At 64.8% G+C, this 56694-nt stretch carries 56 protein-coding genes and 2 pseudogenes (2 of these 58 running past the window's edge); 35 read left to right on the top strand and 23 right to left on the bottom strand.

Annotated elements, in window-relative coordinates; all coding sequences use genetic code 11:
- Both AAC014_RS10760 and AAC014_RS10755 read left to right on the top strand, forming a co-directional pair.
- On the top strand, positions 1–88 hold the end of the coding sequence (locus AAC014_RS10760; protein ID WP_339708222.1) for an NnrS family protein. 1127 nt of this gene lie to the left of the window's left edge; only the last 88 of its 1215 coding nucleotides appear in the window; its start codon lies beyond the left edge, outside the window; it ends in the stop codon at positions 86–88.
- Between the two features lie 541 nt (positions 89–629).
- Positions 630–1325, top strand: coding sequence for a hypothetical protein (locus AAC014_RS10755; protein ID WP_339708219.1), 696 nt, complete (start codon positions 630–632; stop codon positions 1323–1325).
- Between the two features lie 247 nt (positions 1326–1572).
- On the opposite strand, the gene AAC014_RS10750 is transcribed toward AAC014_RS10755, so the two are convergent.
- The 3 genes from AAC014_RS10750 to AAC014_RS10740 all read right to left on the bottom strand — a co-directional run bounded on the left by AAC014_RS10750 (position 1573) and on the right by AAC014_RS10740 (position 5045).
- Positions 1573–1812 (bottom strand): hypothetical protein, encoded by a 240-nt coding sequence (locus AAC014_RS10750; protein WP_339708216.1) that lies wholly within the window; start codon positions 1810–1812, stop codon positions 1573–1575.
- Between the two features lie 140 nt (positions 1813–1952).
- Positions 1953–3929: a relaxase/mobilization nuclease RlxS gene (rlxS, locus tag AAC014_RS10745; RefSeq protein ID WP_339708213.1), complete on the bottom strand. Its 1977-nt coding sequence runs from the start codon at positions 3927–3929 to the stop codon at positions 1953–1955.
- Positions 3930–4349: 420 nt separating this feature from the next.
- Positions 4350–5045 (bottom strand): DNA methyltransferase, encoded by a 696-nt coding sequence (locus AAC014_RS10740; RefSeq protein WP_339708210.1) that lies wholly within the window; start codon positions 5043–5045, stop codon positions 4350–4352.
- Between the two features lie 264 nt (positions 5046–5309).
- Here AAC014_RS10740 and AAC014_RS10735 point away from each other — a divergent pair, with 264 nt between their 5' ends.
- Positions 5310–5522, top strand: coding sequence for a hypothetical protein (locus AAC014_RS10735; protein ID WP_339708207.1), 213 nt, complete (start codon positions 5310–5312; stop codon positions 5520–5522).
- 218 nt (positions 5523–5740) lie between these two features.
- Positions 5741–6166, top strand: a complete 426-nt coding sequence (locus AAC014_RS10730) for a polyketide cyclase (protein WP_339708204.1) — start codon at positions 5741–5743, stop codon at positions 6164–6166.
- A gap of 5 nt (positions 6167–6171) precedes the next feature.
- On the opposite strand, the gene AAC014_RS10725 is transcribed toward AAC014_RS10730, so the two are convergent.
- From AAC014_RS10725 to AAC014_RS10705, 5 genes are all read right to left on the bottom strand, one after another.
- Positions 6172–7089 (bottom strand): HEPN domain-containing protein, encoded by a 918-nt coding sequence (locus AAC014_RS10725; protein WP_339708201.1) that lies wholly within the window; start codon positions 7087–7089, stop codon positions 6172–6174.
- A gap of 38 nt (positions 7090–7127) precedes the next feature.
- Positions 7128–7721 (bottom strand): lytic transglycosylase domain-containing protein, encoded by a 594-nt coding sequence (locus tag AAC014_RS10720; protein ID WP_339708697.1) that lies wholly within the window; start codon positions 7719–7721, stop codon positions 7128–7130.
- A gap of 71 nt (positions 7722–7792) precedes the next feature.
- Positions 7793–8314, bottom strand: coding sequence for a S26 family signal peptidase (locus AAC014_RS10715; RefSeq protein ID WP_339708198.1), 522 nt, complete (start codon positions 8312–8314; stop codon positions 7793–7795).
- Entirely contained in the window at positions 8311–8553 is a 243-nt protein-coding gene (locus AAC014_RS10710; protein WP_339708195.1) for a DNA-binding protein, read from the bottom strand. The genes AAC014_RS10715 and AAC014_RS10710 overlap by 4 nt, the downstream gene beginning before the upstream one ends.
- Positions 8554–8751: 198 nt before the next feature.
- Positions 8752–9069 (bottom strand): DUF736 family protein, encoded by a 318-nt coding sequence (locus tag AAC014_RS10705; RefSeq protein ID WP_339708192.1) that lies wholly within the window; start codon positions 9067–9069, stop codon positions 8752–8754.
- 742 nt (positions 9070–9811) lie between these two features.
- Here AAC014_RS10705 and AAC014_RS10700 point away from each other — a divergent pair.
- A complete protein-coding gene (locus AAC014_RS10700; protein ID WP_339708189.1) occupies positions 9812–10600 on the top strand; it encodes a type IV toxin-antitoxin system AbiEi family antitoxin domain-containing protein in 789 nt (262 codons plus the stop codon).
- A 5-nt stretch (positions 10601–10605) separates the two neighbouring features.
- Positions 10606–11523, top strand: coding sequence for a nucleotidyl transferase AbiEii/AbiGii toxin family protein (locus tag AAC014_RS10695; protein WP_339708187.1), 918 nt, complete (start codon positions 10606–10608; stop codon positions 11521–11523).
- A 51-nt stretch (positions 11524–11574) separates the two neighbouring features.
- Here AAC014_RS10695 and AAC014_RS10690 read toward each other — a convergent pair whose 3' ends face one another.
- Together AAC014_RS10690 and AAC014_RS10685 are read right to left on the bottom strand one after the other, a co-directional pair.
- Positions 11575–12330 (bottom strand): DUF2285 domain-containing protein, encoded by a 756-nt coding sequence (locus tag AAC014_RS10690; protein WP_339708184.1) that lies wholly within the window; start codon positions 12328–12330, stop codon positions 11575–11577.
- 523 nt (positions 12331–12853) lie between these two features.
- On the bottom strand, positions 12854–13630 hold the full coding sequence (locus AAC014_RS10685; protein WP_339708181.1) for a LuxR family transcriptional regulator: 777 nt from the start codon (positions 13628–13630) through the stop codon (positions 12854–12856).
- 337 nt (positions 13631–13967) lie between these two features.
- Between AAC014_RS10685 and AAC014_RS10680 the strand changes: the two genes are divergently transcribed.
- The 7 genes from AAC014_RS10680 to AAC014_RS10650 all read left to right on the top strand — a co-directional run bounded on the left by AAC014_RS10680 (position 13968) and on the right by AAC014_RS10650 (position 19896).
- Positions 13968–14675 carry a LuxR family transcriptional regulator gene (locus AAC014_RS10680; RefSeq protein WP_339708178.1) on the top strand — a complete coding sequence of 236 codons (708 nt, stop codon included), beginning with the start codon at positions 13968–13970 and terminating at the stop codon, positions 14673–14675.
- A gap of 409 nt (positions 14676–15084) precedes the next feature.
- Positions 15085–15696, top strand: a complete 612-nt coding sequence (locus AAC014_RS10675) for an acyl-homoserine-lactone synthase (RefSeq protein ID WP_339708175.1) — start codon at positions 15085–15087, stop codon at positions 15694–15696.
- 25 nt (positions 15697–15721) lie between these two features.
- Entirely contained in the window at positions 15722–16636 is a 915-nt protein-coding gene (locus AAC014_RS10670) for a phytanoyl-CoA dioxygenase family protein (RefSeq protein WP_339708172.1), read from the top strand.
- Positions 16633–17244, top strand: coding sequence for a GntR family transcriptional regulator (locus tag AAC014_RS10665; RefSeq protein WP_339708169.1), 612 nt, complete (start codon positions 16633–16635; stop codon positions 17242–17244). The genes AAC014_RS10670 and AAC014_RS10665 overlap by 4 nt, the downstream gene beginning before the upstream one ends.
- Before the next feature lie 100 nt (positions 17245–17344).
- Positions 17345–17470: a hypothetical protein gene (locus AAC014_RS10660; protein ID WP_276330578.1), complete on the top strand. Its 126-nt coding sequence runs from the start codon at positions 17345–17347 to the stop codon at positions 17468–17470.
- A gap of 63 nt (positions 17471–17533) precedes the next feature.
- Positions 17534–18187, top strand: coding sequence for a lasso peptide biosynthesis B2 protein (locus tag AAC014_RS10655; RefSeq protein ID WP_339708159.1), 654 nt, complete (start codon positions 17534–17536; stop codon positions 18185–18187).
- Entirely contained in the window at positions 18187–19896 is a 1710-nt protein-coding gene (locus tag AAC014_RS10650; protein ID WP_339708157.1) for an asparagine synthase-related protein, read from the top strand. Before AAC014_RS10655 ends, AAC014_RS10650 begins: the two co-directional genes overlap by 1 nt.
- 36 nt (positions 19897–19932) lie before the next feature.
- Here the strand turns inward: AAC014_RS10650 and AAC014_RS10645 are convergent, their stop codons facing one another.
- The 3 genes from AAC014_RS10645 to AAC014_RS10635 all read right to left on the bottom strand — a co-directional run bounded on the left by AAC014_RS10645 (position 19933) and on the right by AAC014_RS10635 (position 25652).
- Positions 19933–22047: an Atxe2 family lasso peptide isopeptidase gene (locus AAC014_RS10645; RefSeq protein WP_339708154.1), complete on the bottom strand. Its 2115-nt coding sequence runs from the start codon at positions 22045–22047 to the stop codon at positions 19933–19935.
- Complete coding sequence (locus AAC014_RS10640; protein WP_339708151.1) at positions 22041–24596, bottom strand: TonB-dependent receptor; 2556 nt, start codon at positions 24594–24596, stop codon at positions 22041–22043. The genes AAC014_RS10645 and AAC014_RS10640 overlap by 7 nt, the downstream gene beginning before the upstream one ends.
- Positions 24597–24863: 267 nt before the next feature.
- The gene (locus tag AAC014_RS10635) at positions 24864–25652 is read right to left on the bottom strand and encodes an IclR family transcriptional regulator (RefSeq protein WP_339708148.1); all 789 of its coding nucleotides are present in this window, start codon (positions 25650–25652) and stop codon (positions 24864–24866) included.
- 62 nt (positions 25653–25714) lie between these two features.
- Here AAC014_RS10635 and AAC014_RS10630 point away from each other — a divergent pair, with 62 nt between their 5' ends.
- The 6 genes from AAC014_RS10630 to map are packed head-to-tail and all read left to right on the top strand — an operon-like array spanning position 25715 to position 31508.
- The gene (locus AAC014_RS10630; RefSeq protein WP_339708145.1) at positions 25715–26500 is read left to right on the top strand and encodes a fumarylacetoacetate hydrolase family protein; all 786 of its coding nucleotides are present in this window, start codon (positions 25715–25717) and stop codon (positions 26498–26500) included.
- Positions 26497–27441 (top strand): acetaldehyde dehydrogenase (acetylating), encoded by a 945-nt coding sequence (locus tag AAC014_RS10625; RefSeq protein WP_339708142.1) that lies wholly within the window; start codon positions 26497–26499, stop codon positions 27439–27441. The genes AAC014_RS10630 and AAC014_RS10625 overlap by 4 nt, the downstream gene beginning before the upstream one ends.
- Complete coding sequence (dmpG, locus tag AAC014_RS10620; RefSeq protein ID WP_339708139.1) at positions 27438–28487, top strand: 4-hydroxy-2-oxovalerate aldolase; 1050 nt, start codon at positions 27438–27440, stop codon at positions 28485–28487. The genes AAC014_RS10625 and dmpG overlap by 4 nt, the downstream gene beginning before the upstream one ends.
- Positions 28484–29437 carry an NAD(P)-dependent oxidoreductase gene (locus AAC014_RS10615; protein ID WP_339708136.1) on the top strand — a complete coding sequence of 318 codons (954 nt, stop codon included), beginning with the start codon at positions 28484–28486 and terminating at the stop codon, positions 29435–29437. Before dmpG ends, AAC014_RS10615 begins: the two co-directional genes overlap by 4 nt.
- Positions 29438–29463: 26 nt before the next feature.
- Positions 29464–30636 carry an L-lactate dehydrogenase gene (locus AAC014_RS10610; protein ID WP_339708133.1) on the top strand — a complete coding sequence of 391 codons (1173 nt, stop codon included), beginning with the start codon at positions 29464–29466 and terminating at the stop codon, positions 30634–30636.
- Between the two features lie 44 nt (positions 30637–30680).
- Complete coding sequence (gene map / locus AAC014_RS10605; protein WP_339708130.1) at positions 30681–31508, top strand: type I methionyl aminopeptidase; 828 nt, start codon at positions 30681–30683, stop codon at positions 31506–31508.
- Positions 31509–31609: 101 nt separating this feature from the next.
- Here map and AAC014_RS10600 read toward each other — a convergent pair whose 3' ends face one another.
- On the bottom strand, positions 31610–32455 hold the full coding sequence (locus tag AAC014_RS10600; protein WP_339708127.1) for a methyltransferase domain-containing protein: 846 nt from the start codon (positions 32453–32455) through the stop codon (positions 31610–31612).
- 259 nt (positions 32456–32714) lie between these two features.
- Here AAC014_RS10600 and AAC014_RS10595 point away from each other — a divergent pair, with 259 nt between their 5' ends.
- Positions 32715–33347: a glutathione S-transferase family protein gene (locus AAC014_RS10595; RefSeq protein WP_339708124.1), complete on the top strand. Its 633-nt coding sequence runs from the start codon at positions 32715–32717 to the stop codon at positions 33345–33347.
- On the opposite strand, the gene AAC014_RS10590 is transcribed toward AAC014_RS10595, so the two are convergent.
- Positions 33344–34243 carry an FCD domain-containing protein gene (locus tag AAC014_RS10590; RefSeq protein ID WP_339708120.1) on the bottom strand — a complete coding sequence of 300 codons (900 nt, stop codon included), beginning with the start codon at positions 34241–34243 and terminating at the stop codon, positions 33344–33346. The genes AAC014_RS10595 and AAC014_RS10590 overlap by 4 nt on opposite strands.
- Positions 34244–34541: 298 nt before the next feature.
- On the opposite strand from AAC014_RS10590, the gene AAC014_RS10585 reads away from it, so the two are divergent.
- Positions 34542–35318: a class II aldolase/adducin family protein gene (locus AAC014_RS10585; RefSeq protein WP_339708117.1), complete on the top strand. Its 777-nt coding sequence runs from the start codon at positions 34542–34544 to the stop codon at positions 35316–35318.
- A gap of 1 nt (position 35319) precedes the next feature.
- Positions 35320–36729 (top strand): amidase, encoded by a 1410-nt coding sequence (locus tag AAC014_RS10580; RefSeq protein WP_339708114.1) that lies wholly within the window; start codon positions 35320–35322, stop codon positions 36727–36729.
- Positions 36730–36788: 59 nt separating this feature from the next.
- Here the strand turns inward: AAC014_RS10580 and AAC014_RS10575 are convergent, their stop codons facing one another.
- The 5 genes from AAC014_RS10575 to AAC014_RS10555 all read right to left on the bottom strand — a co-directional run bounded on the left by AAC014_RS10575 (position 36789) and on the right by AAC014_RS10555 (position 43634).
- Positions 36789–37649 carry a fumarylacetoacetate hydrolase family protein gene (locus tag AAC014_RS10575; RefSeq protein WP_339708111.1) on the bottom strand — a complete coding sequence of 287 codons (861 nt, stop codon included), beginning with the start codon at positions 37647–37649 and terminating at the stop codon, positions 36789–36791.
- Between the two features lie 55 nt (positions 37650–37704).
- On the bottom strand, positions 37705–39042 hold the full coding sequence (locus AAC014_RS10570; protein WP_339708108.1) for a replication-associated recombination protein A: 1338 nt from the start codon (positions 39040–39042) through the stop codon (positions 37705–37707).
- Positions 39043–39084: 42 nt separating this feature from the next.
- Positions 39085–39792, bottom strand: coding sequence for a glutathione S-transferase N-terminal domain-containing protein (locus AAC014_RS10565; protein ID WP_339708105.1), 708 nt, complete (start codon positions 39790–39792; stop codon positions 39085–39087).
- Between the two features lie 38 nt (positions 39793–39830).
- On the bottom strand, positions 39831–41150 hold the full coding sequence (locus AAC014_RS10560; protein ID WP_339708102.1) for an MFS transporter: 1320 nt from the start codon (positions 41148–41150) through the stop codon (positions 39831–39833).
- Between the two features lie 159 nt (positions 41151–41309).
- Positions 41310–43634 (bottom strand): TonB-dependent receptor, encoded by a 2325-nt coding sequence (locus AAC014_RS10555; RefSeq protein ID WP_339708099.1) that lies wholly within the window; start codon positions 43632–43634, stop codon positions 41310–41312.
- A gap of 244 nt (positions 43635–43878) precedes the next feature.
- Between AAC014_RS10555 and AAC014_RS10550 the strand changes: the two genes are divergently transcribed.
- From AAC014_RS10550 to istB, 13 genes and pseudogenes are all read left to right on the top strand, one after another.
- Positions 43879–44844 carry a zinc-dependent alcohol dehydrogenase family protein gene (locus AAC014_RS10550; RefSeq protein WP_339708097.1) on the top strand — a complete coding sequence of 322 codons (966 nt, stop codon included), beginning with the start codon at positions 43879–43881 and terminating at the stop codon, positions 44842–44844.
- 49 nt (positions 44845–44893) lie between these two features.
- Positions 44894–45673: an SDR family oxidoreductase gene (locus AAC014_RS10545; protein ID WP_339708094.1), complete on the top strand. Its 780-nt coding sequence runs from the start codon at positions 44894–44896 to the stop codon at positions 45671–45673.
- Positions 45673–46662 (top strand): DUF6081 family protein, encoded by a 990-nt coding sequence (locus AAC014_RS10540; RefSeq protein ID WP_339708091.1) that lies wholly within the window; start codon positions 45673–45675, stop codon positions 46660–46662. The genes AAC014_RS10545 and AAC014_RS10540 overlap by 1 nt, the downstream gene beginning before the upstream one ends.
- Before the next feature lie 72 nt (positions 46663–46734).
- Positions 46735–48441, top strand: a complete 1707-nt coding sequence (gene ilvD, locus AAC014_RS10535; protein ID WP_339708088.1) for a dihydroxy-acid dehydratase — start codon at positions 46735–46737, stop codon at positions 48439–48441.
- Positions 48438–49319 carry an NAD(P)-dependent oxidoreductase gene (locus AAC014_RS10530; protein WP_339708085.1) on the top strand — a complete coding sequence of 294 codons (882 nt, stop codon included), beginning with the start codon at positions 48438–48440 and terminating at the stop codon, positions 49317–49319. Before ilvD ends, AAC014_RS10530 begins: the two co-directional genes overlap by 4 nt.
- On the top strand, positions 49316–49594 hold the full coding sequence (locus tag AAC014_RS10525; RefSeq protein ID WP_339708082.1) for a hypothetical protein: 279 nt from the start codon (positions 49316–49318) through the stop codon (positions 49592–49594). Before AAC014_RS10530 ends, AAC014_RS10525 begins: the two co-directional genes overlap by 4 nt.
- Entirely contained in the window at positions 49591–50358 is a 768-nt protein-coding gene (locus AAC014_RS10520) for an SDR family oxidoreductase (protein ID WP_339708079.1), read from the top strand. The genes AAC014_RS10525 and AAC014_RS10520 overlap by 4 nt, the downstream gene beginning before the upstream one ends.
- A gap of 97 nt (positions 50359–50455) precedes the next feature.
- Positions 50456–50920 (top strand): VOC family protein, encoded by a 465-nt coding sequence (locus AAC014_RS10515; RefSeq protein ID WP_339708076.1) that lies wholly within the window; start codon positions 50456–50458, stop codon positions 50918–50920.
- A gap of 1 nt (position 50921) precedes the next feature.
- Positions 50922–51650: a hydroxyacylglutathione hydrolase gene (gene gloB / locus AAC014_RS10510; protein WP_339708073.1), complete on the top strand. Its 729-nt coding sequence runs from the start codon at positions 50922–50924 to the stop codon at positions 51648–51650.
- A 21-nt stretch (positions 51651–51671) separates the two neighbouring features.
- Complete coding sequence (locus tag AAC014_RS10505) at positions 51672–52394, top strand: glutathione binding-like protein (RefSeq protein ID WP_339708070.1); 723 nt, start codon at positions 51672–51674, stop codon at positions 52392–52394.
- A 69-nt stretch (positions 52395–52463) separates the two neighbouring features.
- On the top strand, positions 52464–52874 hold the full coding sequence (locus AAC014_RS10500; RefSeq protein ID WP_339708067.1) for a hypothetical protein: 411 nt from the start codon (positions 52464–52466) through the stop codon (positions 52872–52874).
- Positions 52875–53016: 142 nt separating this feature from the next.
- Positions 53017–53340, top strand: a pseudogene (locus AAC014_RS10495) (IS21 family transposase); the annotation flags it as partial.
- A complete protein-coding gene (gene istB / locus AAC014_RS10490; RefSeq protein ID WP_339708695.1) occupies positions 53340–54071 on the top strand; it encodes an IS21-like element helper ATPase IstB in 732 nt (243 codons plus the stop codon). The pseudogene AAC014_RS10495 and the gene istB, both read left to right, overlap by 1 nt.
- Before the next feature lie 106 nt (positions 54072–54177).
- Here istB and AAC014_RS10485 read toward each other — a convergent pair whose 3' ends face one another.
- The 3 genes and pseudogenes from AAC014_RS10485 to AAC014_RS10475 form a co-directional block, all read right to left on the bottom strand.
- Complete coding sequence (locus AAC014_RS10485) at positions 54178–55131, bottom strand: FecR domain-containing protein (protein ID WP_339708064.1); 954 nt, start codon at positions 55129–55131, stop codon at positions 54178–54180.
- Positions 55128–55691 carry a sigma-70 family RNA polymerase sigma factor gene (locus AAC014_RS10480; RefSeq protein WP_339708061.1) on the bottom strand — a complete coding sequence of 188 codons (564 nt, stop codon included), beginning with the start codon at positions 55689–55691 and terminating at the stop codon, positions 55128–55130. The genes AAC014_RS10485 and AAC014_RS10480 overlap by 4 nt, the downstream gene beginning before the upstream one ends.
- Positions 55692–56122: 431 nt before the next feature.
- A pseudogene (locus AAC014_RS10475) lies at positions 56123–56694 on the bottom strand (IS3 family transposase) (it continues 482 nt past the right edge of the window).

Below are 56694 nucleotides of genomic sequence, written 5' to 3'. Positions count from 1 at the left end.
CCTGCTGCTAACGCTGGGCGCGCTCCCTTGGGCGCTGCGGGGCGGCGCCATCTATCTCGGCCCACGAAGGGATGGCCGATCAGGATGAACGCTTGACTGTGGGCCATTAACAATTTGAGCCATAGATGACGGCTGCGACGCCCCCGTCTGCCCGGAGCAGGCGTGGCGAATCGAGGAGGCGGATTTGCGCCGGGTCTATGGACGCACGCTCCGCGCCATGTCGCGCAGAACCAGGCGCGTTTTCATGATGCACCGGATGAGGCGCATGCCCTACACGGAGATTGCGAAACAACTCGGCATCGGCGACAAGGGCGTTCAACATCACATGACATTGGCGTTGGTGCGGATTCGTCGAGCATTGGCAGCCTGGAGTGTGGCTGGGTGGTCACACTTTGGCAGGGGCCTTTCCGGGGGCAGTTTGATTATAAAACTCCTCGCAAGGCCTTGTTTTCATAGATGAAATGAGCCGGAATACGATTCCGGCTCGTCTCACGTCTCTGGCGAAGCCAGACGACCTCATCAAGCACTTCATCAACAAATTTTCGCACGATACTCAACGCCTTTTCCCCTGCCCTTCCTTTTCGAAGGCGTTATTCTCAGGCTTGTTACGTAAATTCGGGGACGAATGCATGGCAGAGAATGAAGGCACCAAACAATCTTCAAAAGTCGTTCAAATCATCGAGTGGATAGGAACGCATCCCTTCGCAACAGGACTGATGGCGGTCCTTGGTATCTTCGGCTTTGTCTTTTCGATCTACACATTCGCCGTAGATCAGGCCGATACGGCAGCCTCATCGGCGCAAGCAGACGAGATGCAGGGAACGATTTCTAATCTTTCTGCTGCGACGGCCAAACGCGATCAGGGGCTGCAGGTGTCGGTCAACGAGGCATCGAAGGGTTCCGCATCACGGGATGAGGCGATGAAGTCCTCGCTCGATCGTATCGAGCGGCACACGCTCGCTTCGCTTCAGGACCGGGTGCCCATCATTATCCAGCTCACCTATCCGGAGGCCAGGCAGCGGCTCATCGAGAAAGGCTGGATTCCGGAGCGCACGCGTTGGCAAGACCTTGAAGAATCGGGCGCTGGAGTCGTGGCTTGGGCGCTCTGGAATGCCGGCTATCGGGAGGTCGAGGACTGTGCCGGGACGGGGACGGCGCCATGCCGGTTCAACTACGCCGATGCAGCGGGCAATCAACTTGCCGTCGTCACTGAAGGAGAGACGATGGAAGATATCGACTATGACGCGCGCAGTTTCGTCGGAACACCGACACTCGAAGACCTCGTTGTGACCCGCCTATGGTTCAATCAGGAAGAACTCCGCTAGGTGGTCCGAGACCTTTGGCTCCGCTCGACCGGCCTTCCGCTGACGCTTCGGTGGTTCGATATACGGGAGAAGGCAGTACCATCGCGCGCCAAGGTTAAAGCTCCCCGCTACTAAGCGCCAACGCTTCTTGAAACATTTCGGAGTCAAAAAGCGCCTGTCCGTCGATCGGGCACAACGGCTCCATACAAGCTACTTTAAAGAGCGCCTTGTGACCATACCAGCGCGCATCTGGCCTATGCTCGCCCACCTACCGGTGCAGCGCGAAGATACGCGCCGTGGTCGCCAGTGCCATGTCTATTGAGCCGGTCTCCGCCTCGCACCGGTCATACTGAACGAAGAACTGCCACATTTCTTCGCAAACGCGTTGGCTCCGTTCGATACTCGGTTCCATCGAATGCGCGGTTGGCCATGTGAGCGTTGCCAACTCGTGGAGCAGTTCAGGAACGACTGTAACCGTGTTCAGTTGATCGATGACATCGTCGCCCACGAAGCCTCCGCTCGCCCCCCTAGCGAAAATGACCTGGCAAGGGGACTGTGTAAAGGAGCAGCGACATGCGGAAGCGCCCAAGTCGCACGATCCGGTCAACCGCCAGACCAAAAAGCCTGCCGTTGTAGTGCCCTCGCTTTTCAAGAAAGTTCCGGACCGCTTCGCCCCCGACCGATCGTCCAGTCGATGGCATCTCCGCGGTCGATGCCCGAGACGGCCTTGCCCACATGCCGTTCGAGCACGGGCCGCCACGGAACCAGCGTAAAATCGCGCGAGCGTCCGATCACCGCAAGGCGGCCGCCCGGAGTCTCGACCGACCAGCGATAGACGCCGCTTATCGGTGCCCCCTCCCCGGGCTCGACAAACTCCAGACCCAGCTGGCGCGCGAGCTGCGATCCGACGCGAAGGATCGCGCGCCGACGCAATGTTTCAAGAACGTCGGGCCGATAGATGGTCTCGCCCGCAACCTCTTCGGCAAGGCCGGCGGCAATAAGCCACTGTCGCCGCCGCTCGAGCGCGTCGTTCACGGCGTGTCCGAACCCTGCGTCCCGCTCGACATCCGAAACGCCTGCTATGAGCTGCCTGTCCAGCCAGGTCGCGGCGTGCGCGCCGATCAGGCTGCCAAGCGGTTGCGGCGAGAGGACGTCGACCTTGACGGGAATGTCCCTCAGCTTCGCCTTCTCGTACGCCGCAACCCGCTCGATATGATCCGGCGCAATGCTCCAGCTGCCATCCGCCTCGCGCGCGGCGCTGCCGGTCCTTCGCCGGAGCGCTTGAAGGCGCCGGATGTGCATTTCAGCGAAGGCGCGGCTGGCCGCCGGGTCTAGCCGAAGGTGCGCCTCGACATCATAGCGGCCTCCGTTCGCGGCCGCGACCCTTGCGACGGTATAATCGACCTCGCGGATGCGGGGCGTTTGCGGTGTGATCCGGACGATAGCATCGTCAGCCAACGATTCAACAGTCTCGACCCTGCCGAGCGCAACGTAATGGCTGCGGCCATCGGTGGCCTCGATGACCAGATAATGATGATCCTCGAGCTCGTCGGCGAGCCCGCGTTCGATCACACGGCCGACAAGCTGACGCGCCCCGGGTCCGGCGGGAGCATAGATCAGCTGATCGGCAAGAGCGGGCGCCTCGCCCCGCGCGCTGAATGCGCGCTGCATCGTGCGGATGATATCGCCGCGCTCACCCATCTGCCGCAGTGCCGCTTCAAGGTCAGGCGCGAGCTGCCAGTGCCGAGCGTCCAGGGGGCTCGCAAGCCCAAGACGCTCCAGCTTGCGAAGACGCCCGATACGGATGGCCCGGTCGAACACATCCTTGCCGCCAGCCTCAAGCCAACCTGCTGCATTGGCGTCGCGAAGAAGGGCACGGTCAATCCCCGTCAGGCGTTCCTGCTCGACCTCGCGGCGGAGCGATGCGCGCACGTCGCGTGCCAGCCTTGGTCCCAAGTCAAGATCGACAAGCTCGGCGGCACGCTCGCGCATGCCCCGCGAGAAATATTCGCGCGCGATGACGAGATCCTTGCCACGGTCGTCCTTGCCGCGGACGATGATATGCGTATGCGGATGTCCCGTATTGAAGTGATCGACGGCCACCCAGTCGAGCCGGGTTCCGAGATCTTCCTCGACGCGTGCCATGAGGCGCCGCGTGAGAGGCTTCAGGTCCTCGTATTCGGCGGCATCCTCGGCCGACACGATGAAGCGAAACTGATGGCGGTCGTCCCCGGCACGGCCAAGAAACGCCTTGCCATCGGCGTGGTCGTTTTCGGCGCCGTAAAGTTGCCCCCTGCCCCCGTCCCGCGTCGTGCCATCGCGCTCGATGTACCGGACGTGCACGCGTGCGCCTGCCATGCCCTTGCCCGCAAGCCGGACGATACGCGATTTGATGATGACGCGGCGCCGATAAACCATGGCCCTGGACCCGCGCGTCGCGAGCATACGCCCGGCGCCCGATCCACGTCCGATCCGGCTCCCGTCGAAGCCCCCGCTGCGGCGTGTTCTATCGCTGCCGCCGGCAAGGTTGGTCGCGGCAAGAACGCTGTGAAGGAATCGCTTCTGCGCCCGGCCGCGACTGCGCATCCGGCCAATGAAGGGTTCGAATTCATCGTCCTTGCTCAAGATTCCGGCCCGATCTCGTGGATTTTCGCGCAGAAGCATGACCGGGAATCAGCAACGGGAAAACCGGTGCCAGAATACAGACGCAAATCTGCGATCCGGAGACCACATGGCACCAGCCTTAATCCGACAGTGCCAATCAGGCCCCAGAACTTAAGCCAAAAAACGATGTGCAGACAAATGCCTGTGCGGACGAGTCAGCGCAGTAGCACCAATGCTTTATCTTGCCTTAAGCCGCCCTCCCCCCTCCTCGCCCTTCCCCCCTCCCGGCCCAATCCAGACGCCAATCCCCTCAACCCAATCGCCGCGACTGCGCGTGCTGCACATCACCCCTCCCCTTGATGGAACCTGCATAATCTGAACCCGGCGCACAGAACGACGACGGGCCCTGCAAGAGCCCGCCATCTGGCATTCGTGTTTGCGTCAACGCGCCATGCCGAGCCGCATACATGCGGTGCGATGATGGCACCTGTCGAGTTCGATCCCCACATAATCGCGCCCGCTATGATGCGCGGCCGCGAGCGTGGAACCGGAACCGCAGAACGGGTCAAGAATGAGGTCGCCCGGGCGGCTGAATGTCTCGACAAGCGGGTGCAAAATCTCGACGGGTTTCTCGGTCGGGTGAAGCCGATTGCCCGTGTAACGCGGCCAGTCGATCACATCGGGAATCGTCGTTTCGGGAAGCCCCGGGCGGCCCTTTGCCAGCAGATAGGCCTGCTCGTGCGTATAGCGAAGGAAGCGCTGCGAGGACGCATAATGCTTGCGAAAAACGATGTGGCCGACCATGCGAAGGCCCGCGGATCGCCATGCGGATATGAATTTATCCGCAGCAGTCCAGCCGTAAAAACTGATCGCAAATCCGCCCTCCTTGAGAACGCGGTGGACTTCGGAAAATGCCGGCCCTAACCAGCGGTCATTGTCATCGTTGGCAACGGTTCGCCCGTCGCGCGCACGGTAGCGACAAATGTACGGCGGATCGGTCAGAACGAGGTCGATGCTGCGATCGGGAAAACGCTGCATTACGTCGATGCAATCGCCGTGAACGATGGTGTTGCGGATGCCTTCCTGGTGGCCAAACCTCATATCTGCCGTGTCCGGCCGTGTCGTCGTCGTCTGCATTTCTGCTCTCCTTGGGTCAGGGTTTCAGCGCTTTGGCGGCGCTGACCCCTGCCTCGCGGCGAGCCGTGGGAGAGCGGGGACGCAGCGGGAATCTGCCCGGGGTGGTGCGGGCGCAGCGCAGCGAGCCACGGCCCGGCCGATTGCCGTTGCGGGGGAGAGAGGGCTGGCCCTTTCCCCCGAATTTCGTTCGCGGCGAAGTCGGGAACGATCCGGCTTCCGGGAATCGCGCATGCGCTCTATAGGACCGGGCGAACAGGGAAACGGATGACGACGATCTTTCAGCGGGTGAGCGGGTTTATCGAGCGGCTTTCACCCGAACCCGTATGCGACGATTGCATTGCCGGGCGGCTGGCACTTGAGGCGATCGACGATGTCGCGAACCGCACGCGCCAGCTCGCGGGGAGCGGCGGCTTCGAGATCCGGCGCGGTGTCTGTACGCTCTGCGGCGAGCCGAAATCCGTAATCCTGAAATCATGATCGCGGGCATGGTCCCGACACTCGCCCCGGGTCGACTCCAGGCAATCATGCACCGCAGCTGACTGTGGAGCCCTGCGCTGTGACTTGCAAAGTTTCCTGATTTACGGTTGAAGGATTCCGCTCGATATGAGCGCCGGTCCCGGGTGTTCGAAGACTACCAAAGCGCAGAAAAGTCGGGACCGGTTATTCCCCTGCGCAGGAAGATCACCGGATCAGGAATGGAACCTCGGACAATGCTCGCCGCGCGCACCTTCAGCGTCTCGATCGCACGCGAATGGCGCGCACTTTACGAAGAGATCTGGAGGCCGCAGATCTTCCCGAAATGGGCTTCGGGCCTCTCGGAATCGCAGCTGCTTCCGCGCGGTGATTACTGGCTCGCCGAAGGCCCGGAAGGAGCGGTTCGCATCCGGTTCACGGGTCACAACGAATACGGCGTCATGGACCATGTCGTCGATACGGGGAGCGGCGATCCCGTACACGTGCCGCTCCGGATTGTGCAGAACGGAGACGGCGCGGAGGTGATGCTGACGCTGTTTCGTCAGCCCGGGATGGATGACGAGCGCTTCTCGGGTGATGCCAAATGGGTGATGCGCGATCTGCGCGCGCTGAAAGCCATGGCGGAGCGCAAACCGCAACGGGACTGACGGTCTCAGGCTGCGCGTTCGAGCTCGTCGATGCGCTGAAGGCACAGCGATTCAATGATACTGCGCAGGACCTCGACGCGGCTTCCGATCCACGCCAGTTCCTCGGGCGTGATGCGGTAATGGCGCGAGTAGCGCGCCTTCACATAGGCTGCGCGCAGCAGCTCGTAGCAGCGCCGCTCGAACTTCGTCGTACCCGGCCAGACCTCGCGAAGCTGCGGTTCCAGCGCCTCGGTCTGTGAGCGCAGCCGGTTCAGATTGTGCGTCTTGGGCGAGTACAATGTGCGGACGAGAAAAAGCGTGTGATAGAGTCGTTCCGTCGTCTGATGGAGATCAAACGCAGCAACCTTTGGCGCACCATCATTCATCGCGTGCTGATACTGCCTGAAAAATTGCTGGGCGCTTTCAAACCACTCTTCATAATAGTCCTGTGTCTCGCGCAGCGCCTCTGCCGGCGATAGCGGGTGCGGCACCTCGAACGCATGCCCTGGCTCCTCGAAAAGCACGATGCCGTCGCGCAGGATATCGGTGAAAAAGTAGCGCCCGCGGCGCAGCTGTGCGTTCACGTCATCGAGACTGTGATAAATGAGGCTGACGGGCGTGCGCAGCCGCCCGTCGGCAAGCTCTGTGAGCAGCCGGTCCTCGGTTTTCGTCCAGAATTCCGGAACGTCGGTGAGGTCCTCGTGATTGACGACGACGAGGATATCGTAGTCGGAGAAATAGCGCCCGACCGGATCCTCGACCCAGTCACCGCGGGCGTAGCTGCCGAACAGGATGATCTTCAGCAGATGCCCGCTCCGATACCGCGGCTGCGTGCGCCGCGAGATCGCCTCGGCGAAGCCCTCGCGCACAATCCCGACGACATGCGCGAGCTCGCGGCGCTTGCCTTCGGGCAGCGATACAGCCGGGTCATCGGGATATTTCATGGCGCCAGAATCGCGCCAAATCAGATGCTTGCCAAGTCTTATTTGCGGAATTCGTCATGTGCATCCGCTGCCGGCCCGGTCCCGGCCGCATCACGCTCAGGCAGCGCAAACAGGCTCCCCGCCCCGCTGTCCGAACGCGCCTGCGCGCCCCCGCCTCCGCCGAGGAGGAACAGTGCCGGCCGCGGGGCCGAAGGCGCCGGCGGAGCGCCTTGCCGTGCGCCGCATCGCGCGGCGGGCCTGCCCGCGACCGCGGCGACATAGGCGCGCGTCTCGTGCGGCAGCGCGCGCGTGCCGGCAAGGCACTCGCCGTAGCGCGCGGGGCCGGCGTGATAGGCGGCAAAGAGGCCGGGAAAGCCGAAGCGATCGTGCATCAACCGCAGATAGGCGGCACCGGCGAGAATATTGTCGCGAGGCTCATACGGATTGTGCCCGAGGTGAAGCGCCGCGCGCATGTCGGCCCAGGTGCCGGGCATCAGCTGCATGAGACCCATCGCACCGGCGCTGCTGGTGATGGGCCGGCCGTCAAGGACGGTGCGCCCGGCGCTTTCGGCGCGCATCACGCGTTCAATCCAGTCCGCCGGAATCCCGAATCGGAGCGATGCCTCGGCGACGAGCGGGCGCCAGCGCGCCACAGCGTCGGCGCGCGCGGGCTGGTCGGCTGCGAGCGCTGCAAACAGCGCCAGCCACCGCGCAGCGCAGGCGATCAGGGGTGCCGCCAAATGAGATGCGCCTTGCCGAGAATGTCGCGGCGCTGGCTCGGCCCGAAATACCGCCCGTCGAACGAGGCGGGATGCGCTGCGAGCAGCAGCACGTCGCCCGCGCCGAGCCGGCGGCAGCCGTGCCATGCGGGCATCGGCCTGCCGGCGCCGTCGCGGCGAAGCCGCAGCGCGGCGACGTCGCCGTTGACGGTGACCCGGTCGCCGCTTGCGCAGACCATATCGCCGGGTATGGCGGCGATGCGCTTGATGAGCGGCACGTTCGCCGGGAGGTAATGGCGGCGCGCGGCAAGGGCGCGCCAGGGCGCCGGCAAACGGGCGGCAACGCGCTCGCCGCGTGCCGGATTTCCGATCGCGGCCACGCGATAGAGACCTGTCGGCGCGCTCGCCGACGCGTTCCAGATGAGCAGCGGCCGCGGGCGCGCAAGGCTGACGGTGCCAAGCGCCGCGATCAGAAGCGCGGCTCCGGCCACGGGCCACGTGCGCAGCGGCCGGAGGGGCGACGTCACGGCGTTCCGCCCTTCCTGCGTACAGAAGCCCGCGCGGTTGCGCGCGACCACGCGTCGAGATCGTCGATATGGTAACGGATATTGCGGAAGTGCCGCCGGAAGCGCGGCCCCGTGCCGTTGCCGCGATGGGCCTGCAGCGCCCGCGGCGAGATTCCGAGCCAGGCTGCGGCCATCGCCGGATTGAGGTACGGCGATCGCGGCCGCGCGGGCCGCTCGCGTCCGGGTTCCCTTTGCGTCATGAGCGCGCCTCCATAGCCAGCGCGGCGCCGCACGCGGCGCGGCGTGCCCTTGGTGCCAGTACAGGCAGGCCGTGCAGAGGCTCGAAAATCGCCAATCCCGAATTCGAGCCTGGCGCGGCCGGAAGCCCGGCAGGCCGCGCACCCTCCGTCTGCTGCAGGAAAGGCGGCCCCGCGCACGCGGCGCGGGGCCGAACCCGCTCAGTCGTACGGGTTCCAGATGACCGCGAACGTTTCGTCGGCCTCGCCCGGCACGCGGCCGAGGTTGGCGTAGAGCCGGCGCGGTCCGAATTCGGGTGCGGCGATGCTCAGCGACACATAGTCCCTGCCCGACGTCTCGCCGGTGCGGATCCAGCCGGCACCGACCTCGATGCCCTGGGTCAGCACGCGGTAGTCGGGCTGGGCATCGCCGGTCTTCGAGCGGTTGGGGATGATCTCGATCCCGGCGCGGATCGAGAGAGTTTTGAGCTCGCCCTTGTAGCCCTCGCCGCTGCGCTTCACATGTCCGATTGCAGGCATTTCATTTCTCCTTCGTGTCTCGCCCGAACCCGTTCCGGGCGATGGGCAGACCGTCGGACCAGCCCCGAGCCGCAGTCCCGCACCCGAAAGGGCCGGAGCGTGAGCGGCGGACCTGACGCCCGGCTTGTTTGGGAGCGAAGCGGCCGCGAGGAGCCTGGCACGGGCGGGGAAAGAAGCCGTAAGGGCGGAAGGTTTCGGGACAAGGCGGCTGGTCCAGGTCAATGCCCCAAACGCCGGGTCACGGGTACGGGGACACGTGGGGAAAGGAAAGCCGCACGTGGCCACGGCAAATGCAGCGGCGGCCCGATGCCGCGAGGAATCCTCGACATTCGGCAGAGCCCGGTATCGAACGCAACGGTCAGGACGGCGGCCCGTCCGCCGGAGTGGGTCCCGGTGGTATCGGGGCTCGGGAAATGTTTTCCGAACCGGCGGCACCAGGGGACAGAAAACGGTTTAGGCAACAGCATGAAAGGTACAGCGCGAAGGCAATGTCTGTTTTCGCCGTATTTGGAGCACCAACGATCATCGCGCCGACGATCAGCAGGCTGGCGATCAGCAAGCCGGCGAAGGCCCTGCCTGCCCATCGGGTCCAACTGCAGCGATTGTTGGCCATATTCGCCGCAGAATATAGGGAGTTCACAACAGCCAGGTTTACTTTTTTCGCAAAACACTAAGTATGACTTAGTGAATGGGAATAATTATAAACTCGACAATGGTTTGCAAACATGTCAAAAGACCAAGCATGACTATGCGTTTTGATGGAAAATTAAACCGTCTCCAGCAGGAACTTCCCGAGGGGCTTCTTGCCGATGCCGCCTGGATGGAAGCCCAGGGCTATTCATCGGCGCTGCGTAGCCAGTATGTCCGCGCCGGCTGGCTCGAAAGTCCGGCGCGGCGCGTCTATCGCCGCTCGCGTTCACCGCTGACATGGCAGCAGGTTGTCGTTTCGCTCCAGACCGTGCTCGACCTTCCACTTGCCGTCGGCGGGCGCACTGCACTCGAACAGCAGGGCTATGCGCATTATCTGCCCTCCGCGCTGCGCGAGGTTCATCTCTATGGGCCGACGCATCCGCCGACCTGGCTGGCGAGCCTGCCGCTCGATCTCGCGTTTCGCTGGCATAACAGCCTGCGGCTGTTTCCCGGCGATGTCGACGCGTCGCCTGAATCGAGTCCCGTCATGGTCAGCACAGGCGGCCTGACCCTGCCCGTCCGCTACTCCAGCAAGGAGCGCGCCCTTCTCGAATTGCTCGACGAACTGCCCGAACGGGAGAGCTTCCAGCAGGTCGATGCCCTGATGGAGGGCCTCAGTGATCTAAGTCCGCGCCGCCTGCAAACGCTCCTTGAGACTTGCACCAGTGTCAAGGTGAAGCGGCTCTTTCTGTTCTTCGCCAGTCGCCATAGCCACGCATGGCTCGCCCGGCTCGACACCTCGCGTGTGAACCTTGGCGCGGGCAAGCGCGTCCTTGTCAAAGGCGGCAAGCTCGACCCGCGCTACAATATCACCGTTCCGCCCGAATTCGGGGCGCATTGATCGTCATGGCCTTTCTCGACATCTATCGGCGGCAGGTTGCGCTTCTCATTCGCACACTCCCTTTCGTGGCCGGGGAGAGCGCCTTTGCCCTCAAGGGCGGCACGGCGATCAATCTGTTCGTACGCGACATGCCGCGCCTTTCGGTGGACATCGACCTCACCTGGCTGCCGATTGCGGACCGTCGCACCTCGCTTGCTGCGATCGATGCCGCGATGCTGCGGATCAGGGCGAGGATCGAGCGCGGTATCCCCGGCGCGCAGGCCAATGTCTCGCGATCGGCGGATGAGAAAATCGTCACAAAGCTGATCGTGCGCGCCGACGATGTACAGATCAAGATCGAGGTGACGCCGGTGCTGCGCGGCACCGTCTATGCCCCTCGCCTCATCAGCGTGGTGCCTGCGGTCGAGGATGCTTTCGGCTTTGCCGAGATTCAGGTCGTGTCCTTTTCTGATCTCTACGCGGGCAAGATCGTGGCCGCACTTGACCGCCAGCATCCCCGCGACCTTTTTGACGTGCGAGATCTGCTGGCGAACGAAGGCATCGACAACGAATTGCGGCGCGCCTTCCTTGTCTATCTTGTAAGCCACCCCCGCCCGATGGCCGAAGTTCTTGCCCCGAACCGCAAGCCGCTGGGCGATGAGTTCGCACGCGGCTTTGCCGGAATGACGCAGGAACCAATCGACCTCGCCGAACTTGAGGAGGCGCGCGAAGCGATCATCACCGCAATGGTCGCTGGCATGCCGGATGCGCATCGGCATTTTCTTCTCGGATTCAAGCGCGGGGAACCGGACTGGGATCTGCTGGGCATAGCCGATGCGCAACACCTGCCCGCCGTCCTGTGGAAACTTCTCAATCTGGACCGGCTGACCGCCGACAGGCGGCGCGCGCTGGTCGACACGCTTGAAAATGTGCTGTTCCCGTAAGCGATACTCGCCTCCCGAATCAGACAAGACTCATGCCCCCGCGGCAGACGATCAGTGCCGCCCGAGTGCCCCCGGCATGAGAAGACGCGCTGCCGGCTGCGCGCGAAGCCACCGGGTCTGCCGAACGAGACGCTGAATCTGCGTCCTGCGTGTGGCAGCGTTGACGCGCCATCGTCGACCAATGGCGTCCTCGCCGAAGAAGGCCTCCGCAATGTCGCGCTGCGAGGCACCCGCATCGAGCGCATCGCTGACCCGCAGCAGCAGCGCCCACCGCCGCGCCCCGGCGGGCGATGGATACGTGCCGCGCCTCAGGACGCCGGTCCGGCAGAGCGCAATAAACCGGGCGAGCGCGTGCATCGGCGCGGCCGCGGCCACGAGTCCGGGAAGCTGCCATGTCAAATGCGCAGGACCTTGGAGGAGCGTGCCCGCGACGATATCGACGCGCAGGCTGTGCGCGCCGTCCGTCACGAGAAGCCGCTCGGCGCCGGCCAGACGTTCTATCGCAGCGGCGACAGGCAGCAGGTCCGGAGAGAACGCTTCGCTGCCGGCGCAGGGCGCCGCCGCGGCAGTCAGCACGAAGGGATCAACGTCCCTGCGCCACCAGACCCGCGCCAGCGCGCTGCTGCACGCCGGATCTTCGAACCGGTGAAGACCAAAGCGTCCGGCATCCGTTTCGCCGCGCGCTGCGGCGAAGCGGTATGCGGGGTCGCGGCGCAGCCATTCCCAGGCGATGAGCGGCGCGTCGCACGCCCCAAGCGCGCGATACGGCGCATCGGAGCGCCAGTCAGGGATGCCCCGATCGGGCATTGCTCGGCACCGGGCGGATAGCGCGACCCCACGCGCCGGAACGGCTGCGATGTCCACGGCAAGCGCAGGTGATTTCTGTCCAAAGCTTTTCCACAGGCGCCTCCGGCTCGCGCACACGATGCCGGAAGGGGGTGGCGGCGCCATCACCCCCCAAAGGAGCTATTGCCAGGAGTTCAGTTCGCCGATGTCGATTTCACTGCAATGCAGCGCAGCGGACCAGGCCGCGCTCGTCCGAACCGTTAGCCTGCGGCTTTCATGTCATGTAGCGGCATTCTCGCCGCGTCCCGAAATCCGGTTGCCCCTGTTCCTTGCCTTCAGGACGTCATCTGCCTCTCCGCTGCAGAACAAACCCGTCCGCGGGGTTCAGCGCCAGACCGTAACGTCCGGTATAATGCACACAAAGACGCATAACGTTCAGTATACAGGACATAATCGACCACGATTGTGGACACCCTCCCCCGGGACCAGGAGCGCGCGGCGGGGGATGTTTTAGATGCGGCGGTGAACCAGAACCGCAAAGTGGCTAGGCCCAGGAAATGCAGTCGCGCATTTCTATGAAGCCGGCCTCCATTGCGGCAAGCGCGAGCTGGGTCCGGCGCGTGACCCCGAAACGCTGCCGCGCCGTTTTCAGATAGCGCGTTACGGTCTCCTCACTCAGACCGAGGATTCGTGCGATCTCCCAGTCGGTCTTGCCCTGCGCCATCAGCACCACGCATTCACGCTCGCGTGGGCTCAAATGCGGACGATGGGACGAAGTGCCAAGGATTGTCGATGCGGCAAGAAACGCCCGCTGCGCGATGATGTCTGCGGCAAGGAGGGCACGCGCTGCAATGCGGTGCCCGGGCGTCACCGCGAAAGAACAGCTCGCAGTACGACCGCCGGGCGCGTGCAGAGGCACCGTGTAGCCGGTGCCGAGTCCGGCGCGGCGGGCAGCCGCAAGATGCGCGCGCTCAGCATCGGTCAAATGCATGAGCGCGGGCAGCTCGCTCCACCGGAACCCCGCAAGACGGCGGCTGGCCGCGTGCCAGGCGGGATCATGCCGCCAGCCATCGAGCATGAATGCGTCGGCCCACCCTGGCGGATAATTGTGGAGGAGAAAAAGATCGGGAGGCGGCCTTGCAAGATTTGCATGTTCGGCGATCGCGAAAAAGGAAAACCCGAGATCGCTGGCGGCCGCGCCAAGCAGTGCAGCAAGCGCCGGCAGCGTCCCGGCACGTGCCACGCTTGCCGCAAACGAGCCCGCGACATCCAGAGCGAAGTCCGGCGCGCCTGGCGCAGGATGAAGTTCAGATGGCGCCAACGATGTTGTGCCTTCGTCAACCTGTTCCCTGCGCTCACCCGGAAGCACCACAATTGCCTTCCGCCAAATAAAGAGAATATACTTGCATTATCCGATTCTGTGAATTTACTATCTACACCCCTGACCGGACGGGCGAGGTCGCGGACGTTACTTGTCCAACCGCACCCGGGCAGAGCAGTGATCGTGCCTGCCAGGCAAGCGTTCTTGAGGAGCGCTGCCGGCGTGTGAGAAGGCGGCCGGGAGATCTGGCATCAATGAGAATGCCGGGTTTTTCGGGCCGGGTCATGGGCCAATGCCTCTGCTTGCTGCCTCCGCGTTCGCGCGCAGGATTTCCGCCGTGAAGACGCACAGCGCGCTTTGCGATGCCCTTGCGGACGCCTGCGACCGGATGGGCATCCGTTATTTTGCGCTCTCGCATCACGTTGATTTTTCCGTATCGCCGCGCGCCGTACGCATTCATAATTATCCGCCCGGGTGGGAGGACTGGTATGATGCAAACCGGCTCGGGCTTTCCGATCCGATCCACCGGGCAAGTCACCGGACGGCGCAGGGTTTTCTGTGGCGCGATGTCACGCAGCTGATTCCGCTGACCCGCGCCGACCGCGACGTGCTGGCCCGCGGGCGAGAGATCGGGCTTGGCGAAGGCGTTACGATTCCCGCGCACGTGCCGGGAGAGGCGCTGGGGTCATGCACCTTCGTTTCAGTCGCGGATGAAGCGCTGCCCGACGAAGTGCTGCCATGGGCCCAGATGATCGGGCTGTTTGCCTTCGAGGGCGCCCGCCGCCTTTCTCGCCAGCGCCGCCGGACTCCCGGCGCGCAGGTCAGCGACCGTCAGCGCGAATGCATAGCGCTTGCCGGCCGCGGCCTGCGCAATCATGAGATCGCGCGCGAGCTCGGGATTGGTGAGCAGACGGTGCTCGAACATATGCGTGAGGCACGGGCACGGCTTGGCGTGCATTCCCGAACCGAACTCGTCGTTCGGCTGATTGCCGATGGCGCGCTCTGCATTGATGATGTCCTGAAACCTGAGCGGAGGGCCCTGTAAGGATGACCGCGCACCGGATGGTTCTCATATCCATGGATATGCGCGCCGAAATTGCAAATAACGCAATGTCCCGAAAGCATTGCTGCGAGGCGTAAATGCCCGCGGATCGGATCTGACGGCCCGTCGGCATGGCAGAATGATCCGTTTACGTATCATTCCCGAATATAATGATCTGCAAACGTATCTTTATTGCGGCAGGCCTGCTCTGACGGGCAACGTGCTCGTCCTGGTGCAGTAAAGGCTCCCGATCCGAATACGCCAGCCTGTCCAACGCCCGCCCGCAGAGAGCCTGCCTGCTCTCGCCACTCCATCTGACCAGAGAATCGCCTCCCTGTTTCCAGGGATGCACGGCGCTGCAGCCCTCTGCTCAACTGGTCCGCATCCGAAGCGAGGAAAGGGAGCGGGGGCGATGCTACATGTGATCGACCACAACAGCGGTGCGAACGGCGATGTTCTGCGCGCGATGTTCGAGGCGCGGAAACAGGTCTTCGTCGATCTGCTCAAATGGGACGTACCGGTGATCGGCGGCACGTTCGAGATCGACGAGTTCGATGATAGCCATGCCGCCTATCTGATCCTGACCGACGCATCGGGCGCGCACCTCGCTTCGGCACGTCTCCTGAAAACCGTTCGCCCGCATATTCTCGGCACATTATTCCCCGCGCTCTGCGAAGGCGCCGTACCGCGAGCCCACGATACACGCGAGATCACACGCTTCTGTCTCGACCGCCGCCTCAAGGCGCGTGCGCGGCGCAGCGCCCGCGACCGGCTTGTCAGCGGACTTGCCGAATATGCGCTGAACCAGGGCGTGCGGCGATACACAGCGGTCGCCGAACAGGCATGGCTGCGACAAATCCAGGCGTTCGGCTGGACCTGCCGCCCGCTGGGTGCGGCGCAGCGGCACGCCGACGCCGATATCGCTGCGCTCCTGATCGACATCGACGCTGAAACACCCGCCCGTCTCGCGGCAGCGGGAATCTGGAGCGCACCAGACCACCCTCCCCTTGAGCGTGCCGCCTGAGACTCATTTCAACCGGAGATCTGCCATGCCCGCACCTGCTCTTGCCCTGCAAGGCGCCGACGACTGGACCGGCCGATTGTCCTCGCAAGGTTATTGCATCATCCCGGGATTGCTTCCGCAGGACGAAATCACGGCGCTCAATGCCGCGCTTGATCCGGATTTTGCGCAAACGCCCTTCTCGATCGGCGGCTTCTTTGGCGCGCGCACCAAACGCTTTGGCCGGCTTCTTGTGCGGGCGCCTGCGGCAAGGCGCCTTGCAGAACATCCCACCGTGCTCGGCGTGGTTCAGAATATTCTCGGACCCTGGTGCGATCACATCCAGCTCAATCTCATGCAAGCGATCGAGATTCATCCTGGCGAACCCGCGCAGATGCCGCACCGCGATCAGGATATGTATCCGTGCGAGAAGGGCCGCATGGAATATCTCGTCAACGTCATGTGGCCGCTGGGGGCCTTTTACGAGGACAATGGTGCGACACGGATCTGGCCGGGCACCCACGGCGCGGCTGCGACCGCCGAATTGCCCGACGGCGCCGGCATTGCCGCGTGCTGCGGACCCGGCGACGCGATCCTGTTCCTGGGATCGGTTTTGCATGGCGGCGGCGCCAACCGCAGGGCAACGCCGCGACGCGGCATCGTCGTGGGCTATTCGCTCGGCTGGCTCAAGCCTTACGAGAACCCATGGCTCGCCTATCCACCGGAGATCGCGCGGCAGTTCCCGGAAAGCCTGCAGGCGCTCATCGGCTATCGCCAGCATCGCCCCAACCTCAATAATTATGAGGGCCAATGCCCGTCGGTGCTGCTGCGCGGCGGCGCGCCTGGGCCGCTTGCCGCAGTGGATGCGCTGACGCCGGAGCAGACGGAGCTGATCGCCGCTTATGCGCGCCACGCGGCCTCCCGGAATGCGACAGCACAGGTGGCCAGCGACAGCGCGGTATGAGCCCGGGCCTGACGATGGAGCGCGTTTACGACGCGCTCAAGACGCACCTCATGTCGGGCGCGCTGCTCCCGCGCCAGCGCCTCGATCCCGCGCGCCTTGCCGTCGAACTCAATACGAGCACGACGCCGGTGCGCGATGCCCTGCACCGGCTGATGGGCGAGCGTCTTGTCGAGGGCTGGCCGCACGAGGGCTTTCATGTGCCCGCCGTATCGGAATCCCGGCTCCGCAATCTCTATACGTGGAACCAGACCCTGTTGGTGACCTGCCTAAAACTACGCGCAGCGACAAACGCTGCCCCGACCGAACAGACGCGCGGCACAGACGCTCCCGATATTCCCCACGCCGTCGCGCAGCTGTTTGCCGGGCTGGCGCATCGTGCCGGTAATGAGGAATGGGATGCCGCGATCATCAACACCGGCAACCGGCTGCATGCGGTCCGCCATGCCGAGGCGCATGTCTTTGATGATCTCGAACCGGAATTCAGGGCGCTGTTCGCTGCCAGTCATACCTTGCAAGGCGCGCCGTTGCATCAGGCGATCGCGCGCTATCACCGGCGACGTATCCGCAAGGTAGCTGAGATCTGCAGCGCATGCGGACAGGCGCGCTGATATTCATTTTGCACGCACCGTATAAAATTTCGATACGGTGCGGACGCTCTACTCTCGGATCCTGTCGCTGGATTGCGACGAAACCAGAAGGAGAGCATCCATGAAACGCACACAGAAGACGGATGTCCGCACGCTCGGCAAGGCGAGCGTCGAGACGAAGGGCCCGGTGGGATTTAACGGCGACGCCCAGCTCGCCCGCGATCCGGCCGGCCTCAGTCGCGACTGACAGGAGGGTGAGGACGCGCGGCCATGCGGCCGCGCGTCCAGCCTTCCGGCGGATCTCCGCAATATGGTCTGGACCCTGCCTCAAAGCATCAGCTTCTGCGATGTTCACGGCCGGCTCGTCTTTCTCGACAGCGCCGCCGACCTCTACCTCAGTCTCCCCGAGCCTGCGGAAGCGGTATTCCGCCGCCTGATGGCAGGCGAGACCATCTTCGGAGCAGCCTCCGATATACCACCCGGGCTCGCGTCTGCGGGTCTGCTTGTTGAGGGCGAGGGCCAGCCGCTGGCACCCTGCAAATCTGCAGACATCCGAGCCAGTCTCCTCGACCAGCCCCCCGCGCCTGACAATCGTCATGTGCCGGGACTTGCCATCGCACTTGCGCGAACGGCACTTGCTCTTCGTCTCATCGGGCTCGACCGGACACTCCGCAGACTGTCACGCCGTATCCCTGCCCTGTCGACGCTGGACGCCAACGCGGATGCTGGCCCTGTTGCCGCGGCGTTCGAGCGGCTGGGCATGCTCGCAACACCGCACGAACAATGTCTGGTACGCTCGCTCGCGCTCGGGCGCTATCTGCGCCGCCGCGGATTCGCTGTCGACATCGTTTTCGGCGCGCGGCTGCGCCCGTTCAGCGCGCACGCATGGGTCCAGCTCGGGGACACGGTCCTCAATGACCAGCTCGATACTGTGCGTAATTTCACGCCGATCCGTGTCGTGTGATGACGCCGCGCTTCCTTGCCAACATCCGCGCCTCGTCGCCTGATGACCGGATCGCCGCACGCATGAAGGATGCCGGGCTTGCCTGCATTCTCGATTCCGATCGTCTGCAGGTGTTCGCGGGTGGCATCGAGATGTGCCCTCTCGAGAACGACGCCGGTGTCATCCTCGGGATGCTTCACCCCCATCCCCTGCGCAATGCCGGGCCGCCTGACACGCGTACCATTCTCGTCACGAAAGGGCGCTGCCTCACCGCGTCCCATTGGGGAAATTACGTCGCCCTCTGGTCGGATGGCGCAGAGGTGCGGGCCCTGCGCGCGCCGTTTGGAGATCAGGATGTTTTTTACAGCGCACACCGCGGCGGCGTTGTCATCGCCTCCGACCTTGCACTTCTGGAAGCCGCGCTTCAGGCGCGCTTTACATGCGCATGGACGCACGTTGCCGCGCATCTCGCGGGGCGAGGCCTGCGCGGGGCGGACACCTGCCTTGCAGGCGTGCGCGAATTGCTCGGCGGAGAATGCCTTGTGGCGAGGCCGGACGGTCTCGGCACGGAGACGCTCTGGTCGCCCTGGGATTTCACGCAGCCCGAAAGAGTGCTCACCATCGAGGAAAATGCGCATCGTCTTCGCGAGCTTGCAGACACATGCATCGCCGCGCGCGCGGCGCCGTTCGAACATGTCCTCATCATGCTGTCGGGCGGGCTCGATTCGTCTATCCTCGCTGCATCCGCTGCGAAGAGCGGTGCGCGGCTCAGCGCACTGACGTTCACCACCGGCGATCCGAGCGGCGATGAACGCCGCTACGCCGAAACGGTTTCGGCCCACCTCGGTATTCCGCTTGTCAGCGCAAACCTCGCGCTCAACGCGGTCGATATCAGCCGGTCCGCCGCCGCGCATCTGCCCCGCCCGATTGCGCGCGCGTTCGCGCAGGCGATCCGCGCGTGCAAGCGCGAGACCGCGTCAGGCATCGGCGCCGATGCTGTTTTCGATGGCGGCGGCGGCGACAATCTGTTCTGTTCGCTTCAATCTGCAGCGCCGCTCGCCGACCGGCTGCGCACCCGGGGGATTGGTCCTTCGGTATGGCGGACGGCGCTGGACATTGCGGAGCTCGCGGAGAGCAACGTACTGACGGTCGCAGCGCATGGCATTGCGCGGGCATGGTTCAGACCGCCGGACTATCGGTGGCAGCCGGATTTTCGCTTTCTGTCGGACGATGTCGAAAGGACTGCATCAGCGCTTGCGACGCACCGGTGGCTCAAGGCGCCGCGCGGCGCGCTTCCCGGCCGCGCGGCACATGTTGCCCTTATGATTGCAGTTGAGAATCTCATCGAAACGTGGCCGGGCCCGCTGCCCGAACTGGCGCCGCTTATGGCGCAGCCGCTCATCGAGCATTGTCTCGGTATCCCGAGCTGGGAATGGGTTCACGCCGGCCACAACCGATGGGCGGCGCGGCAGGCATTTGCGGAGAGGCTCCCGCGCATGATCACGGTGAGGCGTTCGAAAGGTACGCCGGACAGTTTTTCGGCGGCGCTGTACGAGACACGCCGAAGCACGCTTTCCGAATTTCTGCTGGACGGCGTTCTCGTTCGTGAGAGCATCCTGGACCGGGCTGCGCTCGAATACACCCTCCGCGATACGACGCCCGTCAAGGGGCACGATCATCTGCGCATTCTCGCCCTTGCAGATGTCGAAGCCTGGGCGCGCGGCTTTTGACGCGTCACCCAGGCCACCTGCGCCCTCAGGGACTGGCTATTTCGGAGGCTGGCGCATCGCCTCCCAGCGCCTGTATTGTGCCGCCTTCGCAGGACTGTCATCGCGCTTGCCGCGGAGCCAGAAATCGAACCAGTCGAGGCTGCGTTCCCACGTTGCCTGCTTGTGGACAGGTTGCCACCTGATGTGGCGCTCGTCGGGATAGATGTACATCTCGACGGGCTTCCCGAGTTCGGTCAGCGCCGTCCACGCCTGAAGCGAAAGCAGATATTCCTGGTCGGCGAGCTGCATCAGGATCGGCGTATCGATGCGCGCAGCATTCTGTGCGATCGATGCCGGCGCCCAGAATTCCGGGTCAGGCTTCGTCGCTTTCGGATATCCCTGCCCCTGCATCGCGCGCGCCCAGACGGGACCGCCGTAGGTCGTCACCGATTCGGGTTCGATGCAGCAGCTGCTCATCGCTGCGGCGGCAAACAGATCGGAGTTGATGAGTGCGAAGGCGACGGTGCTGGCACCGTCGCTGAGCCCCGTAATCCCGATGCGGGCCGGATCGGCGATGCCCATGTCGATCACCTTGCGAACACCGGTCTCAAGCCCCGAGAGGAGGCTGCGCCGTTCGGCCCAGTCCTTGTTGTTGATCGTCATCAGCTCGTTATCATCTTTGGGGTTCGCCTTCGCCGTCGCGTAAAATGGCGTCTGTTCGTAGCTGAGCACGGCAAATCCGCGCGCAGCAAAGGCGTGCACCGGATAATCCTCTCCGGTCCCGCCGCGCAGGAAACCATCGCTGTGATACTGGACGACGACGAGCGGCAGGCGACCGCCCTTGTAGCCGGGCGGGAGCACGAGATCGCCCCACGTGTCGAGACCGACGTTGTTGGTGAAGAACAGCCGCCGCGACGTGCCGAGACGGATGTTCCGGAATTCCGGGTTCGGATCGAACACGGTGGTCGACGCACCGCTCGCCGGATCAATGGCGACGATCCGGCGCGGCGTCACTGCGTTCTCGCGCAGGCAGTAAAGCTTGCCCGATGCGGCTGTGCAGCCCTGCAGCACGTCCTCGCCAGCTACCAGCTCTACGGGATCGCCCTTGCCGGGCGTCCAGCGCCAGACGGCCATGTCGCTGTGCGCCCGTCCCTGCTTTCGAACGATAAGCAGGCTGTCGCCGAGCCAGGTCAGCCCGGCAATCTTGCCGGAGCAGGCCTCGGCAGCGCACCCGATCCGCACACCTCTGGCGTTCTCGACATGGATGCGAAGCGGCCCAAGGAAACCCTCGCGTGTGGTCCAGGCGCGGCCGTGCGCTGACCGCGCATCGAATTCGGAGCGCGCACCAAGCGTGACATCAGGTCCCATCTGCTCCGCCTCGCGCGCGTCCGCGGCACGAACTCCGCTTCCGTCGGGCGCTGCCGACAGGATCACCCGCGGATGCTCGCCGGTGATCTTCGGGAAGGCGCCGGTCGTCGGATTGAACCGGTCATCGTAGAGATAGCCCGAACGCCCCTCCTCGGCGATCCGCGCGCGCGTTTCCCGGATCCCGGGGCGGATACCGACAAGGACGCGCGCGCTGTCGCCGGTCCAGCCGACCGTCTCGGCATCGTCGGCAAGCGCCGTGACCGCATTGGCACCGCTTCCGTCCGCCGCGGCGCGCCAGACCTGCACGACGCCGTCCAGCTTCTTCCGGTATGCGATCCAGCGTCCGTCCGGCGACCAGAACGGCACGACGAGATCCGGAAAGCCCGGCTGCTCGAGCATGCCGCGCAGGATGTAGGAGAGCGTGATGAGTTCGCCCCCAAGATCGACGATGCGGACACGTCCGCTGGCGAGATCGAGAACGGCCAGCGCGCGGCAGTAGCTGTTGGTTTCGGGATGGGCACGATTGACGATAAACGCGAGCGCGCGCCCATCGGGCGAGACCGAGAGCGGGCTGTGGCTCGAGGCCATGCCACCTTCGGGAAGGCCAATGTCGCGCAGCCGCATCAGGTCGTCGGGTACGAAGTCGCGCATTGTAGCAGCAGGCGCGGACGCCTGCGGGAGAACGTCAGCGCATGGCGTTCCGGCCTTCGCACTGCTGCAGGCCAGCACGCCGGCAAGAGCTGCGCCGACAGCGCATGCGTGGATACGGCTACGCGTCGAAAGCGTGCGAAGAAGGCTTACCATGTCTTGCTGACTCCCAGGCTGATGAAACGTCCGATGGGGGTGTAATTCGTCGAGTCGTAGGGCGTGTCGTAGTAGAGCGTCGTCCGGATCGGATCGGGTCGCGCGTTGAGGACATTCTCGGCGGCGAGCACGAATTCCAGACCGCCAAGGAGACCGCCGCCACGCGGTGTCTCGAAACGCACCGCGAGATCGAGTGTCGTCATCCCCTCGACATCATCGGCAGGCATCTGCCGCATGTCGGTAACCCCGCCTGTGTAATTGACATGCGCGTTCAGCCCGAGTGGGCCCGCCGTCCAGTTGGCACCGGCGCGTGCGCGCCAGTGCGGCGGGTTGAACAGCCGGCCCGCGAGCGCGACCTCGGGCTGTAGTGCGGTGCGACGCTGCGTGCTTTCGAGCCAGGTCGCGTTGAGTGAAAGGCTGAGCACGCCTCCGGCCATGGGGGTTTCGTAGCTTGCCAGCGCATCGAGCCCGCGGATCGTCTGATGCCCGGCATTGACGTAGCGGTTGTTGACAATCGCGGTCACCGAAGTCGGATCGAATGTTCCGCCCGTACTGTTGTAAAAACTGTCTACCGAATCGATCGCGGCATTCACCGCACCCACGTCCGGATCGCGAGAAACCAGATCGGCGTAGGCGGGATCGCTCAGCGCCTGAGCGGTCGTCACGATCGGTGTGACGATGCGGTTCCGGTAGCGCGTTTCAAACCAGCCGAACTCAAGCCGTGCGCCTGCAATCGCGGGTTCGAGCACGACCGATGCCGACCAGGTCCGTGCACGCTCGGGTGCGAGTGCGGTGTTGCCGCCGATCAGCAGCAGCGCGGTTGCGCCGGGCGTTGCGGTGCCGCCGAGCCGCGTTGCGGGGACGAGCGTCGCGGACGGCGACTGATAGAGCTGCAGGAAGGTGGGCGCGCGGAATGACCGCCCCCAGCTGCCCTTCAGCGTCACACCGGCGAAGGGCGCGTAGATGAGGCCGAGCTTGGGCGTCACCACCGTATCGATGTCCGGATAGCGCTCGTAGCGGAGCGCACCGCTGAGGTTCAGCCGGTGGACGCCCGGGATGGCGATGGCCGGACCGACGAACGGCAGGTTCAGCTCGGCGTAGGCAAAGTTGCTGTCGCGCGTCTCGTCGATATCAAGCTGCGGTGCGAGCGCGCGGCGCAGCTCGAACGCATTCTGCCGGTAGCCGCCGCCGACTGCCAGACGGGCGCTGCCGCCGGGAAGCGCGAACAAGGGTCCGTCCGCGGCAAGTTCGATCGACGTCGCGGAATTGCAGTAGCAATTGGGGCCGTTCAGCAGCACGTTATCGCCCAGGATGTTGGCGATCGTGAAATGCACGCGGTCCTCGCCGTACATCGTGGAGAGGCCGGCGCGCCAGCTGCCGAGATCCACCTTGAGCGCAGGCGCGATGGCAAAGGACGTGCTCCGCGTCCGGTTTTCCGCGCGGCTCACATCGAGGTCACCGGCCGTGTTCAGCGGGAAGATCGATGCCTTCCAGCGCGTGTTGTAAAGCGCATCGAAGGCGAGCGTGACCTTGTCCCCGAGCGCCTGATGCCCGCTCATAAGCCCGTTGTGGTGTTTGAGAAACGGAAACAGCGTCACACCCGGTGTGACGTCGGCGGCATAGCTGCGCTGCCGCGCGACGATTGGCGAGATGCGCGAGAATTCGTAGGCGCCCATGAGACCGCCGCTGTCCCAGGTACGGCCGGCCAGAAGTCCGTACTGCTGCTGCCCGTTGCCGCCGTCGGTCGATGCGCCCCAGCGCGCCCGCGCGCGCAGGCCGTCGAAATCGCTGCGGAGAATGATGTTCGCGACACCGGCGACAGCATCCGAGCCGTAGAGCGCCGATGCGCCGTCCGCCACGATCTCGATGCGGTCGACGGCATCGAAGGGAATCGCCGAGATATCGACGCTCTGCAGCGCCGACGAATAGGACAGCCGGTGGCCATTGAGGAGTGTCAACGTGGCATCGCTGCCAAGCCCGCGCAGGTTGAGCGACGCGCCGCCGCCGATATCGACACCGCTCGCCTCGGGCACATTGTTGCCGATGCCGGGGTTCTGTCCGCCCCCGAAATTCTGCGGCAACGCCCGCATCGCGTCGGCGAGACCCGCCTGCCCCGCCGCGCGCATCCGGTCTGCGCTGACAGCGATGACCGGCGAGGCAATGGGCGCACCCCGAATCCGCGTTCCCGTGACGACGATCGGTTCGTTGTCGCTACCGCCCGCAGCTTCGGCGCGGCGGATCACGAGCGCGCCGTTCACACGCTCTGCAACAAGCCCCGTTCCGGCGAGCAATGCGCGGACGGCGGCGTCGGGAGCATAGGCACCACGCAGCGCCGGCGCCGCAAGTCCCTCGACGAGCGTTGCCGGCGCGATGATTTCGGTGCCCGACCGTGTTCCGATTTCGCCGAGCGCAGCACCAAGCGCCTGCGCGGGCATGTCGTAGCTCTGCGCATGCGGTCCCTGCGCAAGCGCCGGTGCGCTGCCCGCCAGCAACCAGAGCGCGACCAGGCCCCGCCTCACGGCATTTTTCTGCCGTTTCTTCTGCGTCATTTGTTCCTCCCTGTGGACGCCTCGGGATGAAGCGTTCAGGGCCGTTGACGCCGGGGGTGGCAAACCCCCTACGCGATTTTCAGAAAGATCGAGCGCGCAGCCGGATACTGCCGCCCGGTTCGCGCACGACCGCGAGGTCGAGCGTTGCGGCGAGTTTGTCGGCAGATCGGGATTGCCGAACAGACGTAGCGTAACCGGGGGTGGCCGATTCCGTGATAATTCGACAGATTTACTCTGTCGGAGAAGAAGATTTTCCCGACTTCAGGATTACGGCAAAAACACGTCCCTGACTGAGTAGAGCCGCTTTTCGATCTGCGCTGCTGCGACAAGCAGGCGGGATAGATAGCGAGTTGGCCGATAAGGCTCTGCATTCTGTGTTACAACAAGCGAAATTGCCGCGACTACGTGGCCGCGTAGCTGGATCGGCACGGCGATACAAATAAACCCCTCGAACATCTCCTCGTGATCGATCGCATAACCACGCTGTCGGATGCTCGCGAGTTCCTCCCGCAAAGCCTCGGCAGATATGATCGTTCTGGGCGTGAGCGCCACAAGGGGCGCCGTCGCAAGATAGGTGTCGAGTTCTTCAGTAGACAAATGAGCAAGCAGAGCCTTGCCAATGCCGGAGCAATAGGCTTCCAACTGCATATCTGGGCCCGAGATTGCGCGGCCTGCCCTATCCCCCTCTTTGACCAGGTAAGTGGTCATATTTTCGTCTAGCACACCGAGGTGGGTGATCCGGCCGGTGCGGCGCGACAGGTCCGTCAGGATCGGCCTGCCAATTTCCGCGAGGATGCGGCTCGGCGAAAGTGGAAATCCGGCAAGCCGCCGCAGCGTTGCGCCGGCCATATAGCGGTTTGGGCCGAGCTGGGCGACGAGTCCAGCCCTCTCCAGGCTGGCCATCAACCGATAGGCGGTGGACAGCGGCAACTCCTCCGCCTCCGCCAGCGCGGGCAGCGACCTGCAATCGCGCGCGCCCTCCAGCACCTGGACTAGCAGGGAGAGCGATTTGTCGAGCGAACTGCGGGAGCCGGCGAGCATGTTCATTTCCATCATGTGATAATCTGGGACCGGCCGTGATTGCCAAGGCCTCGCAACATATCATATATGTTTTCGCCATGAAGAGACAATATGATCATGCCGCGCGGCTGCTGCGCGACGCCTATCGGGGAGGAACCATCGCGCCGTTGCGCACGTTCCTCGAACCGCTGGATATCGACGGCGCCTATGCGGTGCAGGCGATCAACACCCGTCATTGGATCGATCAGGGGCGCCGCCTGGTCGGCCGGAAGATCGGTGCTACGGCCAAGGCGGTCCAGCAGCAATTCGGCATCGACCAGCCTGATTTCGGGGCGCTTTTTGCCGATATGCAGATCGACGATGGCGGCATGCTCGATCCAGCGACGGTGATCCAGCCCCGCGCGGAGGCGGAGATCGCCTTCATCCTCGGACGCGACCTCGCTGATCCCGATCTGTCGCTCGACGGCGTCGCTGCCGCGATGGACGGTGCCGTGGCCGCGATCGAGATCGTCGACAGCCGCATCGCCGACTGGAAGATCACCTTATCCGATACCATTGCCGACAATGGTTCCTCGGCCTTCTTCGTGCTCGGGACCGACGTGAGATCCCCCGCCGGGCTCGATCTCTACAGTTGCGGCATGGTCACAGAGATCAACGGGGAGATCGCTTCGGTCGGCGCCGGCGCCGCCTGCTTCGACCATCCCTATAAATCGGTCCGCTGGCTGGCTTGCACGCTCGCCCTGAACGGGGAGCCGCTGCGGGCCGGCGATATCCTGCTGTCCGGCGCGCTCGGCCCAATGGTGAACCTGCACCCCGGCGACCGGACACGCATCCACATCGGCGGCATCGGCACCTGCGCCTTCAGCTACGGATTCCAGGCATGAGCGACAAGATCAAGGCGGCGATCATCGGATCGGGTAATATCGGCACCGACCTGATGATCAAGATGATCAAATATCCGCAGAATATGGAACTGGCTGCGGTGGTCGGCATCGATCCCGCGTCCGAGGGGCTCGCCATGGCGCGCGAACGCGGCATCACCACCACCCATGAGGGGCTCGAAGGCTTGAAGGCGCTGCCCGACTATGCCGAGATCGGCATCATCTTCGACGCAACCTCGGCGTATGCCCACAAGGTCCATGACGAGGCGCTGCGCGCCGACGGCAAGCTGGTGATCGACCTGACCCCGGCGGCGATCGGCCCCTTCGTCATCCCGCCGGTCAACTTGGACGCCCATCTGGAGGCGACCAACGTCAACATGGTCACCTGCGGCGGCCAGGCTACCATCCCGATCGTCGCCGCCGTCAGCCAGGTGGCCGAGGTCCGCTATGCCGAGATCATCGCTTCGGCCTCCTCGCGCTCGGCCGGCCCCGGCACCCGCGCGAACATCGACGAGTTCACCCGCACCACCGCCTCGGCGATCGAGAAGGTCGGCGGCGCTGCGCAAGGCAAGGCGATCATCATCCTCAATCCGGCCGAACCGCCGATGATCATGCGCGATACGGTGTTCACCCTGTCCGAAGGCGCCGACGAAGCCACCATCCGCGCCTCGATCGAAACGATGGTGAAGAAGGTGCAGAGCTACGTCCCCGGCTACCGCCTCAAGCAGGAGGTTCAGTTCGAACGCTTCGGCGACAACAACCGGCTGAAGATACCGGGTCGGGGCGAGTTCACCGGCATCAGGACCTCGGTGTTCCTCGAGGTCGAGGGCGCGGGCGACTATCTGCCCAGCTATTCGGGCAATCTCGACATCATGACCGCTGCCGCCAAGGCGACCGGTGAGCTGCTGGCGCAGCGCATCCAGGCACGGAGGGGCGCGGCATGAGCTTCGACGTCGAACAGCAGAAGCTCTACATCCAGGACGTGACCTTGCGTGACGGCATGCACGCGATCCGTCACATGTACGGCATCGACCATGTCCGCGCGATCGCCAAGGCGCTCGACGAAGCCGGGGTCGATGCGATCGAGGTTTCGCACGGCGACGGACTGGGCGGCACCAGCTTCATCTACGGCTTCGGCGCCCAGACCGATTGGGAATGGATAGAGGCCGCCGCCGATGTCCTCGAGCGCGCGGTGCTGACGACCCTGCTGGTCCCCGGCATCGGCACCGTCGAGGAACTGCGGCGTGCCTATGATCTGGGCGTTCGTTCGGTCCGGGTCGCTACCCACTGCACCGAGGCCGACGTTTCCAAACAGCATATCGGCATCGCCCGGGATCTCGGCATGGACGTGTCGGGCTTCCTGATGATGAGCCACATGATCGAGCCCGAAGCGCTAGCCCAACAGGCACTGCTGATGGAAAGCTATGGGGCCCAGTGCGTTTACGTCACCGACAGCGGCGGCGCACTCGACATGGACGGGGTGCGCGATCGCCTTCGGGCCTATGACCGGCTGCTCAAGCCCGAGACCCAGCGCGGCATGCACGCGCACCATAATCTCTCGCTCGGTGTCGCCAACTCGATCGTCGCGGCACAGGAGGGCGCGGTCCGGATTGACGCCAGCCTGGCCGGCATGGGTGCGGGTGCCGGCAATGCGCCGCTCGAGGTGTTCGTCGCCGCCGCCGACCGCAAGGGCTGGAACCATGGCTGCGACGTGATGAAGCTGATGGACGCGGCCGAGGACCTGGTGCGCCCGCTGCAGGACCGTCCGGTCCGGGTCGATCGCGAGACGCTCACCCTCGGCTATGCCGGGGTCTATTCGAGCTTCCTGCGCCATGCCGAGAAGGCGGCCGAGGATTATGATCTCGATGCCAGAGAAATCCTCATCGAGCTCGGCCAGCGCAAGATGGTAGGCGGGCAGGAAGACATGATCGTCGACGTCGCCCTCGACATCAAGCGGCGGAGCGACAGCAAGCGGACGGTCGCGCGTTGAACGACGCTTCGGACCCGCCCTCCCCCGTCCGGATAGCGTCGCTCGTCCCGCTGGCGCCGACCGCGCGCGGCGAGTTCGCGCGCCGCTTCATCATCGAGGACAGGGATGCGGCATCGCTCGGCACGGTTCGCCCCGACGTCCTTCTGCTGAGCCCGCCCGTCCGGGTGGATGCGGCCTTCCTCGCCGGCCTCCCCGCCTCGGTGGGAGCGCTCGCGACCTATTCGGTCGGCCTCGACCATATCGATCTCGACGCGGTCCGCGCGAGGGGCCTGCCGCTGTTCAATACCCCAGGCGTCCTCTCGAACGCCGTCGCCGATCAGGCGATGCTGCTGTTGCTTGCCGCGACCCGCCGCATGACCGAGGCGACCGCCCTGCTCCGCGAAGACCGCTGGACCGACCTGTGGTCGAGCCACATCCTCGGCACCGAACTCGCGGGCAAGACGCTGGGCATCTACGGCCTCGGCGACATCGGTCGCCGGGTCGCGCAGCGTGCGGCGGCCTTTGAGATGACAGTGGTCTATCATAACCGCAGCCGGGCCGCGGACGAGGCCGGGGCAATCTTCATCGCCAGCGCGGAGGATTTTCTAGGCAGCACCGATATGCTGCTGCTCGCGGCCCCTTCAACGGGAGAGACACGTAATTTCCTGAACCGCGAGCACCTGGCCTTGGCGCGCGAAGGCCTGGTCGTCGTCAATATCGGCCGGGGCGACCTGATCGACGACGACGCGCTGCTGGAGGCGCTGGACAGCGGCAAGGTCCGGGCGGCCGGCCTCGACGTCTTTCGCAACGAACCCCGTATCGATCGGCGCTTCCTGAGCCGGCCCGAAGTGGTCGCGACGCCCCACATCGGCAGCGCGACCGAAGAGGCTCGGCGGGGCATGGCGACGGCGCTCTGCGACGCAATCGAAGCCTGGCGACGGGGCGAGCGCCCTGCCAACCAGGTCGTCTGATCCCATTCCCGATCGAGGACCCCGTCTTGGCCGATCGCCACGCCACCCTTGCCAGCTTTGCGGATTTCCGCCGGATCGCCAAGGCGCGCATTCCGCCGCTTATCTTCGACTACTTCGAAGGCGGTGCCGGCGACGAGATAACGATCCGGGAGAATGAGACCGCTTTCGCAGCCGTGCGCCTTCCGCAAAGGGTGATGGTCGACATGTCCGCCGTTGACAGCTCGGGCGATCTGCTCGGCGAAGGCTGCGCGATGCCGCTCGCGCTCGCGCCGATCGGCTTTGCCGGCCTGATGTGCCGGCGCGGCGAGACCCAGGCGGTGCGCGCGGCCGAGGCCTCCGGCATACCCTTCTGCTTGTCTGCCAACGCGATCTGTTCGGTCGAGGAGGTCGCACGGGCGGCCCGTCGCCCCTTCTGGTTCCAGCTCTACATGATGCGCGACCGCGACGTCGTCACCGATCTGTTGCGCCGCGCCTGGGACAGCGGCTGCCGCACGCTGGTCTTCACCGTCGATCTCCCCATGCCCGGCATCCGGCGGCGCGACATCCGCAACGATCTGTTCGGCGGCATCTCCCCGGCCAAGCTGTTGAGCTATGCGCGCCATCCCCGCTGGCTGGTCGACGTCGGCCTGCGCGGTGGCCCGCACACATTCGGCAATCTTGCGCGCTATGTCGCCAAGGCGCGCAACCTGGCGAGCTTCGGCGGCTGGCTGATGGGGCAGTTCGATGCCAGCGTCACCTGGCGCGACATCACCTGGCTCCGGGACCAGTGGCAGGGCAAGCTCGTGATCAAGGGCATCCTTGATCCTCGGGACGCCGGTCTGGCGCTCGACAGTGGCGCCGACGCTATTGTCGTCTCCAACCATGGCGGTCGCCAACTCGACAGCGTTTCTCCCACGGCCGTGGCGCTACCGGCCATCGCCAAGGCCGTCGGCAGTCGGGCCAGCTTGCTCGTCGACGGTGGGGTTCGCAGCGGGCAGGACGTGCTGAAGGCGCTGCTGCTGGGCGCCGACGGCGTCCTCATCGGCCGCGCCTGGGCCTATGCGGCCGCCAGTGGCGAAGCGGCGATCGCGGCGCTGCTCGCCCGTTTCCAGTCCGAATTGCGTACGGCGATGGTACTGGCCGGTCTGCGGGATATCGATGCGGCGAAGGCGCTTGGGCGTTCGGATCAATTGTCGCGGATGGCAAACCCACTTATATGACATCTTTGCCTCGCGAGGCCTGTTTGAACGCTTTAGGAACAGCGATGACCCAATATGTTTCCGCCTCCGCGGCCGATGCCGATCGCCGGACGGGCGCGATAAGGCTGCACGGTCCGGAAGGGTTCGACGGCATGCGCAAGGCCGGGCAGATCACCGCCACGATCCTCGATTCCCTGACCGAGATGGTCAAACCGGGCGTCAGCATGGCGGCCCTCGACGATTTCGCGCGTGAAGCGATGCTGGCGGCCGGGGCCACACCGGCGAACATCGGCTATCGCGGCTACGCGCATACCAGCTGCATTTCGGTCAACCATGTCGTCTGCCACGGCATCCCCAGTGATCGGACGCTGAAGGATGGCGACATCGTCAATATCGACCTGACATCGCTGGTCGACGGCTGGCATGGCGACACCAGCCGAATGTTCCTTGTCGGCGACGTCGCGATCAAGGCGCGGCGGCTGGTCGACGTGACATATGAATGCCTGATGCTCGGCATCGAGCAGGCTAAACCCGGCAATCATCTGGGCGATATCGGCCACGCCATCCAGCGCCACGCCGAAAAGCATCGCTACGGCGTGGTACGCGATTTCGTCGGCCACGGGGTCGGCCGCGTCTATCACGACGCGCCGGATGTGCTGCACTATGGCAAGCCCGGCACCGGCCCCGAATTGCGGCACGGCATGATCTTCACCATCGAACCGATGATCAACATCGGCAAGCCCGACGTGAAGATCCTCGACGATGGCTGGACTGCCGTGACCCGCGACCGGACGCTGTCGGCGCAGTTCGAACATTCGATCGGCATCACCGAAACCGGCTGCGAGATCTTCACCGCCAGCCCCAAGGGCCTCCATCGCCCGCCCTATCGCTGAGGCGTCGCTCGGTCACCGGCGCGACAAGCGTCTGCGCCGCCAATTGAAACGGGCGGACGTGTCCCTGACACGCCCGCCCGCCAACGATCGTCCGAAGGGGATCAGGCCTTCCGGGTCGCCACGCCGACGACATAGTGACGGCTGATCTTCGTACCCTCGCTGTCCTCGTTGCGGCGCTCGATGGCCTCGACCATCCGGGTCATCGTCCGTTCAAACTGGCCGGCCTTCTCGAGCGCGAGGCTGCACCCGCGCGACACCGGATGCACCTGGTCCAGCCCTTCGAGGAAGGTGCGTGGCGCGGGACCGGTGTTGACCATCGGATGCTTCTGCAGGACGACGTCGAAGCCCTGCGCGCCGAACAGCGCACGCATCTCGTCCTCATTGCCCCAATAGCTGTACGGAAACGGCGCCTTGCCAACCACGGCCGCAGTGTCGTTGATCTGGATCTTCGCCACGTCGGAGATCGCATCGCCGCCGAACCAGCCGGTCCACACGATGCGCCCGCCCGGTTTTAACACCCGGGCCATCTCGGCGACCGCCGCCTCGCGGTCGGCGCCGAACATCAGGCTTACCGCATCGATCACCGCGTCGAAGCTGGCATCCGGAAAGGGAAGCCTGGCGACGTCGGCCAGCTCGAAACGGGTTTGGGGGAAATCCTTCATCTTCTCGCGCGCGACATCCAGCAGGCGGGGCGAAACCTCGATCGCGGTAACCCTCGCTCCGGCCTGGGCGGCCAGCAGCGCCGCATTGTTGCGCGCACCGACGTCCAGCACTGCCTCGCCCGGCGTTATCGCGGCGGTATCGACAATCATCTGGGCGATCGGCATCAGTGCCTCGCCGATGAACTCATATTGGCCAAGAGCGCCGAAATCGGGCGCGACCGAGAAGCGTCCGACATAATGGCCCACAAAGTCCCACACGGGCGCAACGGCTTCGGTCGTCGACATCATGTTCCTCCTGGCAAGATCGCGGGCACGCGGGTGCCGCGTTGCCAGCAACTATGCTGCGCCTTATCGGAAATGTCCAGTGCTTATCTGATATCTACCACCCATATGTGGACCGAGTTCGCTTCACAGAAATCCCCAGAAACCTAGCATTCTTGGTTGTTCATTGGCGAAACGCGGTCGACACGGTCCTATTATGCATTGCAAAGATATATGATATGTGTGAACAATTCCTTCGAAGCCAGGAAGGGAATCGAACCATATGCGCCTTTACCACTCCCCCATGAGCATCGCCCTGGCATGCCGCCTGGCGCTGACCGCGGCCGACATCGACCATGAGGTCGTGATCGTCAGTTCGCTCTCCGGCGAGACGAAGCGGGAGCCATTTCTGTCGATCAATCCCTTGGGCGAGGTCCCAGCCCTAGACGCCGGCGACGCGATCATCACCCAGACCGTCGCGATTCTGAGCTTCGTCGCAGACCTTGGCGGTCAGGGTTGGCCCGACTCCGATCCGCTCGCGCGGTCCAAAGAGCTGTCGACGATGATCGTTGCGGCGATCGAGGTGCAGCTTGCCTGGAAGATGCTGAACCGCCCCAACCGCTACGCACCCAGCGACGCCGCGGCGGCCGAAGTCGGGGCACAGGCGCGCGTTCGCCTCGACGACGCCTATGCCGAACTCGAACGCCGCGTCGCCTTGCGCGACACCGGCAAGCCGCTTGGCGTCCTCGATCATTATGCCGGCGTGCTCGCCCTCTGGAAGATCATGGCCCCCGCAGGTCAGGGCCTCTCGCCGACGCCACACCTCGATGCCATCAAGGACCGCCTCATGGACACGCCCAAGCTACGGCAGGTGATCGATGAGGACATCGCCAATTACACCGCGATGGTGGGCTAAACCCCTCGACGGCGCCTGCTCCCCGCTCGGTCAGATGAGCGCGGGCGCTGGCCCTGTTCGAAGAACGGATCGAACGAGAAGCGATGCGCGGCGAGCCTGCTCCAATTCTCACGGATCGCATCGTCGAACAACTGGCGCATCGCATCGGTCGCCGCGACAGAATCCTTGCGGGCGATGGCCCGGACGATCGCCTTGTGCCGGGTCACCTGGGCCTGCTTCATCGCCTTGGTGGTGCAGGCCTTCCAGGCCGCCCGCGTGGCGACGCGGGTGATCGGCGCGAAGGACGCAAGGATCTGGGCGAAAAGCACGTTATGGCTCGCCCGCGCGATCGCGTAGTGGAACTCCGCATTATATTGGGACACCAGGTCGGGATCGTCCATGTGCGTCGCGATCGCCTCGACGATGTCCTGAATCTCCTTCAGTTCCTCGTCGGTGCGGGCCGTCGCCGCCATTTCGGTGGCGCGCAGTTCGACGGTCTTGCGCACCTCCCAAACGTCGAGGATCGATATCTGCGAAGTATTGAAGCCGTGGACGATCGACGTTGCGAACAGCGAACCGTCGACATGGCTAACCTTAGGCTTACGTCCACGGGCGATGTCGATAATCTGCAGCGCGCCCAGCGCGCCGAAGGCCTCGCGCATCACGGCGCGGCTCACGCCCAGTTCGTCGCCGAAATATTTCTCGCCCGGCAGCGTGTCGCCGGGCCGCAATCCATTGTCCCTCATGTAATTTCCGACGGCGCGGATCGCCTGCTGGACCAGCGAACCACTGGAGCCCTGATCGTCCCCGGCCGGGGCAGCAGCGGTCGCCTTGCCGCGTCCTCGCGAAACGCGGCTGTCGTTGGCGCGCCTCCGCACGCTACGGCGGCCGGTCTCGGTGGCGATAGGGCTATTCATGCTTCATCTCCTACCGCTACCCACCAAAATCCGCAACGCCAAGGCCGATTGCGCGACCCCTCCCCATCGGCATGGCACCCCGACGGCCCGGCAAGCATAGGCGCTTGGAATATATCGCACACATGTCGGATACCTTAGAAGCGACCAGACATCGCAACAAGTAGCCATGTGCGAAATCCACGATCTATTTTTTTCCTATTTACCACGTCGTGCCGCTTGCCTTTAGACAATAGTTATCAGATATGTTTTGCTAAATTATGTCCCATTGGGCGCGTTGACATCCGCAAAGGCTGCACGAATGACCGATCCCGTACGCGACCTCGCTCTGGCCTATCGAATCCTGGGCTCCTTCAAGATCGGCGTCGGCGTTCTCGCGCATCTGACGATGCGAGGGACCCGCGGCTCTACCTTCTGGACCTACCAGCTCGGCCAGAGCGTGGAGGAGGTGCGGACCGCGGACCTCGTCGAGGTCGATTTCGACCTGAAGCCGATCTCCGGTCCAGGCAAGGTCAATCCCAGCCTCTCGATCCACGGCAAGATCTACTCCGCGCGCCCCGACGTGCAGGCGATCATCCATCACCATGGCGCCAACGGCGTCGCGCTCGGTGCGATCGGCGCCTCTGTGATCCCCTTCGACCAGCATGCCGCGCGCTGGCATGAGGAGATCGCCCTCGCCGAAGTCTATGAAAGCCCCCTCCTCCACGGCCAGAGCGCCTCGATCGCCGATGCGCTGGGCGACATGAAGGCGCTACTGCTCAAGCATCACGGCGTCCTCATCACCGGCAGCTGCCTGGCGGACGCTGTGGTCTCGACGATCGAACTCGACAATGTATGCGGCGCGCAGCTCAAGGCTATGGCGGCCGGCGAGGTACAGAGCATGCCCGCGGCCGAGCTAGCCGACGTCAAGCAGGTCATGGGCTCGAGCATCTATTATGAGGCCGCCTGGGCCTATTATCTGCGCCGGCTTCACCGCCTCGGCCTCGACCGGGGCATCGACGACGCGTCGCCGATGGGGTTCGAAGCAGTCGATGTCGATCTCGCGAGGGATTATAGCGCCAGTGTCAGGGAGAAGTAGAATGAGCGAGCTTTGGCGCCTTTCGGCCAGCGAGATGGCCCGGCTGGTCGCCGCCGGGGACGTTACCTCGCGGGAGCTTGTCGAATCCCATCTCGACAGGATCGAAACGGTCAATCCGCGGGTCAACGCAATCGCCCGCGTCCTGCGCGACGAAGCGCTCAGGGCGGCCGGGGAGGCCGATCGCAAGCGGTGGGAGGGCGCGCCCCTCGGCCCGCTGCACGGCGTCCCTTTCACGATCAAGGACTGCATCGACGTCGCGGGCCTGCCGACGACCTGGGGCACCAACCTGCTCGCCGAAGCGGTGTCGCCCGTCGACGCGCCGGTGGTGGAGAAGATGCGCACGGCCGGCGCCATTCCCATCGGCCGCACCAATCTTGCCGATTTCGCTATGCGTCCATCGACCGATAGCTCGCTCTACGGGCTGACCCGCAATCCCTGGGATCGTGACCGGACGGCGGGTGGGTCGAGCGGCGGCGACGCGGCGGCGCTTGCGTCGGGCATGACGCCGGTCGGCCTAGGATCGGACCTCGGCGGCTCGCTGCGCAATCCCGCCAACGCCTGCGGCATCGTCAGCGTCCGGCCCTCGGCCGGGCGCGTGCCCATCGCGCAGCAGGTTCCGGGCCCGGACCAGCATATCTCCAACCAGCTGATGAACGTCCAGGGACCGATGGCCCGCACCGTCGCCGACGTCCGCCTGGTCCTCGAAGCGATCATCGGGGCCCATCCCAGGGATCCATGGGCGATCGAGGCGCCGCTGGTCGGCAAGCCGATCGGATCGCCAATCCGCGTGGCGGTTATGACCGCCCTGCCCGGCCCGCCGCTGGAAAGCGCCGTCGCGGATGCGATACGCGGCGCCGCCGACGCGCTGGCCAACGCCGGCTATGACGTGGTCGAGGCTTGTCCGCCCCGCTACGAGGAAGCGATCGAGACCTGGGGACAGATCATCGTCGGCGACCAGCGCTTCGGCTCCGAAACGGTCCTGCCGCTGCTAAGCCCGGACACGCTGCGCTATTTCAACTTCTATCTCGACGGCGTTCCGCCCTTCGCCGATTCCTTCGAGATGTCGGCGGCCTTCATCCGCCGCCACAGCATCGCGATGGAATGGTCGGCCTTCCAGGAAGACCATCCGGTCATACTGGGCCCGACCTGGACCCGCGTGACGCCGGGCCACGACTACGACCTGGACGCGGGAAGCCTCGCGGGGCTGCTGGAGATCATCCGGCCGGTGACGCCTGCCAATCTGCTCGGTCTGCCCTCGGTCTGCGTGCCGAGCCGGCTCGATCCGGTGACCGGACTGCCGATCGGCGTGCTCGTCGGTGGCCGTCGCTTCCGCGAGGATATCTGCCTCGACGCGGCCGCCGTCATCGAGGCCGCTGCCGGGGTCGCGACGCCGATCGATCCCCGCTTCTGAAGCAGCGATGAGAAGTAAGCCGCAGAGACGACGCTGTCTCCGCGGCTTTCTATTTTGGCTCAGCGCGGTCCGGCGACCACATTCTCGATCGCGCCGATCCCATCGATCTCGCATCGCACGACATCGCCGGGCTTCAGGAAGATCGGCGGCTCCAGCGCCGCCCCGACGCCATGAGGCGTGCCGGTCGCGATCAGGTCTCCGGGCTCCAGGGTAAAGGCGGTCGAGAGATAAGCGATCTGCGCCCAGAGGCTGGCCACCATTTCGCTTGTATTGCTGTCCTGCCGCTTCTCGCCGTTCACGAAGCAACGCAGCCCCAGGGTGTGCGGATCGCCGATCTCGTCCGCGGTGACGATCCAGGGGCCGATCGGACCGTGGGTGTCGAACGACTTGCCCATGGTGAAGGTCGGCGAATGGAATTGCCAATCGCGGGCCGACACGTCGTTCGCCACCACATAGCCAAACACATGGCCTGGCGCGTCAGCCTCCGACACCCGTTTGGCGGCGCGGCCGATGACGGCGGCCAGTTCCACTTCATAATCCAGCTTCTCGGAGGCGCCGGGATCGATCAGGTCAAACGGCCCCGACAGGCAACTCGTCTGCTTGTTGAACCACAACTGGTGTTGCGGGCTTGCAATGCCCAGCTTGTCGGCCTCGTCGCGATGCTTGGCGTAGTTCATGCCGATCGCGAGATATTTGCCGGGCCGCTCGATCGGCGCCTGCAGCCGCACGCCGTCAATCGCGACCGACGCATCTTCACGCGCCACGATGGTAGCGATTGCGTCCAGCGCCTCGGCCCCAGCCGCGACGATCTCCATCATCGTCGTCCAGCGCAGGCCGGCCGCGACCAGGTCGACGATCCCGTCGCCCTTCACCACGCCGATGCGCACGCGCGCCCCGGCATCATATCGAACCAGCTTCATATCCTCTCCTTCGCTTATCCTGTGCTGGCAGGGGAGCGCCCCCCGACCCGAAAGCTCATCCGTCCGCGTCGCGCCGGTCCCTTTCCTCGCGCAAGCCGTTCCAATGATCGACCCGTTGCTTGATCGCCGCCTCGAAACCGCGTTCGTTCGGCGCGTAGAAGCGATGGCGGCCCAGTTCGTCCGGCCAGTAATTCTGCGCCGAAAATGCGTTTGGCCAGTCATGCGAATATTCATAGTCGGCCTTGAAACCGAGCGACCGGTGCAGTTCGGTCGGCGCGTTCAGGATCCGCCGGGGCGGCCGCACGTTCGGCGTAGCCTCCGCCAGTGCCGCCGCCTGTTTCCAGGCGAGGTAGACCGCGTTGGACTTGGGCGCCGTCGCGACCGCCACGATCGCCTGGGCCAGCGCATATTTGGCTTCGGGCATACCGACCTGCTGAAAGGTGTCGAGCGCGGCGGTCACCACACCCAATATCGTGGGATCGGCCATCGCGACCTCCTCCGACGCCATCACCAGCAGCCGGCGCAAAATGAAGCGCGGGTCCTCGCCCGCCTGCACCAGCCGCGCGCCATAATAGAGGGCCGCGTCCGGATCGCTGCCCCGGATCGATTTCTGGAAGGCGCTGGCCAGTTCGTAATGCCCGTCGCCCTGGCGATCATGGTTGGCGATGCGCCGCGACAATATCCGCCGGAGGTCGTCGGGGGTCAGCGGCCGTTCAGCCGGTGCATCGAGCAGATCCTCGACCATGTTGAGAAAATAGCGCCCGTCGCCGCCGGCCTGTTCGAACAGCGCCGCCCGCGCTTCGTCGGTCAGGCTCAGCCGCGCGCCGACATGCGCCTCGGCCCGTTGCAGCAGTTTCGCCAGCCCGGCGGCATCGAGCGGGTTGAGCGTCAATATCCGCGCGCGCGACGCGATCCCCTTGGGCAGGGTGAAGGACGGCGCCTCGGTGGTGGCGAGGATCGCGACGATCGTGCCGTCTTCCATCACCGGAAGCAGCGTCTCGGTGATGTTGCGCGCAGCCCTGTGGCTTTCGTCAAGGAACAGAAGGGTGCGCTTGCCGTTGCGCAACTGCCGCTTCGCTTCGGCATAGGCGGCCTTGAGCTCCGCGACGGTAACATTGGTCGCCGAAAAGGCCTCGAAGCGCATGCCCACCAGATCAGCCAGCAGCCGCGACAGGGTCGTCTTGCCGGTTCCCGGCGGTCCCCAGAAGATGATCGAGCCCAGCCGCCGCGCACCGACCATGCGGGCGAGCGGCGCATCGGCGCCGGTCAGGTGCTCCTGCCCGACGACCTCCACGATCGACGTCGGGCGCAATCGTTCGGCCAGCGGCCGGGCTTCGACCGCCGACGGCGTGTCGGAAATGGGTGCGGGTCCGGCATCGTCGAACAGATTCATGGCATATCCTGCGGTTGTCGACGCTCCAGCCCTCGCACCGGGTTAGAGCGGCTTTGCGCTGAGGTTCAATGACAGCTCGGCCGTCTCGGGGCCGAAGGCGGAAAGCGCGCGCCGGGCATAGTCAAGCAGCGGATCGCCGGCCGCGAGCGGCGGTAGGGTCGCGATCGTCCCGACGAAGATGAACAGCCCGATTAGGCACATATCGGCGAAGTTCGGTGTCTGCCCGCCGAGGAAAGGCCGGTCCTCGATCGCCTTGCGGACCGGCTCGAGCGCACGGCGCAGATCAGGCAGGCACGCCTCGCGATCGGCGACGAGCGCCTCCAGGGTCCGGCCGAAAAAGGCCTCCCGCGATTGCCGATAGTAGCCGCGCTCCTTCGGCGCCGAACAATCATGGGCATCGAGCATGTAGATCGGCAGCACGTGGGTGACGATCAGCTGCACCAGCCAATGGTCAAAGAAGCCGATCATCGACCGCTCGGTCGGGCCGGCGAAGATCGCGGGCCGGTCACGATAGGCCTCGTCTAGCCGTTCGGCGATAGCGAGGCTCTCATTCATTTGCCGGTCACCGAAGTCGATGATCGGTGCCGTCGCGAACCGCCCGTCGAACAGCTTCGGTATGTCGGTCAGGCCAAGCATCTCCGAACGATAGGCAAGCCCCTTGCGCGCCAGCGACAGTTTCGTTCGCCACACGAAGGGGCTGGCCGACCGCCCGTCCGCTATGCCGATCTCGTAGAGAACTATGCCCGGCATCCTTCCTTCTCTCCCATGCACCCGGCCCGCGCCCCGGTTCAATGGAAAGCCATTTCCACGGCAATCGACCGATGCTGCGTCGGGTGCCGCTTCTGCGCCTTCCGCCCGATCAGAAAGGCGACGGCGGAGACGAGGCTCGCCGCGCCGCAGACGGTCGCGAGCGCGATGCCGACGCTGGCCGGCCCCGCGATGCCCGTAGCGACGATGCTGACCAGGCTCGGCGACAGGCCGGCGCTGAGCAATATCTGCACCACCGCAAGTACCGAGACGGAGAAGCCCCGCAATTCGTTGGGCAGCAGCACCGTGATCAGCGTCAGCGAGACAGAGATGATCATGCTGCCGATCAGCAGGAAGGCGGTCAGACAGACGCTCGCGAGCGCCGATCCCGGCGCGACCGCGAACAGCCCCAGCAACGCGCTTGCGCCGGCAAGCAGGGCCAGCAGCGACATAACGCGCACGGCCCCGCCCGACGCCAGGGAACGATCGGCCGCCAGTCCACCGAAAATCGGGCCGAGCAGGCCGCCGACGATCAGCGCGATTCCCATCACGCCATTGGCGGCCGCCGCGCTCATGCCGAAGGAGCGCGACAAGGTGGGCACCACCCAGACCAGGGTGGCGCCATCGGCGACGCTGATCGCCACGACACCGCCGAACAGCGGCAGGAGGATCCGGCGGAATGCCCACAGCTCGGCGGCCGAGACGAGCAGGGTGGGCCGCTCCTGCGCAATCTCCATGCGCGGCTGCTCGCGCAGCAGCAGCGAGAGCAGGAAGACCAGGAGCAGTGGTATGCTCATCACCAGCACGCCCGATCGCCACAGGTCGGCCGCCGGCAGGATCATGATCAGCGCCCCACCCGCCGCGAAGGCGACAGCCATGCCACCCACCTGCGAAATGCCGTAGATCATGCTGCCGCGCCCGCGCCGGGACGGCGGGAACAGGTCGGCCAGCAGCGACGGTACCGTGATCGACACCGCCGCCGTCGAAAACCCGATCAGGGCGCGCGCCGCGAACAACAGGATCAGGCTGTCGCTCAGCGCCGTGACCAGTGTTCCGGCGAAACTCAGCAGGCAGAAGATCGCCAGCAGCCGGGTCCGGTTGAACCGGTCGACCAACAGCCCGACCGGAATCCCGCCGATGACGGCCGGAACCGCCATCGCCGACCCGAGCAGCAGCGCGATCTGGTTGTCGCTCAACCCTGTCCCGGCCTGCAGCGATTCCTGCAACGAATTGAGCGTCATGCGACAGAAGAAGGACGAAGCAACGATCAGCGCGAGCAGGGCCAGTATCGCCTTCCGCCCGGCCACTCGCTGCGGCGGCCAGACCGGTTCGGGCGATGCGCGATGGGAGGGTCTGGCCATGCGAATATTCCCTGATCGGCGGATCGTCCGCCCGTTTCCTCGAACGAAGCGGCCGCGAGCGGCTCCCGTCGATCCGCCCGCGGCCCAGTGCCGCATGTCATCAAAACGGCCCGCGGCATCCGACAAGCGCCCCGCGCGGGGCGCTTGTCGGCCTGTGGATCATCGATATCGGAAGGCGAGCGAGACGCCGTAGGTGACCGGCTGGCCCATGTAGCGAACCACGGCATCCTGCACATAGGTGGCGGCCGAGTAATAATAGGTGTTGGTGACGTTGCGTCCCCAGATCGAGGCGCGCCACTTCCCGTCCTCGGCCTCGATGCCGGCGCGCAGGTCGAGCCGCGCATAGGCCTTGGTCTTGAACAGGGCCAATTCGCCGAACTGGCTATAGGTCTTGCTCTGAGAACTGACATTGCCGCCGAGGAAGGCATTCACCCGCTCGCTGACCGGCCACTTATGTTCGATGTCCCCGGTGAACTGCCACTTCGGCGTGTTGGGGAAAGCCTGTCCATCGAAGTCGCCCAGCGTGCCGAACGGATCGACATTCACGAAGGAACTGGCGACCTTCGAGCTGATATAGGTGCCCGCCACCGACAGCTTCAGCCCAGTCACCGGCGCGGCGGTGATCTCCAGCTCGGCGCCGTTGACCCGCGACTTCGGGATATTCAGCAGCCGCAGGACGTTACCGACCCCCGGCAGCACCACGCTGCCCAGCACCTGCTTGTTCTTATAGTCATAGTGGAAGATCGCGCCGTTGAGCTGCAGGGCACGGTTGAACAGGCCCGCCTTGAAGCCGCCCTCGACGGCGAGCACCGATTCCTGGGTGACCGGGTTGAACGAGAGATAGCTGTTGGCGGGCACGATCGGGAAGCTGCCGGCCTTATAGCCCTTGCTGACATTGCCGTAGAGCAGCACGTGCGGCGCCAGGGTCCACTGGACACCCGCGCGCCAGGAGAAATTGTCCTGCTTCAGGGTCGAGCGGACGATGCCCGCCGTCCCGGTCTCTGTCACGGTGAAGCACTGGCCGGTGAGGACCGGCGAGCCGTTGAGCACGGTGAAGATCGTCGCTGCCACGCCATCGCCGCTGTCAGCGGCACAACCGGTGAACTTGGTGCGGAAATCGGTGTAGCGTCCGCCGGCATAGACGTTGATCGCGTCGGTCAGGTCATAGTCGACAGTGGCGAAGATCGCCTTGGTGGTCGAATCCTGGTTGGTCGTCGTCGTGAAGGTGACCGGCAGCGGAGCACCGAACAGACCCGAGAATAAGTTGGATACCGAGGAAACCGGGCTGAAGGTCGGATTGACCTCGCTGGTGTCGTCGTCGGCATAGTTGGCGCCAATCGTGAAATGCCCGCGATCCGCGATCGATCCGGACAGGCGGACTTCCTGCGAGATCGAACGAAGCCTGCCGATCGTCTGGAAATAGTTGTTGTTCACCGTCGTGCCGTCGAGGTCAACGAGCTGGTTCTCGCTGTAGCGGCTGTAGGAGGTCAGCGAGGTGAGCGTCAGCGCGTCGGCCAGATCATAGTCGACGCGGAAGTTCGCCTGGATGAAGTCGTTGTCCTTGCGATAGCTCTTGTCGGTATCGAAGTCGGCGGCGCGCGCATTGTGGGGCGCGACGGGATAGGCGGCCAGTTCCGGCACCGGCGCTGGCGTGGTCGGCCGATAGGCGATGAACTGCTGCGCCTGGGTGTCCGAATGGTCGATCCAGCGATTAAGGGTGAAGCTGGTCTTCAGCGTATCGCTGGGCGTCCAGTCGAGCGTCAGGCGGCCGTTCCAGAAGTCCTGTACGCCGAGCTTTTGGTCGGTGGTGTAGCTCTTCTGCCAAGCGTCCATGCCGTCATGTTGGACCGCGAGGCGCGCGCTGAGAGTGGAACTGATCGGCCCGCTCACAAAGCCGCCGATCTGATGCGCATTGAAACGGCCATAGCTGACGTCCGCGCCGGCCTGCAGGTCGCTGGTCGGCTTCGCCGCGATGAAGTTGATCGCGCCGCCGGTGGAATTGGTGCCGAACAGCGTGCCCTGCGGCCCTTTCAGGATTTCGACCCGCTCGAGGTCGAGGGCAACGCCGCGCGCCTCGCTGCTGAACGGCAGCGGTGCCTGATCGGTATAGACCGTTACAGTGGGACGGCCGGCCAGCGCGATGTCGCTGAAGCCGATGCCGCGCACCGTATAGACCGGCGTGCCGACGCCCGAGTCCGCATAGGTGAGGCCCGGGGTGATCTTCACCAGGTCGCGCACCTGCACGACGCCGACGCTGCGAAGCTGCTCGCCGGTCGCGGCGGTAATCGACATCGGGACCTTGTTTATATTCTCCTCGCGCTTCTGCGCGGTCACCACGATCTCGTTGAAACCCGAGTCCGCCGGGGCGGTCGTCTGGGCCAGAGCCGGCTGAACGGAAAGCAGCGTCGCGACGCTGAGTACGGACGAGCCAACCAGATAACGCTTGGACTTCATTCTTGTATCCCCCTTCTCGACGCGTTCCACGGCACGGTTCCCCTGCCCACCCATGGCTGAATGCCCGACTGCGACCGTGCGTTTCGAAGGAACGTCTCGGCCGGTGAAGCGAGGTGCGCAGTCATGAAGTTATCATATATGTTTCTATCGTCAAGTTGTCATATATCTCTTGTCTATCGACGAGCCTTCGTCGCATATTCGCCGCAAGCATCGGGGTGTCGGCACGCGGGTTTCGACGGCGACTCGCGCCCGGCATCGACAGGCGGAGAATATTATGAAGCAGGCATGGGTTAACGAGTTCGGGCCACCCGAAACGCTGCGAATCGTCGACGTGCCGGAGCCCGTTCCAGCCGCCGGTCAGGCGTTGATCGAGATCGAAACGATCGGGCTGGGCTATATGGACATCGCGGCCCGTCGCGGCGAAAGTTATCTGGCATCATCGCCGGGTTTCGCACCGGGATATGAGATCGCCGGGACCGTGACCACCCTCGGCGCCGGCGTCGATCCGTCGTGGCTCGGCCGGCGGGTCTTCGCGATCCTTCGCCGGGGCGGCGGCTGCGCCGAGCGCCTGGCCCTGCCGGTCGAGGAACTCATCACCTTGCCCGACGCGATATCCTGCGAGGACGCGGTTGCCGCCGGGCTCAACGCGCTCGTCGCGCAAGGTGCGATTGCCCGGCTGCCGATCGCCGGGGGCACGCATGTCCTCGTGCGCGGAGCGGGCGGCGGGATCGGCTTGATGTGCGTCCAATATGCGGCGCTGCGCGGTGGCAGCGTCGTCGCCAGCGCCTCGTCGAAGGAGCGCGGCGAACACCTTCTCGCGCTGGGCGCCTCGTCGATCTGGAACCGGCTCGACGGCGATCTGGACGGCCCGGAAGCGTTCGACGTCATCGTCGACACGATCATCGGACCCGACCTCCCCGGCTTCTTCGACAAGCTCGGCAACAACGCCCATTATCTCTTCTGCGGCGGCGTGGGCGGATTGCCGCCCGCCGACTTCGGCATGAAGCTGATCGAGCATTTCCACAGTTCGCCGACCGTGCACGCCTTCAGCCTGAACTCGGCTTCGATCGAGCAGGTCGCAGCCGAGGCGGCGATCCTGTTAGCGCATATGGCGGCCAGGCGGATATCGCCGGTTGTCGACAGCATCATGCCCATGGCGGACATCGTCGCGGCGCATCGCAAGCTGGACGCCGGCCAGGCTTTCGGCAAGATCATCCTCCGGCCGAATGGCGGGGCATGACATCGCCTTCAACGACAGTCGATCACCTCTTCCTACAGGAACCAGGACTATGACAGACGCCAAATTGCCGTTCGGCCTTCATGACCGGGTTGCCATCGTCACGGGCGCGGGGCGCGGCATCGGCCGGGAGATTGCCCGCGTCTTCGCGCGCGCCGGCGCCCATGTTGTCGTCGCCACCCGCACCGCCGGGCCGGGCGAGGAAACCGTCCGGCTGATAGAGGCGGAGGGCGGCAGCGCCCGACTGATGGCCGTCGACCTCGCTCACCGCGCCGAGGCCGTTTCGCTGGTCGAGGAGACCGCCCGCCAGTTTGGCCGTATCGACATCGTGGTGCACAATGCCGGCGTCTTCCCCTTCGTCACCGTCGACGACATTTCCGACGAGGATCTGGAGAACACGCTCAACGTCAACCTGAAGGCCGCCTTCTGGCTGACCAAGGCCGCCGCGCCGATGCTGCGCGCCGCGCCGTCACCGCGCCTGCTGTTCACCTCCTCGCTCAGTGGCCCGCGCTTCTCGGCCGCGACCATGGTCCATTACGGCGCGTCCAAGGCCGGCCTCAACGGGTTCATCAAGGGCGCGGCGATCGAATATGGGCCCGATCGCATCACCGTGAACGGCGTCGAACCCGGCGCGATCCTGACCGACGCGACCCGGGCGATGGGCGGCCCTGAACAGCGAGCCACCGTGGCCGCGGCGATCCCGGCCGGCCGGCTCGGCGAGCCCGAAGACATCGCCTATGCCATGCTCTTCCTGGCGTCGGATCAGGCCAGCTACATCACCGGGCAGACCATCGTCGTCGATGGCGGCATTTCGATTCGGGTGCCCGTCTGATGACCGGGGACAACAAGGCCGGAACGGAAACCGTCTGGTTCGACGACTTTACCACCGGCTTCCACACTGGCTCCAATGGCAGCCCCGCAAACTGGAAGCCGCTCGAAGTGGGCGCCTTCCGTCCCGCCGACGCCCTCATTACCACCGGCGGGGACGGCCTCGCCGTCATTCCGAAGGGCGTCCACCCGCAATCCCGCGAACCGGCCTTTACCCAGACCCGCGCGCCGGCCCCGCCAGATGCCGAAATCCCCGGCGTGCTGGACCATGTCAAATGGTTCGTGTCGGTCGACCGGACATCCTCCGGCGGTCTACCCGGCTTCGACACCCCGTCCGGCAAGACGATCCACGTCGAAACGCTGATGAGCGGCCGCACCTATGGCACCGAAGGCCACCCGTTCGGAGATGCGGTCGCCGACCCGCTCAACGACATCCGGCTGGCCGCGCCAGCCATGTTCAACCTCGATCAGGAATCCAACATCGTCTTCGGATTCTTCCTGACGAACCGCGGCATCTTCGCCGCCTATGAACGCGCGCCCTTCGCCCGCGAGATCTTCGGCCACTACGCCGCTTTCTCTTTCGGCCTGCAGGTCGGCGCACGTGCGCCCAACGACTGGCACCGCCTCGCCATTTCTTATGATCGCGATGCCAACACCGCGCGCTGGTTCGTCGACGACAGGCTCGTGCTCAAAATCGACCGGGTCGGGCGCCGGCTCGATCGTCGCCACATGGTCATCGACGTCGGCGGCGAGGAACAGGAGGTTCGGCTCAACCAGCTCCAATGCGGCTTCGGCCTTTACACGCTGCTGGACGGATCGCTCAACGGCGGACCCGGCCTCGTCGACCTCTACGGCTACCCCATGTTCTTCGACACGGCACGCGGCGAGCCCCACCAGCAAGACTATGTCGATCGGGACAGCCGACCGACCAGCCGGCTGTTCGGCCAGGGTGCGGGACTGAAAAGCCGCTGGCATTCGGTCTCCTATCGCTAAGCTGGCCGATCGCACGAAATCCGCGCCTTTCGAACCAACATATATGACGTCTTTCAGGAAGGGATGCCCGGCATGACTGCCCGCAAATTTCGATCTGAGATCATCCGCGACGGGGTGGTCCGCACGACCACGCGCAGTTTCCTCTACGCCTTGGGCGAGGATGACGAGGACCTGCGGCAGCCGCATGTCGCCGTAATCCACACCGGCGGCGAGATGAGCCCGTGCAACACCACGCTGCGTGATCAGGCGCTCCATGCCAAGACGGGCATCTATGCGGGCGGCGGCACGGCTCATGAATGTCCCGTGGTGTCGGTGTCGGACGGTCTGTCAGTGGCGCATTCGGGCATGCGTTTCTCGCTGATCTCGCGCGAACTGATCGCCGACAGCGTTGAGGCGACCGTTCGGGGCCATCAATGGGATGGCATCCTCGCGGTCGGCGGCTGCGACAAGAATATGCCTGGCCTGATGATGGGCATCGTCCGCTGCAACGTGCCTTCTGTATTCCTCTATGGCGGGGCGGCCCTGCCCGGCCATCTCGGCGGGCGCGACGTCAACATCGTCGACACCTATGAGATGATCGGCCGGGTACTGGCAGGCGAGGCGACCCAGGCGGAACTGGAGGACATGGCCCGCGCCTGCCTTCCCACCGCAGGCGCCTGTGCCGGCCAATACACCGCCAACACCATGGGCATGGTGTCCGAAGCGCTCGGCTTGGCTCTGCTCGGATCCTCTATGATCCCGGCAGTCTATGCCGCCCGCGCCCCGATGGCGCGCAAGGCGGGCAAGCTGCTGATGCGGGCGGTGCTCGGCGGCGGGCCGCTGCCGCGCGACATCGTCACCCGCAAGGCGCTGGAAAATGCCTGCGCCGTGGTCGCCGCCACCGGCGGCTCGACCAACGCGCCGCTTCACCTGCCCGCCATCGCCAACGAAGCCGGTATCGACTTCGATCTCGAGGATGTCGCCGCAGTGCTCGTCCGCACGCCGCTGATCGCCGATTTGAAACCCGGTGGTCGCTTCCTGGCCAAGGACGTGTTCGAGATCGGCGGCGCCCCGGTGATCCTGAAAGCACTGCTCGACGGCGGCCATCTCCACGGCGACTGCCTGACCGTGACCGGACGGACGCTGGCGGAGGATCTGGCCGAGGTCTGCGCACCCGATGGCATCGTGGTCCGCTCCTGCGGCGCCCCGATCGCCCCCTCGGGCGGCGTCACCGTGCTGAAGGGCAATCTGGCGCCGGACGGCGCGCTGCTGAAGACGGCCGGCCTGAAGAAACTCGAACATCGCGGCCCCGCCCGCGTGTTCGAGTCCGAGGAGGAGTGCCTCGCCGCCGTGCGGGCGATGGCCTATGCGGCCGGCGACGTCATCGTGATCCGCAACGAAGGTCCGCGCGGCGGGCCGGGGATGCGCGAGATGCTGGGCATCACTGCGTTGCTCTATGGCCAGGGCATGGGCGAGCGGGTGGCGCTAATCACCGATGGCCGCTTCTCGGGCGCAACGCGCGGCATGTGCATCGGCTATATCTCGCCGGAGGCGGCGAGTGGCGGTCCGATCGGCCTGATCCGCGACGGCGATATCATCGCGATCGATGCGCGCGACAGCAGCGGCATTCTGCTGGTTGAGCTGGATGAAGCCGAGTTCGAGGCGCGCCGCGCCCTGCCCCGCACGGCCCGCGCGCGTCCGAAAGGAGGGGTGCTGGAGAAATATGCGGCGGCCGTTGGCCCGGCGAACAAAGGCGCGGTAACCCACAGCGGCAATGTCGTGTGGGAGATGGACGCGTGACGATAGGCTTCATCGGCCTTGGCGACATGGGCTTGCCGATGGTCCGCCGACTCGCCGCCACCGGCCATGACGTGATCGTCTGGAACCGGAGTAGGGATAAGGCCGAGCAGCTGGCCACCGATGGCGTTCGGATCGCGAACACGCCGGCCGAGGTGGCTGGGGAGGCCGAGCTGATCGGCCTTTGCCTCTTGTCGCATGTCATCGTGGAGCAGATCGCCTTTGGTCCCGGCGGCCTTTTCAGCCACGAAAGTCCCCGCGTCCAGGCGATCGGCGATTTCTCGACCGGCGCGGTGGAGGCGGCGCAGGATTTCGCGCGCCGGGCCGCCGAGCGTGGTATCGACTGGGTCGACGCGCCGGTTAGCGGCGGCGTTCCCGCGGCAACGAACGGACAGCTGATCGTCTTCGCCGGCGGCGAGCAGGCGGCGATCGACCGGCTCGGCCCGCTGTTCGCGCCGCTGTCGGCGCGCGTGACGCGGATGGGCGGGAGCGGTGCCGGGCAGGCGACCAAAATCTGCAACCAGGCGATCGTCGCCGCCAATATGCTGGTGCTCGCCGAGACGATGGCGATGGCCCGGCGCGCGGGGATCAATGTGGAGCACCTGCCCGGCGCACTTGCGGGCGGTTTCGCCGATTCGAGTCCGCTCCAGATCTTCGGGCCGCGCATGGCCACGCATGACTTCGCACCGCGGCTGGGAGCGATTGCGGTCATGGCGAAGGACGCGGGTCTTGCGCACCGCTTCGCGGAACGGTTCGGCGCAAATGCGCCGATCCTGCGCGCGGTGCAGGCGATTTATGCGGGCATCGCCGAGGGCGGCGCGCCCGAGCCCGACGACGACGTCTCCGCATTGATCCGTCTCTATGAGAGGGCCGCGGCATGATCCAGTTCTGGCTCGACCTCTGCAAAGCCACGCTGACGAAGGACGACATGGTCGCCACCATCGAACGCCGCCCCAATGCGCTGGCGCATGTCCAGCTGGCGGGGATTCCATGCCGCCACGAGCTCAAGATCGACGAAATGCGCTATAACGTCGTCGTCGAGCCGCTCGAAGCACTGGGCTACGACCGTTGCCTCGACCGCGAATCTCGGTCGCTGATGGATACCAGCCCCGGGCTCGGCTGGGCTCACCGCTATCTTGCCGGAGCGGTGGCATGAGCGAGACGAAGGTCGTCCTGGTGACTGGCGGCGCGTCGGGAATCGGCGCGGCCACCGTGCGCCATTTCATTGCGCAGGGCTGGAGCGTTGTCGTCAATTACTTCCTCGAAAGCGAAATCGAGGCGGCGGCGGAGCTGGTGGCGGAAGCGATCGCCGCCGGCCGGCAGGGCCTCGCAGTTCGCGGCGATGTCGGCGTCGATGAGGATTGTCGGCGCATGGCCGCCGTGGCCTCCGAACGATTCGGGCGAATCGATGCGCTGATCTGCTGCGCAGGCACGACCCGCATGGTGCCGCTGAACGATCTCGACGCGCTGACCCTCGACGATTTCCAGCTGACTATGACCGTCAACACGGCGGGCCCGTTTTTCAGCGCACGGGCCTGCGCCCCCGCGCTGCGCGCCAGCCGGGGGGCGGTGGTGCTCGTTTCCTCCTATGCCGCACTCACGGGCACCGGATCGTCGGTCGCCTATGCCGCGTCCAAGGGCGCGACCAACACGCTCACCCTTTCCCTGGCGCGGATCCTTGCCCCCGAGGTTCGGGTCAATTCGGTATGCCCCGCCCTCGTTGCCGACGGTTTCGTCCAGCGCATGGACCCGGAGCTTTTCGAACGGCGCGCCGCCGTCCAGCGCGAAGACTCCCCGCTCAAGAAGATCGGCCGCACCGCCGACGTCGCGGCGGACATCCACTGGCTCGTTGCCGGGGCCTCGCTGATGACCGGCGCGGTGCTGGTGCTCGACGCCGGGCTCCATCTTAACATGGACTGAAACATATCATATATGTTGACCTGATCCTGTGCCGCCAGCTAGAGGATCAGCATCTCTTGGACATGCCGGGGCGGCGGCGTCGTTTTTCTCCGTCGCCATGGCAGCCGCCGCGCTGGAGGATGTGTTCGACATGACCGCTACGCAATATTGGCACGCGATGCTGCGGATCTCCGATCCGGAGAAGACGCTTAGATTTTTCGAGCTTCTTGGCCTCAAGCAGATCGACCGCTACGACAATGAGGAAGCCCGCTTCACCCTCTACTTCCTGGCCGTCCCCGGCAATGAGGCCGCCGCCCAGATCGAACTGACCCACAATTGGGACGAGGGCGATTACGGTAAGGGCCGCAATTTCGGTCACCTGTGCTTCTATGTCGACAACATATACGATACCTGCCGCTATCTGTCGGAAGCCGGCGTGGTTATCAACCGGCCGCCGCGCGACGGGGTTATGGCCTTTGTGAAGACGCCCGACGACATCTCGATCGAGCTGGTCCAGGCAGAGAAGAAACCCCTGCCGCCGCAGGAGCCTTGGCTGTCGATGCCCAATCAGGGCAGTTGGTAAGGTGCTGGAGGTCGCCGGCGTCCCGGTCCTTTCGGACAATTATGTCTGGCTGATCCATGATGCGGCGAGCGGCGAGACCGTCGTTGTCGATCCGGCGGTCGACGCGCCCGTCCTTTCGGCAGCGGCGCTGCGGGGATGGCGCATCACGCAGATCTGGAACACTCACTGGCATGACGATCATGTCGCGGGCAATATCGGGATCAAGGCCGCGACCGACTGCCGGATAACGGCACCGGACGATCGCGACCACCCCATCCCCGCCATCGACCGCATCGTCGGCGAGGGCGACCGGGTCGGCATCGGTGCGTTCGAAGGCCAAGTTCTGTCGACCCCCGGCCACACTACAGTCCATTTGACCTATCATTTGCCCGGTGCGGCGATCCTTTTCCCCGGCGACACGCTGTTCGCGCTCGGCTGTGGCCGCCTGTTCGAAGGGACTGCCGATCAAATGTTCGCGAACATGCAGCGGCTGGCGACCCTGCCACCGGAGACGGTGGTCTATTGCGCGCACGAATATACCCAGGACAATGCCCGCTTCGCCGTCACGGTCGAGCCCGATAATGTGAAGCTGGCCGAACGCATGCTGGCGATCGACGCGGCGCGGGAGGCGGGGCGGCCAACCGTACCCTTCAGCATCGCCGCCGAACGCGACACCAACCCTTTCCTGCGTGCATCGAACGTGGCCGAGTTCACGTCGCGCCGGGCCGCCAAGGATGTTTTCCGGGGCTAGACCGGGGCAAAGGAGACGGTGATGATCGACGTCCATTACTGGTCGACCAACAACGGCATCAAGGTCACGATCCTGCTCGAGGAACTCGGCATCCCTTACCGTATCGTGCCGGTGAATCTGGGCCGGGGCGACCAGTTCGCCGACGATTTCCTCGCAATCAGCCCCAATAACCGCATGCCTGCTATCATCGACACCGAACCCAAGGGTGGCGGCGCGCCGCTCAGCGTCTTCGAATCCGCCGCCATCCTCTTCTACCTCGCCGACAAGGAGGGCCGCTTCTGGCCGCAGGACAATGCCCGCGCCCGCTATGAGGTCATGCAATGGGTGGTCTGGCAGGCCGCGAACCAGGGCCCGAAGTTCGGCGAGCGCGGTCATTTCGCGCAGGTGTCGGTCAACGCGGGCGACCAGAGCTATGCGCGCCATCGCTTCGACAATGAGGTCCACCGCCTCTACGGCGTGCTCAACAACCGGCTGTACGACCGGTGCCATGTCGCCGGCGACACCTATACGATCGCCGACATCGCGGCCTATCCCTACACTATGGGATGGAGGCAGCAGGACATCGATCTTGACGAATTTCGCTACGTCAAACGCTGGTTCGAGGAGATTTCGGCCCGCCCCGCCGTGCAGCGCGGCCTTGCCGTGACGGCTGGCCCGCCCGAGGACCCGGCCAGCCTGTCGCCCGAGGAACTCGAACGCCGGCGCGGGATCCTGTTCAACCAGCGCGCCCGACCGGCGCCCTGATCGGCATCGCAGTTTGGCGTTCTTCACCTCCGCCTGAAACAAGCAAAACCGGTATCGAAAGGAAAGTTGATGACATTCGACCAGGAAATCGCGGCCTTCTTCACCATCTATGTGGAAGCCTTCGCCAACAGCGATGCCGATACGATCGCTGAATTGTGGGAGCCGGTCGGCCTGTTCCCCTCACCGACCGGGAACTTCGCCATGGAACGCCAAGCGTTTCGCGACCACGTCGTGACCCTGCTTGATTTCTATCGCCAGCAGGGCGTGGTGACACCGGAGGGCGCACTGCTGTCCGCCATCCGTCTCTATCCGGAGGTCGCCGAGGCCCGCATCGCCTATCGGATGCTGGGCAAAGACGGCGAGACGATCGCCGCGTGGGACCATATCTATATTCTGCGCCGCTCTGACGGCCGCTGGCGTGTAACTCTCACCATCTCTGATGGTGAAATTGCCGCTTGGAAGGAACTTGGTGCGATTTGAGGTGGGACTTCGAACAACCTTCCCAGCATTCATCGCCGGTGAGATCGTACAGCAGCCCGTCGCCGAGCCTTGGCTTTATGTCTCGATCGAAGATGACCTCCTCGTCAGAAATCGTACGTGGCTTGGGCTTCTTGCGATCGCCGCGCCGTTCAAGCAGCTTGCGCTGCCCCCCGCATTGGAGCGCCTCCGCGGCAAGCTGAAGGGCAGTGGTGATGGCGACCGGCAGATGGTCAAGATCCTGACGGCTGCCACGGTCGACGGTCTCGACGCGCTCGAAGCCGCCGCCGCCGAAGCGTTGGCCCAGGGGCTTACGAGCGCCGATGTCGTGCTCAATATCCTGGCCCGGTCACGATCGGCGCCGATGGAGCCCAGCATCGCCACGCCCGAGCATTTGCAGCTCAAGATCGAACCCGTCGCCGATGCGGGCCGATATGATCGGCTGCTGCCCGTGCGGAGGGCCGCATGATGATGGAGCGCCATGAGATTATCGGCATGATGGCCGAGTTGAAGCTTGCCGGCATGCGCCACGCCTACGATGAGGTCATCGCCGACGCCCTCAAGCGTCAGCACCCCGTCCAGCACGTCGTTGGCGACCTGCTGAAGGCTGAGATCGCCGAGAAGCACGCCCGTTCCATCAAGTACCAGATGACCGTTTCCAAGCTGCCGCTCGCCCGCGAGCTCGACGGCTTCGAGTTTACCGGCACGCCGATCAACGAAGGGTTGGTGCGCGACCTTGCCACCGGCAGCTTCCTCGCCAGCCAGCGCAACATCGTGGCTGTAGGTGGCACGGGATCGGGAAAGACCCACCTCAGCATCGCCATTGCTCGCAACTGCATCCGTAGCGGCGCCCGCGCCCGGTTCTACAACACAACCGATCTCGTGAACCTTCTCGAACTGGAGACCCATCAGGTCCGGATCGGCAAGCTCGCCGAACATCTCTCCCGGCTCGACCTGCTGATCCTCGATGAACTGGGATATCTGCCGTTCGCCCGTACCGGCGGGCAGTTGCTGTTCCACCTCGTCAGCCGGCTCTACGAGCGCACCTCGGTCATCGTCACCACCAACCTCGCCTTCGGCGAATGGCCCACCGTCTTCGGCGATGCCAAGATGACCACGGCCCTGCTCGACCGGCTCACGCACCATTGCGACATCATCGAGACCGGCAACGATCGCTGGCGCTTCAAGAACCGCAGCTGAGCCCGCCTATCGACCAAAAGAAGCCGATTGCCGCCGTGGCGGGACACCTCGGGATGAAGCGTTCAGGTCGGTTGATGCCGGGGGCAGCAAACCCCCTACGCGATGTTCAGAAAGATCGCGCCTGCAGCCGGATACTGCCGCCCGGTTCGCGAACGACCGCGAGGTCGAGCGTTGCGGCGAGCTTGTCGGCGAGGCGCGGGTCGCCAAGGCGCATGGTACCCGACACCTTGAGCGCGCCCAGCGCCGGATCGGCCAGTTCGATGCGAGCGCCTGGCGACCGGTTGGCCTCCGCGACAAGCTGGGCAAGCGGCAGGCGCTGCGTCACCACAAGGCCCTCGGTCCAGCGCGCGGTGCCCGCAGGAGCAGCCGTAATGCCTGCGTTCCCTTCCCTTGTCACAATACGCTCGCCCGGGTTCAGCGTCGCAGGCTTCGATGCGTTCGCCGCGCTGACATCGACCACACCTTCCAGAAGCGTCACCTCGGCGCCGGTATCACCCGCCTCGACGTCGAAGACGGTGCCCCGCGCGACGACGCGGCTGCCGGCGGCGAGCACGACGAAGGGCCGCCCGGCATCGTGCGCAACAACAAACCGCGCCCGGCCACGATCCAGCCGGATCCGGCGCTCGGCGTCTGAATATTCCACGGCAAGCGCGCCGCCGCCGTTCAGCAGCACTGACGAGCCGTCAGCGAGCCCCCATGCCCGCCGTTCGTGATCGCCGCTCGCAAGTGCAAGAACGTTTGCCGGGTCCTGTTCGGGCAGCACGGGCGACCCGGCCGACAACAGGCTGACGCCCAGCAGGAGGAGCGCGATCGCCGCGGCGGCTGCCAGTGGTTTCCAGCGCGCGGATGTTTGCCTACCTGCCGGCTGCTCCCGAAGGCTGCTGCGGCCGGCTGTGTTCCAGATCTGCTCGATCTCGCGGTAAACTCTCGCGTTTTCAGGATCAGCGTACCAGAGCTCGAACGCCAGGCGGTCATCCGCGGTGTCGGCGCCGCGCATGCGCGCATACCAGTCGCTTGCCTCGGCGACGCGCGCGTCGCCGTCCACAGACCGGGGCGTCACTCCGCTTGGCCCAGTTCGCGGTGAAGCGCGCGCAGCGCGAGCGAAATATGCTTCTCGACGGTCTTGACGCAAACGCCCATGCGCGCCGCGATCTCGGGGTAGGTCAGCTCCTCGAAGCGATGGGCCATGAAAATCTCGCGCGTTCGTGCAGGGAGCACCAGAATAGCAGCATCTATACGGCGAAGCATATCCCGTGCTTCGAGTCTGGCGAGCGCGTTCTCCGTCCCGGGAATTTCCTCAATACTTACGGAGGATCGATCTCCTCTCCGTGCCTGCTGCCGCGCCGTATCGCGCAGCAAGTTACAGGCAATACGCGTCAGATAGGCGCGCGGCTCGTCAAGGACATGATTGCCTGCAGAACGGCCGAGAAAACGTGCAAAAACGCTCTGGACGAGGTCCTGCACCGCGTCTGCCTGTCTGGTTCGGCGCCCGAACAAACGACGCAGGCGCGGCGCCTCTTCGCGGTAAAGCGCCGCGACGTCGGGCGCTTTCGCCTCAGCAACACGCGCATGAAATTCGTCATCGGCGGGATCTGCTGAACTCCAGAGATTCAGCTGCATCGAACCACCCCGCAGCCGGCTTCCCGCCCGCCTTCCTTGCTCTCCCGCTGCCTTGCCACGATCCGATGCCTCCCTTGCGAGGCACGGCGGAAAGCCGGGTGATGAGAACATGCTTGAGGCATGCGTCAGCGCCTTTAGCCCCGAAAGGCCTGTACATACGCGCCAACCACCCGGCAGAATTCCGGCTACGGGACTCAAGCGAGGTTCTCACGCCTCGGCGCCGCAATATCGGGCGGCGCGTGATCAGGATAAATCAACGATCTTGAATTGCAATGCTGAATGCGGATGTCACTGACGTGACAGAAGGATTGAATTGTGACCCCACCAATATTTATGCTCGATACAGGAACTCTTCGTGAGTTCAGAATCCATCAGCAGAACCTCTCGCAACGATCGGTGATTGCGGTTTTTATCGAGTGTGCCACCTCTTTCTAGCAGATGGCGTAAATACTCCATTGGAGATGTCGTTTAGTAGGCATGGAGATAGGTTGGTTCAGGCTATCCAGCTTCACGTTCGAAGAGGTCAAGTGAAGCCGGGTCGAGTTGTAGAAGCATTCGATATAATCGAACACGTCGTTCTTCGCCTGGGCTCTCGTACGGTAGATCTTCTTTCCGATCCGTTCGGTCTTGAACGAGGAGAAAAAGCTCTCCATTGGGGCATTATCTCACACGTTGCCTGACCGGCTCATCGAGCAGGTGATCTCATTGTCGACCATCAGCCGCTGGAACTGCTCGCTGGTATATTGGCTGTCTTGATCCGAGTGATGTAGCAGGGCGTCAGGCTTGCCACGTCGCCAGGTCGCCATGATTAGCGCATCGGTGAGGAGCTGGACCGTCATGTTGGCGCTCATCGACCATCCGACCACCCGACGCGAGGAGAGGTCGATCACCGCCGCGGCATACAGTCATCTCTCGGCCGTCCAGATAGGTGAAGTCGGCCACCGACTTCTGGTTCGGCCTGTCGGCCGTAAACTGGCGATCGAGCATGTTGCCGACGATGATC

This window comes from uncultured Sphingosinicella sp. (genome assembly GCF_963974575.1).
Taxonomy (GTDB): Bacteria; Pseudomonadota; Alphaproteobacteria; order Sphingomonadales; family Sphingomonadaceae; genus Sphingosinicella.
The sequence above is the reverse complement of the archived record's forward strand: the minus strand, read 5'-3'. Positions and strand labels throughout refer to the sequence as shown.

Bases quoted from the DNA above. Each gene is read 5' to 3' on its own strand.
- AAC014_RS10755 (WP_339708219.1), top strand. From the start codon at position 630: ATGGCAGAGAATGAAGGCACCAAACAATCTTCAAAAGTCGTTCAAATC.
- AAC014_RS10740 (WP_339708210.1), bottom strand. From the start codon at position 5,045: ATGCAGACGACGACGACACGGCCGGACACGGCAGATATGAGGTTTGGC.
- AAC014_RS10735 (WP_339708207.1), top strand. From the start codon at position 5,310: ATGACGACGATCTTTCAGCGGGTGAGCGGGTTTATCGAGCGGCTTTCA.
- AAC014_RS10730 (WP_339708204.1), top strand. From the start codon at position 5,741: ATGGAACCTCGGACAATGCTCGCCGCGCGCACCTTCAGCGTCTCGATC.
- AAC014_RS10725 (WP_339708201.1), bottom strand. From the start codon at position 7,089: ATGAAATATCCCGATGACCCGGCTGTATCGCTGCCCGAAGGCAAGCGC.
- AAC014_RS10710 (WP_339708195.1), bottom strand. From the start codon at position 8,553: ATGACGCAAAGGGAACCCGGACGCGAGCGGCCCGCGCGGCCGCGATCG.
- AAC014_RS10705 (WP_339708192.1), bottom strand. From the start codon at position 9,069: ATGCCTGCAATCGGACATGTGAAGCGCAGCGGCGAGGGCTACAAGGGC.
- AAC014_RS10700 (WP_339708189.1), top strand. From the start codon at position 9,812: ATGACTATGCGTTTTGATGGAAAATTAAACCGTCTCCAGCAGGAACTT.
- AAC014_RS10695 (WP_339708187.1), top strand. From the start codon at position 10,606: ATGGCCTTTCTCGACATCTATCGGCGGCAGGTTGCGCTTCTCATTCGC.
- AAC014_RS10690 (WP_339708184.1), bottom strand. From the start codon at position 12,330: ATGCCCGATCGGGGCATCCCTGACTGGCGCTCCGATGCGCCGTATCGC.
- AAC014_RS10675 (WP_339708175.1), top strand. From the start codon at position 15,085: ATGCTACATGTGATCGACCACAACAGCGGTGCGAACGGCGATGTTCTG.
- AAC014_RS10670 (WP_339708172.1), top strand. From the start codon at position 15,722: ATGCCCGCACCTGCTCTTGCCCTGCAAGGCGCCGACGACTGGACCGGC.
- AAC014_RS10665 (WP_339708169.1), top strand. From the start codon at position 16,633: ATGAGCCCGGGCCTGACGATGGAGCGCGTTTACGACGCGCTCAAGACG.
- AAC014_RS10660 (WP_276330578.1), top strand. From the start codon at position 17,345: ATGAAACGCACACAGAAGACGGATGTCCGCACGCTCGGCAAGGCGAGC.
- AAC014_RS10655 (WP_339708159.1), top strand. From the start codon at position 17,534: ATGGTCTGGACCCTGCCTCAAAGCATCAGCTTCTGCGATGTTCACGGC.
- AAC014_RS10650 (WP_339708157.1), top strand. From the start codon at position 18,187: ATGACGCCGCGCTTCCTTGCCAACATCCGCGCCTCGTCGCCTGATGAC.
- AAC014_RS10645 (WP_339708154.1), bottom strand. From the start codon at position 22,047: ATGGTAAGCCTTCTTCGCACGCTTTCGACGCGTAGCCGTATCCACGCA.
- AAC014_RS10640 (WP_339708151.1), bottom strand. From the start codon at position 24,596: ATGACGCAGAAGAAACGGCAGAAAAATGCCGTGAGGCGGGGCCTGGTC.
- AAC014_RS10635 (WP_339708148.1), bottom strand. From the start codon at position 25,652: ATGATGGAAATGAACATGCTCGCCGGCTCCCGCAGTTCGCTCGACAAA.
- AAC014_RS10630 (WP_339708145.1), top strand. From the start codon at position 25,715: ATGAAGAGACAATATGATCATGCCGCGCGGCTGCTGCGCGACGCCTAT.
- AAC014_RS10625 (WP_339708142.1), top strand. From the start codon at position 26,497: ATGAGCGACAAGATCAAGGCGGCGATCATCGGATCGGGTAATATCGGC.
- dmpG (WP_339708139.1), top strand. From the start codon at position 27,438: ATGAGCTTCGACGTCGAACAGCAGAAGCTCTACATCCAGGACGTGACC.
- map (WP_339708130.1), top strand. From the start codon at position 30,681: ATGACCCAATATGTTTCCGCCTCCGCGGCCGATGCCGATCGCCGGACG.
- AAC014_RS10600 (WP_339708127.1), bottom strand. From the start codon at position 32,455: ATGTCGACGACCGAAGCCGTTGCGCCCGTGTGGGACTTTGTGGGCCAT.
- AAC014_RS10595 (WP_339708124.1), top strand. From the start codon at position 32,715: ATGCGCCTTTACCACTCCCCCATGAGCATCGCCCTGGCATGCCGCCTG.
- AAC014_RS10590 (WP_339708120.1), bottom strand. From the start codon at position 34,243: ATGAATAGCCCTATCGCCACCGAGACCGGCCGCCGTAGCGTGCGGAGG.
- AAC014_RS10585 (WP_339708117.1), top strand. From the start codon at position 34,542: ATGACCGATCCCGTACGCGACCTCGCTCTGGCCTATCGAATCCTGGGC.
- AAC014_RS10580 (WP_339708114.1), top strand. From the start codon at position 35,320: ATGAGCGAGCTTTGGCGCCTTTCGGCCAGCGAGATGGCCCGGCTGGTC.
- AAC014_RS10575 (WP_339708111.1), bottom strand. From the start codon at position 37,649: ATGAAGCTGGTTCGATATGATGCCGGGGCGCGCGTGCGCATCGGCGTG.
- AAC014_RS10570 (WP_339708108.1), bottom strand. From the start codon at position 39,042: ATGAATCTGTTCGACGATGCCGGACCCGCACCCATTTCCGACACGCCG.
- AAC014_RS10565 (WP_339708105.1), bottom strand. From the start codon at position 39,792: ATGCCGGGCATAGTTCTCTACGAGATCGGCATAGCGGACGGGCGGTCG.
- AAC014_RS10560 (WP_339708102.1), bottom strand. From the start codon at position 41,150: ATGGCCAGACCCTCCCATCGCGCATCGCCCGAACCGGTCTGGCCGCCG.
- AAC014_RS10550 (WP_339708097.1), top strand. From the start codon at position 43,879: ATGAAGCAGGCATGGGTTAACGAGTTCGGGCCACCCGAAACGCTGCGA.
- AAC014_RS10545 (WP_339708094.1), top strand. From the start codon at position 44,894: ATGACAGACGCCAAATTGCCGTTCGGCCTTCATGACCGGGTTGCCATC.
- AAC014_RS10540 (WP_339708091.1), top strand. From the start codon at position 45,673: ATGACCGGGGACAACAAGGCCGGAACGGAAACCGTCTGGTTCGACGAC.
- ilvD (WP_339708088.1), top strand. From the start codon at position 46,735: ATGACTGCCCGCAAATTTCGATCTGAGATCATCCGCGACGGGGTGGTC.
- AAC014_RS10525 (WP_339708082.1), top strand. From the start codon at position 49,316: ATGATCCAGTTCTGGCTCGACCTCTGCAAAGCCACGCTGACGAAGGAC.
- AAC014_RS10520 (WP_339708079.1), top strand. From the start codon at position 49,591: ATGAGCGAGACGAAGGTCGTCCTGGTGACTGGCGGCGCGTCGGGAATC.
- AAC014_RS10515 (WP_339708076.1), top strand. From the start codon at position 50,456: ATGGCAGCCGCCGCGCTGGAGGATGTGTTCGACATGACCGCTACGCAA.
- AAC014_RS10505 (WP_339708070.1), top strand. From the start codon at position 51,672: ATGATCGACGTCCATTACTGGTCGACCAACAACGGCATCAAGGTCACG.
- AAC014_RS10500 (WP_339708067.1), top strand. From the start codon at position 52,464: ATGACATTCGACCAGGAAATCGCGGCCTTCTTCACCATCTATGTGGAA.
- istB (WP_339708695.1), top strand. From the start codon at position 53,340: ATGATGGAGCGCCATGAGATTATCGGCATGATGGCCGAGTTGAAGCTT.
- AAC014_RS10480 (WP_339708061.1), bottom strand. From the start codon at position 55,691: ATGCAGCTGAATCTCTGGAGTTCAGCAGATCCCGCCGATGACGAATTT.